Raw genomic sequence first — 55673 nt, 5'->3', positions numbered from 1 at the left:
CGTTCAGCGGCGTGCGCATCTCGTGGCTCATCATCGCGAAAAAGCGGGATTTTTCCTGATAGGCATCCAGCGCTTCGTCGCGGGCGCGGATGATTTCCTGCTCTTTTTGGAGCTTGTCGGTGATGTCGCGGATGTAGGTCACAAAAACCGGTGCGTCGTTCGACCGTGCCAAGGACACGGACAGTTCGACAGGAAAAATCCGACCCTTGCCGTCGACCATCTTTGTTTCGTGACGGCCTGTTTCTGCCAGTCGCGTTTTACCCGTGGCGTTGAAATGCGCGATGTTGTCCCGCTGGCGGTTGCGCAATTCGGGCGGGACCAGCAGTTCGATATAGCTGCGCCCCAGCGCGTGATCGCGCGAGATGCTAAAGACTTCTTCGGCGGAGCCGTTGAAATCGATGATCTCGCCATCGACAGACAGAACCATCACCGCGTCAAGCGACGCCCGCAGCATGGTTTCAAGTTGCGAGTGATTGCGTTCGACCTCGCGCGAGGCGCGGTTCAGGGTGATGGTCTGGCGCGACAGCCGGAGGATCGCCCCCAGCAGCGCGATGGTCACTGTCACCACGATCACCAGAAGGATTTCGATGAGCTGGGCGATCTCCTTGCGCTCGGCCTCTGCGGCTTTGGCGGCAAAGGTGATAGAGGCGAGGCCGATATTGCGGGGCAGGTTTTCTATGCTGCGCAGCGCGTCGGAGAGAGCCGAAAGGCCGGAAAAGAGCGTCGCGTCACCACCGTCAATCAGGGGTATCTGCGTATCCAGAACCGCCTGAATTTCCCGAATTTCGCGGGTCAGGTCGCCGCTTTGCTGCACGCGTTCAGCGACCTCGGTCCGGCTGTAGAAGATATCAAAACGTTTGCGCAGGTTGGCCAGATCGCTTTCGTCGCCCGAGCGCGCCGGTTCGACCGCGCCATTCAGTTTGAGGAAATCGATTTCAAGCTGCGAGAACACCCATTCGGCATGGTCCTGCTGCGCGCCGTCAAGCGCACGCACACGGTCCCAAACGTTGAACGCAAGATAGCCAGCCAGCAAGATGCCAACCATCAGCGCCAGGGCGAGAACGTATCTTACCCTGCTGCGCTGCGGGCCGTGGTGCATCAAATCGGCCATGGTGATCTTGCCTTGCGTTTATTTGATCGCCAGCCGGTTCAACTGCCAGATAGAGCGGCTATAGATCGTCTCTGTCTGGTACTTTACGTCGCTGTCATAGGGATAGACAATCCACAGCGGGCCTTTGCCACGGCGCGACATTTCCTTGTCGTTGTTGGCGTAGGCAATGATCGGGCCATCCAACACGGCATCCTCAATCGGGATTTCAATGGCATAGTCATTGATCGCGGTCGCCTCGATCATGCCTTCGCTCACCTCTAGTGTATCAAGCAAATCCTTGAGCGAGACACCCTGAAAGGTCTGGGCACCCTCGGTCCAGATGGTTTCGGTCGTAAAGCTGGAAGAGGGCAGTTCTTTCAGCTGCTCCATCGTGTAGCTTTGTTCCACGTCGCCAGCTGTGACCGTCAAAACGGCTTCTTCTTGGGCGCTAACAGCAGTGGCCAATGCGATGCCGCACAATGCGGTGGTGATCGTTTTGGTAAAAGCGTGAAATGTCATAACTCGGTATCCTTCCCCTGTGTTGTACCATCAACCTTAGGTTAACGTGCTTAGTGGCGCGACGAAGATTAAGGGTATTTTAACTATACGAAGGTATAGTCGCAAAAAATTTGACACAGTTTTCCTATCCTCATGTTTCCTATTCTTCGCCTTAAAGTTGGTCTACAAATACTTAAGCAGCACTGAGGTGGTGATGAGGGAAGGGACGAATAGATGGCATTACGGATACTGATAGCAGACGATCACGATATGGTTCGGGAAACGATTGCAATGTTTCTGGACGCAGATGGCGAGACAGAGACAGTTGCTGCATGCGATTTGCCCGAAGCAATGGCCAAGATCGAAGCGGATGGGCCGTTCGATTTGGTCCTGCTTGATTATACCATGCCGGGCATGAAGGGGCTTGAGGCGCTGCCGAAGGTGATGAAAGCCAATGAAGACAAGCCGGTCGGGCTCATTTCGGGCACAGCGACGCGGCTGATTGCAGAACAGGCGCTGGCGATGGGGGCGATCGGGTTCCTGCCCAAGACGTTGCCTGCGAAGTCACTGGTCAACGCGGTTCGCTTTATGGCCGCGGGCGAGATTTACGCACCGGTGAACTTTATGTCCGGCAAGGATGACCCCGAAGAAACAGACTTTGAAAAAGCGCTGTCAGAGCGGGAGCGTCAGGTTTTGCGTGGTTTGATGGAGGCGAAATCGAACAAGGAAATCGCCCGCGATCTGGAGCTGCAAGAGGTCACGATCAAGCTGCACGTCAAGACCCTGTGCCGCAAGCTGGACGCCCGCAACCGTACCGACGCCGCAATGATTGCCCGCAACGCGGGCTTTATCTGATCGGGGTAAACAGCGCGTCATCCAGCGTGCAATCCTTGATCACGTCACGTCCGCAGGGCACGGGCTTTAGCGTTTTGGAGAGGCACAGGCGGACCTCTTGAATGTAGCCGCTTTTGCAGGTGACGGTGACGCCATCAGGCTCCATCGTCGGATTGGCTTTCAGGAATGCCTCTTCCACGACAGAGGCAGGTAGGCGGATGTCGTCCGTGATCTTGCGAAAGACGGCGGGGCGGGTCACGGCCTCGTAGGCCTTTCGGGACAGATCGAAATATCCGGCGGCGGGCAGGCCGGTACAGCTGCCGTGTTTCTTCCATTGATGCCATGCCAGACCGGGCGTTCCCATGATGTCAGCCATCGCAGCGGTCATGCTGCGGGCAGGTGGGCGTTCAGCGGTGCGGCAATAGGATGGAAACCCCCGATGTAACTGCGGCCAGAGACCGTGCATGATCCAGCCGTGATCGTGGCGCGCGTCGCATTGCGCGGAATTGCGCGCATTGCCTTCCAGCGCACACCAGTTCGGCGACCAGCTGAGCGCGAGCACGTAATAGTCGAATTCCCCCGCGATTTCGCCCTTTGCCACCGCAGGGCGGGGCATCGGGGCCAGCAGGAGGAGGAGGCATAGGATCAGCAATCGCATTCAGGTCTTCCCTTATTTTGCTTGGCTGAGTATAAGGCGTTCAAGTTCCCCCACAATGGAAACCGTTCTGCCCCGCAGGACAGCCTATTTCAGGCGACGGGGAAGGTGCGTTTAAGGAGAGACCGAGATGGCAAAACCGATTATGGCCCGCGCCACTGCCGTATGGCTGGTGGATAACACAACCTTGAGCTTCAAGCAGATCGCGGATTTCGTCGAGATGCACGAGCTTGAAGTGCAGGGCATCGCGGATGGTGACGTGGCACAAGGTGTGAAGGGCTTTGACCCGATTGCCAATAACCAGCTGACCGAAGAAGAGATCGAAAAGGGTCAGGCAAGCCCAATGCACAAGCTCAAGCTCAAGTTCAACGCTTCGGCTCAGGGCGAAGAGAAACGTCGCGGCCCGCGCTACACGCCGCTGTCCAAACGCCAGGACCGTCCGGCGTCGATCTACTGGTTGGTTAAATTCCACCCTGAACTGTCCGACGGACAGATCAGCAAGCTGGTCGGCACCACCAAGCCGACGATCCAAGCGATCCGCGAGCGGACCCACTGGAACATTGCAAACATCCAGCCGATTGATCCCGTGGCGCTGGGGCTGTGCAAACAGTCCGAACTGGATGCTGCCGTCCAGAAAGCCGCTGCCAAGAAAGCTGCGGAAGGCGGCCTGATGAGCGATGACGAACGCCGTCGTCTGGTCAGCACCGAGCAATCGCTTGGCATGGAAACCGACCCTAAGATGCCATCGGCCATCGAAGGTCTGGAAACATTCACGCTGTCCGGCAACCCTGCGGATGACGACGATAAAGATCACGGCGACTACTCTGACGCCGACAGTTTCTTCAAGCTGCCCGAGGGTGGCAATGACGAAGATGAAGACGAAGACAAGTAATTCGGTTCCGCCCTCGCGGCGTATTCGGAACAATTCCGCCTAATCTCGTGTTGGGCTAGGGACGTAGGGCAATCGCTCTGCGTCCCTTTTCTTGATTTAGGGGGCATGGATGCTGGCAACGATATTACTCAGTCTATTTTGGGGCGTTGTTGCGATCATTGCCGTGGTCAGCGTTCTTCCTTTCAGCAAGATACCCCATGGTGCCATCCGGGGCATGGCGTTCCCGCGTGAACAGCTGTTTATCCTCACCGCCGTTTTGGCTGTCGGGGCGCTTTTCTGGCTTGCGCCCGAGCCGCGCAATTATGCCCTGGCGATCCTTGCGATAATCGCCGCGATCCACACCGGATACATCCTGAAATTCACGCCGCTTTGGCCGCGCCAGTCGGTTGATGCTACCCCTGAACAGGCTGCGGATGAACGCAATCGCGTGACGATCCTGGCGTCAAACGTGAAGCAATCAAACCGGCAGTATCATCGGCTCGTCGATCTGATCCGTAAGGAAGACCCCGATGTCGCCACGGCGCTTGAGGTCGATCCGGAATGGGTTGATGCCCTGTATGACGGGTTGCACGATCAGTATCCCCATTGGGTGAAGGTGCCCAAAGACAATTCCTATGGCGTGGTGCTGATGTCCAAGATGGTGTTGTCAGAGACGCAGGTCCGCGACTTGCTGGTCGACGATGTGCCGTCCATCCGTACGAAAGTCGCGATGCCGTCTGGTCGGGTCTGGCGCTTGTATATCGTCCACCCCGAGCCACCTGTGCCCAACCACGATACAAAGGGGCGCGACGGTGAGATTGCACTAGTCGGGATCGAGGCCAGCAAGGATGACGTGCCCGCCATCGTGACCGGCGATCTTAATGACGTCGCCTGGTCCACCACCACCCGTCGCTTTCAGCGCTTGTCGGGCCTGCTGGACCCGCGTGTCGGGCGGGGGTTCTACAACACCTTCCACGCCGGTATCGTCATCATGCGCTGGCCACTTGACCATCTGTTCCACGATGCAGAGTTTCGCCTGATCCGCATGTCGCGCCTGCCCAACATCGGGTCCGACCACTTTCCGATCCTGTTCTCGCTTGCGTTGACGGATGTTCCGGAGGCGAATTCCACACCCGAGCAAAGCGATGCAGAAGAACGCGCCGAGGTGCGGGAAATGGCGGACGAGGAGCGCGAAAAGGACCGCGAAGCCATCGGCACGGACTGGGAAAAGTAACCCCGGTCCGTCCCGACCTTTGGGCACACAGCGCCTTGCGTGCCCACCTGAATAATCAATTGTCGTATCAAGAATTTTACCACTTGCGCGAATCTGAAAACAGCGTAAATGCGCGTTTACAGACGCCAACGCACGCGCCTCTGGCCGGTTCGTCTGTCTGTGGATCGACCCCGCGCCTATGCAGCGACGGTAACGTCTCTTGAAACGACATGTTAGGGTACTCCCGCCCTTCCTTGCTCTTTGGAGATGACCATGAACGCCACAGCTACCGCCACCGTGAACACATCCGCAGCATCGACCTATGACGAAGCGGCTGATTACATCTGGAACAACAGCTTCGACAAACCGACCCTCGTCATCAGCCGCGCCCGCGTGGGTGTGCAATATGACGCGCTTCAGGCGGGCTTGGGCGATGCCCGCATCCATTATGCGGTCAAGGCAAACCCTGCGCCGGAAGTGATCCGTATGCTGGTCGAACGGGGTTCGGGATTTGATGCGGCGTCGCGTCAGGAAATCGAACTGTGCTTGTCCCAAGGGGCGGACCCTGCAAAGATCTCTTTCGGGAATACGATTAAACGTGGCGTGGACATTGCGTTTGCCCATTCCATCGGTGTGACCATGTTCGCCGCCGACTGCGAGGCTGAGCTCGACAAAATCGCAGAGCACGCCCCCGGCGCACGGGTCTATATCCGTCTGATCGTCGAAAACTCGATGGCTGACTGGCCGCTGACCCGTAAATTCGGCTGCGCAGGCTCGTTGTTGCCAAGCCTGCTTGACTACAGCAAGGCTGTCGGCCTCGTGCCTTATGGCCTGTCCTTCCACGTTGGTTCGCAAACCCGTCGGGCGGAATACTGGCACCCTGTTCTGGATCAGGTTGCACCCCTTTGGCACGCGGCGAAAGAAGCGGGTCATGACCTGCAGTTGCTGAATATCGGTGGTGGTTTCCCTGCCTATCACGGTGACCCCGTTGATGCGCCTCGCGGCTATGCCGCTGCCGTTGTCGGTGCTGTCAACGAACGCTTTGGCGATATTCCGGTTCTTATGGCAGAACCGGGCCGGGGCATGGTGGCCGAAGCAGGGCATATTGCAGCCGAAGTGCTGCTGGTGTCGCGCAAATCGGCAGAGGCCGCCCGCCGCTGGGTCTATCTGGACATCGGGCGTTTTTCGGGTCTGGCCGAAACCGAAGGCGAGGCGATCCGCTATGAGTTCGTGACCCCGCATGACGGCAAACCCACAGGGCCTTGCGTGCTGGCCGGCCCCTCGTGCGACTCCGCCGATGTGCTTTATGAAAAGAATCCGGTTGACCTTCCACTTGACCTAAGGGACGGTGACAAAGTCATGATCAAGAACTGCGGCGCTTACACAAGCTCGTACAGTTCGGTCGGCTTTAACGGGTTTCCGCCGCTTGATGTACTGGTCCTGTAAGAGGATCATCACCGTCGCGCGGGAAGGGCCGTCTGCTTTGGGAGGAGCAGGCGGCCCATCTATTTTCCGCAGTGCCGTTTTTGAAGGGCTGTTTTGCCCCCGGTTTGTGCCGTTTTCACGGGAAACTCTTGACTTTCGCGGTCTCAAACGGTGTACCTGCCCCGAACAATTCTAGCCCTCGAAAGGGACCCGTCATGCACGCATATCGCAGCCATACATGCGCCGATCTGAGCAAGGAAAACGTTGGCGACAAGGTGCGCCTGTCCGGGTGGGTGCACCGTGTGCGCGACCACGGCGGTATCCTGTTTATCGATTTGCGCGACCACTACGGTATCACCCAAGTGCTGTGCGACCCCGATTCCCCCGTTTTTGCGGATGTGGAAAAGGTGCGTTCCGAATGGTGTATCCGCATTGATGGCGAAGTGAAGGCGCGGGCCGATGATCTGGTGAACGCCAAGATCCCGACCGGCGAAATCGAAGTGTTCGTGCGCGACATCGAAGTGCTTGGCCCGTCGAAAGAGCTGCCTTTGCAGGTGTTTGGCGATCAGGAATACCCCGAGGAAACGCGCCTGCGCTATCGCTACCTCGATCTGCGTCGTGAAAAGATGCAAAACAACATGGTGCTGCGGTCTGACGTTGTGTCGTCGATCCGCAAACGCATGTGGGACCGGAAATTCAAAGAATTCCAGACGCCGATCATCACTGCGTCGTCCCCCGAAGGCGCGCGCGACTTTCTTGTACCGTCGCGTCTGCACCCCGGTAAATTCTATGCGCTGCCACAGGCCCCGCAGCAGTTCAAACAGCTGTTGATGGTCTCGGGCTTTGACAAGTATTTCCAGATCGCGCCGTGCTTCCGTGACGAAGACCCGCGTGCCGACCGCAGCCCGACCGATTTCTACCAGCTCGACCTCGAGATGTCCTTTGTTGAACAGCAAGACGTGTTCGACACCATCCAGCCCGTGCTGACCGGCATTTTCGAAGAGTTCGGTGGCGGAAAAGTCGTGGATCAGGAATGGGCGCAGATATCTTATAAAGACGCGGCGCTGTGGTATGGCTCTGACAAGCCCGATCTGCGGAACCCGATCAAAATGCAGATCGTCAGCGACCATTTCGCCGGTTCGGGCTTTGCCATCTTTGCCAAGCTGCTTGAGCAGGAAGGCACCGAAATCCGCGCCATCCCCGCGCCCAAAGGCGGCAGCCGCAAATTCTGTGATCGCATGAACGCGTTCGCGCAAAAAGAGGGTCTGCCCGGCATGGGCTATATCTTCTGGCGCGAGAAAACCGCCGATAGCGTCGCACAAGAGCTGGGCATCACTGTGAAAGAGGCCCAGGCCAAGCTGAAAGCCGGCGAAGTCGAAGGCGGCATGGAAGCGGCAGGCCCGCTGGCCAAGAACATTGGCCCCGAACGGACCGAAGCGATCCGCCAGCAGCTGGGTCTGACCGTCGGCGATGCCGCGTTCTTCCTTGGCGGCAAACCCAAGTCGTTCGAAGGGGTCGCAGGCCGCGCCCGTAACGTTATCGGTGCCGAGCTGGGTCTGACGGACGAAAACCGTTTTGCCTTTGCCTGGATCGTCGATTTCCCGATCTACGAAAAAGACGAAGAAACCGGCAAGATCGACTTTGAACACAACCCGTTCTCCATGCCGCAAGGCGGGATGGACGCGCTGATGGGCGACCCGCTTGAGGTGCTTGGCTATCAGTATGACCTTGCGTGTAACGGCTATGAATTGGTGTCTGGTGCCATCCGGAACCACAAGCCAGAGATCATGTTCAAGGCGTTCGAGATTGCGGGTTACGGCAAGGACGAAGTTGAAAAGCGGTTCGGCGGCATGGTTAACGCCTTCCAATACGGTGCCCCGCCCCACGGTGGTTGCGCAGCCGGTATCGACCGGATCGTCATGTTGCTGGCAGAAGAGGCGAACATCCGCGAGGTGATCCTGTTCCCGATGAACCAACGCGCCGAAGACCTGATGATGAACGCGCCAAGCGAGCCACAGTCGGATCAATTGATGGAACTGGGTCTGCGGGTCATTCCACAGGACTAAGCGCTTTAGAATATAGTTAAAAAGCCCGCCGTTGAGAGGTCAACGGCGGGCTTTTTCGTTTGGACATGGTCGACCTAGTCTTCCAGACTGTCTTTGCGTTTCTGGGCGATCAGGCCGCGTTCTTCCTTTTTGCGCTGTTCAAAACGTTGGCCGAAGGCGTCGTTATGCTCTTGGCCGATCACGTCTTTTGCGCGTTTGAACACGTCTTCCTCTTCCTCGTCCATGTGGTGCTCATAGTCGTGTTTGAGGGTCTTGAATTTGCTAAGCCAGCCCGACGACGACATATCCGTGTCGTTCAGCTCTTCCATCAGATCGTCCAGCTCTTTGTGTTCCGAGACCGAATGCCGCGCGGCGTCTTGGCCCCATGTTTCGTGGAGCAGCTTGGAATAGAACGTCTCTTCCTCGGCCGCGGCATGGGATTTTACATCCTCATAGAACTCTTTCCACGCGGTCTGCCGCTCTGTGCTGTCGCCCGATGTCTCAGCGATCTTGTTCAGCAGGTCGCGGTGCGTTTCGTGGTCGGCTTTGATTGCGTCATAGATGGATGTCATGGCTTAACCCCCTGGTGCGATTTGTATCGGGGATTAACGCGTGGTGTCCGGCAGGGGTTCCGCACGCGGCACCGGTGGTTAGAAACCGGCGTGGGCCATTTGCACGATCGCATCTGCGCCGCTCGCCCGTGCTTGGGTAAACGCCAAAACAACGATTGCCCCACCCACCACATTCGCCGCAAAGACGGTCCAGTCAAAGCGGGTCTCTTTGATATAGATGCGGCGTAGCTTGGTGAACATATCGTGCCCCCTTGGGATGGATGGCGTGGGTTGGTGCCCGTTGTGGTTGTCACCAAGCTTGCAGGCGTTTGTGGCGAAAGAAGGTCATTTTTGCGCGTCAGATTGGGTAATGTCGTATGACATTCGGGCCTTGGCGGTGGCGGTGCTTGGCCCTAACGTAAGTGTATGAAGCAAGATGACCACCCCCCTGGCCCACTTGGTGCCCCCGTCCCGAATTTCACTGTGCCGCCACGCCCGCCGCGGGCGGTGATGACGGGCCGCTATGCCCAGCTTGAACCGTTGAACGCAGAAGCCCACGCTGCATTGTTGTTTCGCGCCTTCGAGGGGCAGGACCAGCTGTGGCATTACATGTACGACGGGCCGTTTTCATCATCTGCCCAGTTTCATCGCTGGGTCCGAGAGGTCGAAACCAAGGACGATCCGCTGTTCTACGCGATCAAAAACCTCGAGACAGGGCACATCGAAGGGGTGGCCAGCTATCTGCGCATCGCACCAGAGGCAGGGTCGGTAGAGGTCGGGTCAATCACCTACGGGCCGGCGTTGCAACGTACGCGGGCAGCGACGGATGCGATGTATCTGATGATGAAATGGGCGTTCGAGGCCGGATACCGTCGCTATGAATGGAAGTGTAACGCGTTGAACCGGCCGTCGCGCCGCGCGGCACAGCGGTTGGGGTTCAGCTACGAGGGCGTCTTCCGGCAGGCTGCCGTCGCCAAGGGGCGCAACCGTGACACTGCATGGTTTGCCGCGATCGATGCTGAATGGCCCGGCCTGCGCGAAGCGTTCGAAGCGTGGCTTTCCCCCGCCAATTTCGACGCAGAGTGCCAGCAGCGCGAACGTCTGGGCGACCTGACCAGCCTTGTGCGGGTATCAAGCGACCCGTTGACGTGACCCGCCGCAGCTAGATCGCGATCTGGCGTGTCAGCCGTTGGCGCAGCACCGACCGGATCACGCGTTTTTCGTCGGTGGCGGGCAACCCCATGGCACGCCGTTCCGCCAGTGCCGTCGCGGCCTGTTCCAGCGCCGTGTCCTGCGCACTGCGCGCCACGCCTGCCAGAAACTGCGCGACGTAATCCAGCGTCTCTGGCGTACAGGGGCCGGTGAGCACGTCATCCATATGTGCCATATCATCCTGCAGCGCGATATCGTCGGGTTGAACCGTGTCATCGCTGAGCGCAGCGAGGCCCGGTGGGCGGTGATGTGGGGGCAGGGCGGCCAACACGACTTGTTGAAACTGCGACAGCGATTGCAACGGTTTGCTCATGAACCGGTCCGCCCCAGCGGCCAGCGCATCAGCTGCCAGATGGGAGTCGCCCGAAATGGCCAGCAGGGCATCAACGCGGGGCTGCGCGCGGGCCAGTTCTGCAATTAGATCAATGCCGTTTCCGTCGGGCAGCCCCAGATCGGCAATCACGATAGACGGGCGATAGACCTGCAGATGCCGCCGCGCCGCGCGTAGACTGTCAGCCCGCCTGATCCGTGCGCCGGATCGCAAGCACAGCAGCCGCATCGCTTCGCAGGCAAAGCGGCTGTCCTCTATCACCAGCGCGGTAAGGCCCAAAAGCGGGCGGTCGGGCGTGGGGGCGGGCAGGCTTTGGGCCTGATGTTCAAGCGTATCCATGATTCCTCCGTTTATGCCTTATGGGTGATCTAAGGTTAGGCGCGCTTCGCTAATACGGTGTTAACGTGACGCATTGCTCTTGCGGCTTCAGCAGCCCATAAACCGGATCAAATGTTGATTTGAGGGAGAAGAATGATGATCGGTCGCCTAAACCACGTAGCCATCGCCGTGCCGGACCTTGAGGCCGCGGCGGATCAGTACCGCAACGCTTTGGGCGCGAATGTCGGTCCCGCGCAGGACGAGCCCGACCACGGCGTCACGGTGATCTTTATCGAACTGCCCAATACCAAGATCGAATTGCTGTACCCGCTGGGCGAGGACAGCCCGATCAACGGGTTTTTGGAAAAGAACCCTGCCGGTGGTATCCACCACATCTGCTACGAGGTCGACGACATCATCGCCGCGCGGGACCGTCTGACAGAAAGCGGCGCACGCGTTCTGGGCAACGGAGAGCCCAAGATCGGTGCCCACGGCAAGCCGGTGATCTTCCTGCACCCCAAAGACTTTAACGGCGCGCTGGTCGAGCTGGAGCAGGTGTAACCATGGCCGTCATGTCAGGCATCGTTCTGTTCACCGTGATCTGGTCGATGGTCTTTATGATCCTGCTGCCGGTGCGGGTGCAAACCCAAGGGGATCTGGGGCAGATCGTCGAGGGCACCCATGCAGGGGCCCCCGAACATCACCACCTCAAGAAAAAGGCCCTGTGGACCACAGGTATCTCGGTCATTCTCTGGGCGATCATCGCAGGGATCATCCTGTCGGGTTGGTTTACCGTGGCCGATGTAGAACGTCTGTTGCACGGGGCCCCGACGCCAATTGGTGGAACAAATGGGTAAAGGTCGCAGCACCTAAGATCGGAATCACAAGGTTCAACAGCGGCACGGACAAGGGAATCGCCATCAGGAAACCGGCGGCCCAGATCGTAAGCCCATGTTTGCTGCGCAGACGCTTTGCTTCGGTCCGGCCCACCCGTCGGATCGCGGCAAGCGTGAAATATTCGCGCCCCAGCAGAAAGCCGTTCACGCTCCAGAAGATCAGAGGCGCGAAGGGGGCGAACATCAGGTAAAGCACCAGCGCCACGATGTTCACACCGATCAACACCCCCATAAAGTTTACCGTATCGCGCAGCGCATCGCCAAAGGGCACATGCGTGGCGGGCGGCAGATGGGGGTAATGTTCGGCCTCGACGGCATCGGCCACATCATCCAGAAACATTGATGTGATCGCCGAGGCGACGGGCACCATCAGGAACACCGACAGCACCATCAGCAACAGCGCAGCACCCCAGCTGAACAAATCGTCCAGCCAGGACACCTCGCCCAGAACGGGCAGCCAATTGTCTTCTCCGGTCAGCCAGTCGATCAGCCAGACAAAGCCCGCAGACGCGCCGACCAGCAACAGTAGCGCCAATCCGACACCCAGCAGCAGGACGCGGCGAAAGCTTGGATCGCCGACTTGCCTAACCGCCAGCCCGAAGGCGCGAAAAATCTGTGCTATTGCCATGTGGTGATCGCCGCGATGTCGGGGCGCCCGCGTTCGGGTGGGGCGGAGGTTTCGGTGCCGATATGGATGATGCCCGCGATGCGTTCATGTTCCGCGAGGCCGAAAGCCTCGGTCATGAAGCCACGATCATGGCTGACCCAACCGCTCAGCCAGTTCGCGCCCCAGCCCGATGCGAGCGCGGCGTTGACCAGCGACAGACAGACCCCGCCCACGGCATAGGTCTGTTCCAGCGGCGGTATCTTGGGCGACGGCTTTTGCACCTCGACCACAACCACCGCCAGATTGCCCTGATCAAACTGGCCGCGACCTTTCTGGATCTGTTCCGCATCGAGCGCCAAGGCGGTGCCGCGCGCTTCGGCAATGTCGGCTAGACGCGCCATCGCGGGCTTTTCGATCACGATAAAACGCCATGGTTCCAGCATCCCGTGATCTGGCGCACGCGAGGCGACGGTCAGCAGCTCGGTCAGCGTGTCGCGGTCGGGAACTGGTGTGGTCAGCGTCTTTGCAGGGCGCGAACGGCGGGTTTGCAGGAAATGCAGCGCGTCGGGATTTGGTGTCGGCATTGGGGTCTCTCTTATAGGTTCAGCTCTTGCGCCATCGCGTCAATGGACGCGCGCAGGAACGCGTCGAATTTGGGACTGGGCTGGCGGATGCGAAAGTTCTTCGCATGGGGATCTGGCGCTGTGATGTCACTGTCTGCGAGGGCTGCGATTGTGGCGTGGCCACAGAAGGGGACATAGGCCTCTGAATAGCCGCCTTCGTGGACGAGTACCAGCTTGCCGCCACAAAGTTTTTGCGCCGCAGCTTTGATACGATGGGTCATATCGGCAAACGTTTCGGCTGTGGCCTGCATCCGCGCCAGAGGATCGACGATAGAGGCGTCAAAGCCGCAGGCGACGATGATCATGTCGGGCGCGAATGCCTCGAGCGCGGGGATCACGACGCGGTCGAACGCATGCAGATAGGCGGTATGCCCCGACCCCGCATGCAGCGGCAGGTTGATGTTGTAACCCGTCCCGGCCCCGTCGCCCCGATCCGCCAACGCGCCCGTATCAAGCGGGTAGTTGCCTTCCTGATGCAGGGAGATCGTCAGCACATCGTCGCGGTCATAGAAAATCGCTTCCGTGCCGTTGCCGTGATGTACGTCCCAATCCAGAACGGCAACACGGCCCACCAGCCCCTTGGCTTTTGCCGCCTCGATCGCGATGGCGATATTGGCCAGCAAACAGAACCCGTTGGGGAAATCAGGCAGCGCATGGTGTCCGGGGGGACGGCTGAGCGCATAGGCATTGGCCAGATCGCCCTTGGCGACTGCCTCTACCGCGGCGACGGACAGCCCTGCCGAGAGCGCCGCGATCTCGAACCCACCGGCGGCAAAAGGTGTGCGCAGGCCCAGCTCTCCGCCGCCCGCGTCGGATAGACGTTTGAAGTCGTCGAGGTAGGCGGCCGGATGGACACGCAGCAGTTCTTCGCGGGTGGCAAGCGGCGCGCTACGCACGTCCAGCTCTGCCATCAGGCCCGTCACTTCCATCAGGTTGCGCAGGCGGCGTTTGGTTTCGGGGTTTTCGGGCAGGCCACCCGCGGCCAGAGGCTGCACCAAGCCGCCCACAGGCATGGTAAAGGCATAGTTGCCGCCCGCGTGCCAAAAGCACCGTTCATCCATGAAAAAGCCGGTCGTCATGATGTGTCCCCCGAGGTTTCGGGTCAAAGCTGGCCCAACGCCAAAGGATTGTCCATGGGGCAGGGGCCGCAGCCGTGGTGCGGTGCGCGGGGATGAGTATTTGAAAAAAGGGTGAAGGGCAGGGGCGTAAGCCGGCTGCCCTAATCAGAGGGGAGCTGGCTTAGGGGGTTTGGGTCCGCCCCTGCGTTTTCAGCCTACCATGCCCACGATCTCGTAGGTTTTCTTGAGGATCGGTGCAGTGATCTCGCGTGCTTGGGTCGCGCCGTGGGCGAGGATGCGGTCGATCTCGGCTGTGTCGGCCATCAGGCGCGACATTTCCTGGGTGATCGGGCCCATTTTCGATACGGCCAGTTCGGCCAGCGCGGGCTTGAATGTGCCAAATTGCTGGCCGCCCACATCGGCCAGAACCTGTTCAACGCTCTGGTCGTTCAGGGCGGCAAAGATGTTCACCAGATTGCGTGCTTCCGGGCGGTCCTTGAGGCCGTCGACTTCGGAAGGGAGTGCATCCGCATCGGTCTTGGCTTTGCGGATTTTCTTGGCAATCGTATCGGCGTCATCGGTCAGGTTGATGCGGCTGGCATCCGAGGGGTCGGATTTCGACATCTTCTTGGACCCGTCGCGCAGGGACATGACGCGGGTTGCGGCCCCTTCGATAACCGGTTCGGTCAGCGGGAAGAAATCGACCCCGTAGTCATGGTTGAACTTGGCTGCAATATCGCGCGTCAGTTCAAGGTGTTGCTTCTGATCCTCGCCAACAGGCACATGGGTCGCGTGATAGATCAGGATGTCGGCGGCCATCAGCGCTGGATAGGCGAGCAACCCCAGCGAGGCGGCCTCGGCGTTCTTGCCGGCCTTGTCTTTCCACTGGGTCATGCGCCCCATCCAGCCCATGCGCGCCACGCAGTTAAAGATCCACGCCAACTGCGCGTGCTCTGGCACCTGGCTTTGGTTGATCAGGATGGATTTATTGGGGTCGATGCCCGACGCGATGAAACCGGCGCAAAGCTCGCGGGTGCTCTTTTTGAGGTCCGCCGGATTCTGCCAGACGGTGATCGCATGCATATCGACCATGCAGTAGATCGACTGAACCCCCTGGGTCTGCGCATCGGCGAAACGTTTTAGCGCGCCCAGGTAGTTTCCAAGATGCAAATCGCCCGACGGCTGGATGCCGGAAAACACACGCGGGGTGAAAGTGGTGTCGGTCATTGGATGCTCCGATAAGGCTGGAAACTACGGCCAGATGGGCTTACCCATGCGCACCATGCCCGTCAAGGAGGCCCTATGGAAGACCCAGATTTTCACCCCCCCGTGAACCCGATGCCTGCAACCGTAACGCTGCTTTTTCTGGCGCTGGCGGGGATAGAGATCGTGCTGTCGCTGGCCGAGGCCGGGATCGTCGGCGGCCCTGCGGCGGTGGGCTGGCGTCTGGCGTTGATCCGCGACTACGGGTTCTCGGGCGATGTATTCGATTGGATGGTTGCGAATATGCAATTCCCCCTGCGCGAACTGTCGCGCGCGGCCAGCTACAGTTTCATCCATCTGGGGTTCACCCATGCGATCTTTGCCTGCGTGCTGCTGCTGGCGCTTGGCAAGATGGTGGCCGAGGCAATGGGGCAGGTGGCGTTTCTGGCGATTTTCTTTGTCTCGGGCATCTTTGGCGCGGTGGTTTATGCGCTGGTGCTTGATGATCCGGTCTGGTTGGTCGGGGCCTACCCGTCGGTCTATGGGCTGATTGGTGGCTATTCCTTTGTCATGTGGCGCAAGCTGGCGGGGCAAGGGGAACAGCAATATCGCGCGTTTTCACTGATTGCCGTGCTGATGGGGCTGCAGCTGATCTGGGGCGTGTTCTTTGACGCGGGCACGCAGTGGCTGGCAGAGCTTTTGGGCTTTGTCTGCGGCTTTGCACTTTGCTTTGTTTTTGCGCCGGGCGAATGGGGCAAGCTGCGGGACCGTATCCGGCACCGTTAAGGCATGTCGCAGGGGCGGAAAGGGGGCCAGCCCCCTGACCCCCGGGATTTACGTCCATTTGGAAGTAGGCTGGGTCAGCCGCGTTTGAGGGCGCGTTTGAATTCGCCGAGCTTGAATGCGCCGATCAGTTGGCCTGTGCCGAAATAGCTGATGGCGGCGAGGGCGATCAGTATCAAGAGGGCAATACCGCGCCACCAGGGTTCGGCGATCATGGGCTGCAGCGCCAGATTGCCGATCCACAGTGTGCCGCCCATGACTGCCGAAGCTGCCATGATCCGCCAGATACGTCTATGGAACCGCGCGTCGAATTTTGCGGCCAGCCCGAAGCCGCGTGCGCCATAGGCCAGCAGGCCAAACATCGCCCACCCTGCCAGTGTCGTCGCGATGGCAGGGGCGATCCAGCCGATGACGGGGCTGAGACCGACGGCCACCACCACGTTCACCACCATCGCCACCACAGCAAAGTAGAACGGGCGGCGGGTGTCTTCGCGCGCGTAATATAGTGGTTGCAGGATTTTTTGCAGAACGAAGGCAGGCAGGCCAAGGCCATAGATCGCCACGGCAATGGCAATCGCAGCCGCGTCATCCGTGGTTGTTGCCCCGCGTTGGAACAGCACCGTTGCCAGTGTGAACGGCATCACCATCAGCGCAACGGCAGAGGGGATGGTCAACGCCAGTGACACTTCGGCAGCGCGGCTGATCTGCGTGTGCGATCCCTGTTCGTCCCCCGCTTTGAGCCGCCGCGACAAGTCGGGCAGCAATACCACGCCAATCGCAATCCCAACCACGCCCAAGGGCAGCTGGTAGAGCCGGTCTGCATAGTTGAGCCACGCCACAGCGCCTTCGTAGAAGCTGGCGACCTGACGGCCCACCAGCAGGTTGATCTGCATGACCCCGCCCGCCAAGGCTGCGGGTGCGGCGATGATGGCGAGCCGTTTGAGTTCGGGTGTCAGGCGCGGGCGGCGGCTGAAGCCCAGCGTGAAACCTGCGCGTTTCGCCGCCCACCAGACCAGCGCCAGTTGCGCGATCCCCGCGAGCGGGACAGACAGCGCCAGCGTATCGCCGATTTGCAGCCCAAGCGCCTTGTCGATGCCCATGCCGATCGCCTCTGAACCGTCGCGGCCAAGGGCGGCCCCGATCAGCACTGCAATGATGAAAACGATGTTCAGTACCACAGGGGCCGCTGCCGCTGCCATAAATCGCCCCGTTGCGTTCAGCACGCCCGACACGAGGGCGGCAAGGGAGATGAACAAGATGTAGGGGAAGGCCAGACGCCCGTATTCGACCGCCAGATCAAACCGTTCGTCGCCCGCAAAGCCCGAGGCCATCAACAACACCAGCCCCGGCATCGCGACGATCCCGATGATGGTGAACAGGGTCAGAATGAACGCCATCCCGACAAAGGCGTCCTGCGCGAACTTTTCGGGGTCGTCACCGCTTTCGAGCTTTTTCGAGAACATCGGCACAAACGCCATGTTGAACGCGCCTTCGGCGAAGAAGCGGCGGAACATGTTGGGGAGGGAAAAGGCGACCAGAAACGCCTCGGCTGCGGGGCCGGACCCAAGATAGCCGGCAATCATCACATCGCGCACGAACCCCATCACGCGGCTGAGAAGGGTCCAGATCCCGACGGTAAAGAAGCCGGACATAAGGCGGATAGGTTTCATGGTGATGTTGCCCCGTAACTGCGGTGCAAATGGCCTAGCCGTTGGCGAAGCGCGGCGCAATCAGGGAAATGCGGACAGCCCTCGCGTGCTGCATGAAAGCGCCGATGTCAGTCCTGCGCCCGTGCCACGCCGTCAATGATCGCCGCGCGCAAGCGTTTCTCGAGCGTCTTTTGCTTGCTTTCGCTATAGTATTTCAGGCCGAACATGTCCTTTACATAGAAGGTATCGACCACCTGTTCGCCATAGGTCGCGATCACTGCATTGGCGATATAGACGTTGGATTCAGACAGCGACCGGGTGAGATCATAGAGCAGGCCGGGACGGTCGCGGGTGTCGACCTCGATGATCGTGTAGATTTCCGACCCGTCGTTATCAAAGGTGATATGCGTCGGGACCTTGAACACCTTTTCGCGTTTTTTCACCTTGTCGCGCGATTTTAGCGCATCACGGGCCAGAATTTCACCCTTGAGCGTCTTGGAGATCATCTGCCGCAGGCGCGGCAGGCGCGAGACGTCATAGGGGTTGCCGTCGGCGTCCTGTATCCAGAATGCATCGGTCACCCAGCCGTCTTTGGTGGTGTAGCTGCGGGCATCGACGACATTGGCCCCGACAAGGGCCAGCGCACCTGCAAGCCGTGCAAAAATGCCCGGATGGTCCGCCATGACAAAGCAGGCGCGGGTGGCGTCGCGGTCGTCATCAGGGTGCAGGTCGATACGGATTTCACCATCCTGAATGTCGCGCAGCTGTTCGGCGAACACGACCTGCGATGCTGTATGAAGCCCCTGCCAATAGGGCGGGTAGTGGCGCGCGGTTTCAGCCTGAATGTCTTTGCGTGGCCAATGGGCGAGCGCGGCACGCAGCGCCTTTTTAGCTCCTGCGCCACGGTTCTCGCGATTCAGGTCTTCGAGTCCGGTTTCAAGTGCCCGCTTGGTCTGGCGGTACAATCCACGGATCAACACGGCTTTCCAGTTGTTCCACGTGTTCGGTCCCACGCCCCGGATATCGCAGACGGTAAGCACACACAGCAGATCAAGCCGCTTGACGGTTTGCACGGCCTTGGCAAAGTCCCGCACCGTACGTGGGTCAGAGATATCGCGTTTCTGCGCCATATCCGACATCAGCAAATGATAGCGCACCAGCCATTCCACGGTGTCGACCTCTGCCTTGTTGAGGCCAAGACGGGGGGCAATCTTGCGGGCCATTTGGGCACCAAGAATCGAATGGTCCTCGGGGCGGCCCTTGGCAATATCATGGAGCAGCAGCGCGACGTAGATCACCTTGCGGTTCACACCATGCTTGAGGATCGACGAGGCGACGGGCAAGTCTTCTTCCAGCTCGCCCTTTTCAATCAGGGCAAGGTTGGTGATGCATTGGATCGTGTGTTCGTCGACGGTGTAGCTGTGGTACATGTTGAACTGCATCATCGCCACGATGGGTTCGAATTCGGGGATAAAGGCCGACAGCACCCCCAGTTCGTTCATCCGGCGCAGTCCGCGTTCGGGATTGCCGTGTTTCAGCATCAGATCCAGAAAGATCCGCCGCGCCTCTGGTGTGTTGCGCATGTCTTCGTCGATCAGCGCCAAGTTCGATTTGACCAGACGCATGGCGTCGGGGTGGATCAGCATACCGGTGCGCAGCGCTTCTTCGAAGATGCGCAGCAGGTTCAGCTTGTCGCTGATGAACGCTTGGCCATCGGTGACAGCCAGACGCCCGCCCACGACCTCGTAACCATCGCGCAGCTTGGGACGGCGGCGAAAGATACGCTCCAGCAAGGGTTCGGCCTTAACATGCAGGGCTTCGAGCTTGGTCAGGAAGATGCGCGTCAGCTCGCCAACTTCAGTGGCGTGGCGGAAATAGGCTTGCATGAACACTTCGACGCCGCGGCGACCGCGGGTGTCGCGGTATCCCATGGCCTCGGCCACGGCGACCTGCATGTCAAAGGTCAACTGCTCTGTCGCGCGTCCCGAGAGCAGGTGCAAATGCCCCCGTACCGCCCAAAGAAAATTCTCGGCGGCGACGAATGTTTTGAACTCTTCTTCCAGAAATACGCCGCGGTCGACGAGATCGGCGGCGTTTTCGACGCTATAGATGTGTTTCGCGATCCAGAACAGCGATTGCAGATCGCGCAAGCCCCCCTTGGCCTCTTTGACGTTGGGTTCGACGACATAGCGCAGACCCTGCTTGCGGTGCCGCGCGTCGCGCTCTTCCAGCTTGGCCTCGATAAAGCTGCGGCCGGTGCCTGCAAACAGATCGGTCTTGAGCGTTTCGTCAAGATTCTGCGCCAGCGCGGTATCTGCAGCGATAAACCGGTGTTCCAGCAAAGCGGTCTGAATGGTGAAATCTTCGCGCCCAAGGGTCACGCAATCGCGGATGGTGCGCGTTGAATGCCCGACCTTTAGCTTCAGATCCCACAGCATATAGAGCATGGATTCGATCAGCTTTTCAGTGCGCTGACTGGGGGTTTGAGGGATGAGGAACAGCAGGTCCACATCGGAAAAAGGTGCCATCTCACCGCGGCCATAGCCGCCGACGCCGATCACCGCGAGCCTGTCGTTGGGTCCAGGCGCCTCTAGCGGGTGCAGCCGCTGGCCGGCGATCTGCAGGGTGGTGCGAACAAGCTGATCGGTCAGATAGCAATAGGCCGAGGTCATTGGCCGCGCATTGAACGGCGATGCTGCAAAGGCGCGCGCGATTTCCGCGCGCCCGTTTTTCTGCGCGTCCTGAAGCACTGCAACAGCAGCCGCCTGGATCTCTGTCGGGTCGCTCAGCCCGTCCAGGGCTGCGCTCAGCGCGGCAGAGACGGCAGCTTCGTCAAAGATACGTGTCGGGGTGCTGATCAGGTGACGCGCGGTGGCCTCACCTGATTGTGCTGGTGCAACAAGGGGTTTCACGTACGGAGGTCCCTTAGAAACCGGCCCCGCCAAAGGCCTGGGGCGCGGGGCTGACGATAACGACGCGCTTGTCGCGGATCGTGGCGACGGCGAGACCGCGTTCAGCCGTGCCATCGGACATCAGACGGAACACGCCGTTGGCCCCACGGAAGCCCGCGCCCTGCGTCAGACGCCGCGCGGACAGCGCATCGGATTTACCGGATTTCGCCAAGGCCCCTACGGCTGCGATCCCGTCAAAGGCAAGCCCTGCAACCGGGCTAGGCGTGTTGCCGTAGGCCGCTTTGTAGCGCTGCGTAAAGGCGCTTGTGGCACCAGGGTCTGGCATTGCGAACCAGCCGCCTTGAACACCCGGCAACGCCAGTGTTTGCGGAGGGATGTCCCAGCGTGTCAGGCCGATGTACTGTGTGGTGGCGCCGTTGATGCCGGCTTCTGGCAGCAGTTCGGCAAACAGTGGCAGCGCGCTGGCCGAGGACGTCGTGAGGAAGATCGCATTGGCACCGTTGGTATCAATGGCAGCTTTTACACGGGGTATGGCAGCGGTCACAGCGGTTTGGCTAAGGGCGTAATCGACGGTACCGGCAGAGGTCGCCCCATTTGCTGCGATCGCCCTGAGGATCGCATCACGGCCCAGCTGGCCCGCAAGATCCTGGCCATGCAGCACGAGGATCCGGTCCTTGCCGTTGGTCTTAGCATAACGCACCAGTCGGTTTGATGTATCGTTAAAGTTTTGGCCCAGTACAAAGACGTTACCGCCCGCGATGCTGGGGTTGTTCGAGAACGACAGGACATTCACACCCTGTGCCGCAACCGCGTTGCCTGCGGCATTCGCTGCCTCACCGTAAAGCGGGCCCAGAATGATCTGCGCACCATCCGTCACGGCCTGCGCCGCCGTGGTGCCTGCCGTGGCAGCATTACCGCCGGTACCATAGACCCGAAGATCGATTTGCACGCCGGCCAGATCGCGGATCGCCAGACGCGCGGCGTTCTCAAGCTCTTGCGCCAGCAGATTATCTGCCGCCGATCCGCCCCGCGGGATCAGCAAGGCCACCGGAATAGGTTTGGTAGTATCCACTTTGGGGCCTTTGGCCCCGTTTACATTGGACATCCCCACAGGCTCGCACGCGGCGAGCGCTAAGGCGATAAGGGGCAGAATCAAAAGCCTCAGTGGCTTGCGAAGGATGTTGAAAACAGCGATCATAACAGTGTCACTCCATTGGTGGCAGGTCGGCGGCAATGGCCCCGGGCACATATGCACCGATCATAGAGAGTGCGAAAGGCGGGTCCAGCTTGAATTACCAAAAGATTCCCCTTGCGGCGGGGCTTTATTTTGTCGGGGTGCCCATTGGCACTGCCCGCGACATCACCTTGCGGGCGCTGGACGTATTGGCCTCGGCCGATGTGCTGGCCGCCGAGGACACGCGCAGCCTGCGTAAGTTGATGGATATCCACGGAGTCCCATTGAACGGGCGCAGAATCATTGCGTTGCACGACCACTCTGGCAGCGGCGTGCAGGACAAGCTCGTGGCCGCGATACGCGATGGGCAATCTGTCGCCTATGCGTCTGAAGCAGGGATGCCGCTGATTGCTGATCCGGGGTTCGAACTGTCGCGTACCGCAGGCGAGGCGGGCGTGATGCTGACCTGTGCGCCGGGCCCTTCGGCGGTGCTCACGGCGCTCGCATTGGCAGGTTTGCCGACCGATGCGTTCTTTTTCGCAGGCTTCCTGCCGAATGCGAAAGGGGCACGGCTGACGGCACTGCAAAAGTTGAAAGAGGTGCAAGGCACGCTGGTATTTTACGAATCACCCAAACGCGTCGGGGCTATGCTGCGGGACGCGGCACAGGCGCTTGGCGGGGAACGCCCCGCTGCTGTATGCCGCGAGCTGACCAAGAAATTCGAGGAAATTCAGCGCGGTACCCTTGATGAGCTGACCGAGCGCTACAGCGGCAAATCCCCCAAAGGTGAAATCGTGGTGCTGATTGATCGCGGGCGTTTACCGTCTGTTAGTGAAATTGATTTAACCTCTGACCTTGCGAACGCATTGGAAACAAATTCGATGCGCGATGCCGTCGATATGGTGGCGCAGGCATACGACGTGCCGCGCCGTCAGGTGTATCAGGCGGCGTTGGAATTGGGGAAAGATACGTAAGATGACCAAAACATTGGCGACACTGGCGAAATCTGTTCAAGGGGCGGTGTCCTATCACGCGGGCCGCGCGGCCGAGCTTCAGGTCGCGCAGGATTATCGTCGGCGCGGTTTTGCACTGGCCCACGAACGCTGGCGCGGTAAGGCGGGTGAAATTGATCTGATCCTGCGCGACGGCGACGGGATCATCTTTGTCGAGGTCAAGAAAAGCAAAAGCCATGACAGCGCCCTACAGCGTTTGAACCGGAAACAGATGCGCCGTATCTATCGCTCTGCCGAAGAATTCATCGGCGGCGAACCCAAAGGCGCGCTGACGGACGTACGGTTCGACGTGGCTTTGGTCGATCAAACCGGTGACCTGCGCATCCTTGAAAACGCCTTCGGGCACGACTGACCCATTGCACCCCACGCCCTGCTGCTCCATCTAAAGAGGAACAACAGGGAGACCCCTTATGAAAATCGCCTTTCAGATGGACCCGATCGGGGACGTGAACATTAACGCGGACAGCAGCTTTCGTCTCGCAGAGGAGGCGCAGGCCCGCGGGCATACGCTTTTCTACTACACCCCCGACCATCTCGCCTATCAAGAGGGGCGCATCACGGCGCGGGGCCATGACCTGACTGTACAGCGTGTGCAAGGTGACCATGCCACGCTGGGTCCCGAGCGCGAAGTCGATCTGGCAGATTTCGACGTGGTCTGGCTGCGCCAAGACCCGCCCTTCGACATGCACTACATCACCTCTACGCATTTGCTGGACCGTCTCAAAGACACAACGCTGGTGGTGAATGACCCGTTCTGGGTGCGCAACTATCCCGAAAAACTAATGGTGCTGGATTTCCCGCAGCTCACCCCGCCCACGACCATTGCCCGCGATCTGGACACGATCAAAGCGTTCAAAGCCAAGCACAAAGACGTCATCCTCAAGCCGCTGTATGGCAATGGCGGTGCGGGTGTCTTCCGTTTGGATGCGAATGACCGAAATCTGAGCTCACTGCATGAACTGTTCAGCGGTTTCTCGCGCGAGCCGTTGATTGTGCAGAAATTCCTGCCCGCCGTGTCCAAGGGCGATAAACGTGTGATCCTCGTCGATGGTGAACCCGTCGGTGCGATCAACCGTGTCCCGGCAGAGGGTGAAACACGGTCAAACATGCATGTCGGGGGCCGTCCTGAAAAGGTGGGCCTGACAGAGCGCGACCTGGAAATCTGTGCCGCAATCGGGCCGTTGCTGCGTGAAAAGGGTCAGATTTTTGTCGGCATCGATGTGATCGGTGACTATCTGACAGAGATCAACGTGACCTCCCCCACCGGTATCCAAGAGCTTGAACGGTTCGACGGCACCAACATCGCCGGTAAAATCTGGGAAGCAATCGAGCGCAAACGCGCATGAGCCTGCTGCGCCCTCTGCTGAACAGCTATTTGCGTTTGGTAGAGAAGCGCAAGCTGGCGCGGACGCGCGACGTTCACAAGATCCGGCGTGATTTCGCCAGAACCGCGCGGCTGCTGTTTCGGGCGCCGCGCGGCACGCAGATCACGCGCAGCCGTTTGACCGGCGCGGGCGAGGTTCTGCGGGTATCCCCGGCACAGACGCGATCAGATCTGGTCCTCTTTTACATCCATGGCGGTGGTTTTGTCTTCGGCAGCCCCGATACCCACAGTGCCATGCTGGGCGCATTGGCGCAGCGACTTGGCGCGGCGGCGGTGCTGCCCTATTATCGTCTTGCCCCCGAAGCAGCATTCCCCGCCGCGATCGAAGATGTCGCCGCGGCCTATCAGGCGGTGCTGGACAGCGGCGTGGCTGCGCACAACATCATCCTCGGTGGCGACAGCGCGGGGGGCGCGCTGGCGTTCAATCTGCTGAGCCGTTTGTGCGCTGACGCAGGTCCCTTGCCGCGTGCGCTGTTTGCTTTTTCACCATTGACCGATTTCCTGCACGAGGGGGCCAGCTTTCGCGAGAACGCGGCGCGAGAGGCCGTTTTGCCGGCGGCGCAGGCCGGTCTTATGGCAGAGATGTATCTGGCGGGGGCAAACCCGAGCGACCCTGCCGTCAGCCCGCTGCGCGCTGATTATCGCGGTGCGCCGCCAGTCTGGATCACAGTCGGCTCGACCGAAATCCTGCGTGATGACGCGCGACGCATGTCGACGTATCTACAGGATCAATCGGTTCACGTGACGTTGGTTGAAGAACATGATCTTCCCCATGTCTGGCCGATTTTTCACAACGCTCTGCCAGAGGCGCGGGACACGCTGGATGCGCTGGCACAGTGGATCAAGAAAGTGACATCGACGGCAGACGAAAACTGAGCGCTTCGGCAAGATGCGGTTTGCGCACATCGGTAGCACCTTCTAGATCCGCGATGGTGCGCGCGACGCGCAAGACCCTGTGATACCCTCGGGCGGAGAGGTGAAACCGCTCTGCCGCGCGCGACAGCAGTGCGCGGGCCTCTGTGTCAGGTGTGGCAATCTGTTCGAGCAGACCCCCTTCGGCATCGGCGTTTAATGTCGCGGTGGGATGTCCGGCAAACCGGTCGTGCTGGCGACAACGCGCGGCAAGTACACGCTGGGCCACGTCGGCCGATCCTTCGGCGCTGGGGGGCAGTTCCAGATCCGTATACCCCACGGGTGGTACATCAATCCGCAGATCAAACCTGTCGCGTAGGGGGCCGGACACGCGGCTCATATAATCCTCGCCACAGGCAGGTGCTTTGCTGCAGGCGCGGGCCGGATCGCTGAGGTAGCCGCATTTGCAGGGGTTGGCTGCGGCCACGAGCATGAATTTGCACGGGTATTTCACATGCGCATTGGCGCGGGCGATCATCACCTCGCCCGTCTCAACCGGTTGGCGCAGGGTTTCAAGTACGGTGCGGGGGAATTCAGGGAATTCGTCCATAAACAACACGCCATTATGCGCCAGACTGACCTCTCCGGGTTTGGCGAGACGGCCACCGCCGATGATCGCCGCCATAGACGCTGTGTGATGCGGTTCGCGAAAGGGCCGCACGCGCGAGATGCCACCATCGTCCATCAGCCCCGCCAGCGAATGGATCATAGAGGTGCTAAGCGCCTCTTGTGGGGTGAGCGGGGGCAGGATCGAGGGCAACCGCGCCGCCAGCATGGATTTGCCCGATCCGGGGGTGCCGACGAACATCAGATGATGTCGCCCCGCCGCCGCGATTTCAAGCGCACGTTTGGCGCGTTCCTGCCCTTTGACATCGCGCAGGTCGTGACGGCTGGGGCTTTGTGTCACCTCGCCCGGCGTGGCCGCGGGGAGGGGGGACTGTCCGGTAAAGTGACGCACGACCGCGCCGAGGCTCGGAGCAGCGATCACCTGTGCATTGCCCACCCAAGCGGCTTCGGCCCCGGAGGCGGCGGGGCAGAGCAGGCTGCGCCCGTTTTCTGCAGCTGCCATCGCAGCGGGCAGCGCGCCGATCACAGGGATCAGGCTGCCGTCCAGTGCCAGTTCGCCTAAAGCCACGGTGCTTTGGATCACATCCTGCGGAAGGATATCGATCGCCCCCAACAACGCCAGCGCGATGGGCAGGTCAAAATGGCTGCCCTCTTTGGGGAGGTCGGCAGGGCTGAGGTTGATTGTGATCCGTTTGCTGGGCAAGGCAATCGCCATCGCGCCAAGGGCGGCGCGCACCCTTTCACGTGCTTCTGACACCGCTTTGTCGGGCAGGCCCACGATCGAAAATGCAGGCATTCCAGCGGACAGCGCGCATTGCACCTCGACGATGCGCGCGTCGATGCCTTGGAATGCGACCGTATATGCCCGTGCGACCATTGTTCCCCTGCTGTCCTTTAATGCCTTCAGGGGTAGGGCGGGGGTGTTTAAGAAACGTTAACGGATGCGGAAACCGGAGGATTTGAATTTATTTGGCAAAATGAAGCAGGGCGCGGGTGACCGTCAGACCTGATGGTTGATGGTGCCAATGTCCCAGCCGCGTGGCGTGATGTGAATATCAGTGACAGAGAGGTTGTCGATCTTATGCGCCATTGCGGCATGGGCATCGACGCCAAGCGCGCGTTGGACTTGGGTCAATATCACGCCGAAATGCGCCACGGCGATGATGTGCGTGTTCGGGTGGGCTTGGGTGATCCGGTCAACGGCTGCGTTGATGCGGCGGGCCGCGTCGTTCCAGCTTTCGCCTTCGGGGGCCGCAATATCGCCGGGTGTGGTCCAGTACGCGCGGCTGAGCTCCGGATGGCTTTGTGACACATCGCGGGCGTGCATGCCGTCCCACAGCCCGAAATCAAGCTCGCGTAGGTCAGGGTCGTGCGGCAGGCGCATTCGGCTGTCCGAGGCGAGCGTATCGGCCGTGGCAGAGGCGCGGATCAGATCGGAAGAGATCAAAACCGAGGACTGTGGCAGATGTGCGTTCAGCCGTGCGATCAACGCGTGATCGGACAGATCGGCAGGGACATCGCGCCAGCCGACAAAGTTTTTCTCGTGAGTCGGGCCGTGGCGCACCCAATGCCAAATTGTCATGATCAAAGCGCCTTTTGCCGAAGGTGGTTTGCGATTTATTTAGCGTTGCTGCGCCAAAGTCAAAGCGGGCGGCGTGTGAAAAGCCAATTCTTTTTCGAATCCGCGTGAACCAACTGGCGGTTTTCCGCGTTTACATGAAAAGGCGCAAGGACATGTGCCTAGTTTGTAGGGATGGACATCATGACGCTGGCGCAATCACGTGACTTTTCTTTGACCCGCACCGCAATGAAAGCAGAGCTTTTGGATGCGGAGACAGAACTGAGGCTCGCATATGCTTGGCGCGACCAGCGCGACGAGCAAGCGCTGCACCGGCTGATCACGGCCTACATGCGCTTAGCTATTTCGATGGCGGCTAAATTCAAGCGCTATGGCGCATCGATGAATGATCTTGTTCAAGAGGCCGGATTGGGCCTGATGAAAGCCGCCGACAAGTTTGATCCTGATCGCGGGGTGCGCTTTTCCACCTATGCTGTTTGGTGGATCAAGGCGAGCATTCAAGACCACGTCATGCGCAATTGGTCGATGGTCCGTACCGGGTCGACGTCCTCGCAAAAATCCCTGTTTTTCAACATGCGCCGTGTCCAAGCGCGATTGGAGCGTGAAGCTCAGGCCGCGGGCGAGACATTGGATCGCCACCAACTGCGGCAGATGATCTCTACCGAGATTGGCGTGCCGATGCATGACGTGGAAATGATGGAAGGCCGCCTGTCGGGATCGGACTTTTCCTTGAACGCGACGCAATCTGCCGAGGACGAGGGCCGAGAATGGATCGATGCGCTGGTCGATGACAGCGCGCAAGCCGCCGAACGGGTCGAGGATAGTCACGACACTTTGACGCTGCGCAATTGGTTGTTCTCGGCGATGCAGGCGCTGAACGAGCGCGAGCAATTTATCGTGCGCGAACGCAAATTGCGTGACCAGCCCCGCACATTGGAAAGCCTTGGCGCAGAGCTGAGCCTGTCGAAAGAGCGTGTGCGCCAGCTCGAGGCCGCTGCCTTTGGCAAGATGCGCAAGACGCTTGAGACGCAGTCGTCCGAGGTGCGCCATTTCCTGATGTGATCCGGCGGTCTGTACCGGTTGCACTGGCCTGTATTCTGCGCCGCATTGCGCAGGAACGGGCTGGCGCAAAATGACCCGCCCCCCTATTGTCTGGCCAAACACCGACGATGGGGGCGATCATGCTGGCTGGAAAACATATTCTGCTGATAATCGGGGGCGGTATTGCTGCCTTTAAATCCCTTGATCTGATCCGCCGTCTGCGCGAACGCGGTGCTGTTGTCACACCTGTGCTGACCCGCGCGGGCGAAGAGTTCGTGACGCCTTTGTCGGTCTCTGCACTGGCGGGGCAAAAGCTGTATCGTGACCTATTTGATTTGGGTGACGAGGCAGAGATGGGGCATATCCAACTGAGCCGCGTCGCTGATCTGGTTGTTGTCGCCCCTGCCACTGCTGATCTGATGGCCAAGATGACGACGGGTGCAGCGAATGATCTGGCCTCTACCTTACTGTTGGCGACGGATACGCCGGTGTTGATCGCGCCGGCGATGAATGTGCGCATGTGGGATCACCCTGCAACGCAGCGCAACCTCGCGGTTTTGCGCGGCGACGGCATCAGCGTAGTCGGACCCAACGACGGTGATATGGCCTGCGGGGAGTTCGGCCCGGGCCGTATGTCCGAACCGCTCGAGATCGTTGCGGCGATAGAGGCGAAGCTGGCGGATGGCCCGCTGAAGGGCCGGCGTATTCTGGTGACCTCTGGCCCGACGCATGAACCGATTGATCCTGTGCGCTATATCGCGAACCGGTCGTCGGGGGCGCAGGGCACGGCGATTGCCCGCGCGCTGGCTGCTTTGGGGGCACATGTGATCTTTGTCACCGGTCCCGCCGATGTGCCCCCCCCCGACGGGGTAGAGGTGATCCGGGTGGAAACGGCACAGCAGATGCAAGAGGCGGTAGAGGCGGCATTGCCCGTGGACGCAGGCGTGTTTGCGGCAGCTGTGGCCGATTGGCGTATGGCCAATGCCAGCGACCGAAAGTTGAAAAAGTCGAAAGACGGCTTGCCGGTGCTGAGCTTTGCGGAAAACCCCGACATTCTGAAGGCTGTCAGCGCAGCAGGCGCAAGGCGTCCGCAACTGGTCGTGGGCTTTGCCGCCGAGACCAATGATGTGGTGGAAAATGCCACCGCAAAACGTTTGCGCAAAGGCTGTGACTGGATTGTTGCCAATGATGTGTCGCCAGCGACGGGGATTATGGGCGGGGCAGAAAACGCCGTGACCCTGATTTCGGACGCGGGCGCCGAAAGCTGGCCGCGCATGGGCAAGGATCAGGTGGCGCAGCAGTTGGCCGCACGGATCGCGCAGGCCTTGGGCTAGGGGTTTCTTGCCTTCGGCGAGGATTTTGAACCATTTGGAAAACGCCCGAGCGGGCGTAGCGGAGCGAGTGATGGCCGAGATCAAATTCAAACGTGTCAGCGGAAATGATGACCTGCCGCTTCCGGCTTATGCCACGGCGGGAGCGGCGGGGATGGACCTGCGTGCATTCCTGCCGGATGGGCCATTAACTTTTGTCAAATGGCAGATCAGCCTGATTTCGATCGGGTTCTCGGTGGAGCTGCCCCGCGGGACCGAGATGCAGATCAGGCCGCGGTCCGGTCTTGCATTGAAGCACGGGTTTTTAATCCCCAACGCGCCAGGGACCGTGGACGAGGACTATCGCGGCGTGGTGATGGTCGGGCTGTACTATGTGGGGGATGCGCCTTTCGTCATGCGACACGGCGACCGCATTGCCCAGGCTGTTATTGCGCAAGTCCAGCAATACGACTGTGTCGAGGTGGACGCCTTGTCGGATACGACACGAGGCGGTGGCGGATTCGGCTCTACGGGGCTGAAATAGGGTCTGATCGCAAAGGGTTGCGCTGTCGCGAAACTTTAACATAGCTGAAATGAATGTGACTTAATGCAGTCGTAGGTTTCCCGAAAAAAGGGGAACCGAATGCTTCAGCTTCAAGCCGTTACGAAAACATTTGGCGCGAATACAGCCGTTCACGCAGCGAGCTTTTCCGTCGACCGCCCGATGATGATCGGGATCATCGGCAGTTCCGGTGCCGGTAAATCGACGCTGCTGCGGATGATGAACTGTCTGACCCCCGCCAGCTCGGGCGAGATACTGGTGAACGGGCGTGATATCACCAAGCTGCGCGGATCAGAGAAGCGTGACTGGCAATCCCACTGCGCAATGATCTTTCAGCAGTTCAATCTGGTGCCGCGGCTGGATGTGGTGTCGAACGTGCTGCACGGCACGTTGAACCGCCGGTCTACACTGTCGACGATGTTCAACATTTTTCCCCAAGACGACATTGTCCGCGCAATTGATATCCTTGATCGTCTGGGCATCGCTGAACACGCGCCCAAACGTGCCGAGGCCCTATCGGGCGGGCAGCAGCAACGGGTCGCCATTGCGCGCGCTTATGCAGGACCCGACGATTATCCTCGCGGATGAACCCATCGCCTCGCTTGATCCGATGAATGCGCAGCTGGTTATGCAGGCGCTGCGCGACATCCACGAACAAGACGGGCGCATGGTCATCGCGAACCTGCACACGCTGGATACAGCCCGCCGCTATTGCGACCGCGTCATCGGCATGCGGCAGGGACGGATCGTGTTTGACGGCACGCCTGCGCAGCTGACCACCGGTGTGGCACGCGACATTTACGGTGCCGATGCCAGTTTTTCCGAGGCAACGACATCGACCCAGATCGAAACGCTTGAGCCCCGCCCCAAGGTAGTGGCGGCGCTATAGCCCCCAGTTTTTTCTATCACCCCTGCCTCCGATCTTTGGGGGCCTATCTACAAAAGAAGAGAGACGACCGATGAACAAATTACTTGCTGCTGCTCTGGCGACGACAACCCTTGCGACGGGTGCGGCTGCACAGGCCGAAGCCATCTCCGAGTTCCGCATCGGTATTCTGGGCGGCGAGAACGCTCAGGACAGGATGAATTCTAACGAATGTATGCGCGTCATGACCGAAGATGCTTTGGGTGTGCCGACCAAGATTTTCGCCCCTGCCGACTATAACGGCGTTATTCAGGGTCTGCTGGGCGGCACGCTGGACATGGCGTGGCTGGGTGCCTCGGGCTATGCGGCGGTTTATCTGCAAGACCCCGAAGCGGTCGAGCCTGTACTGGTGAAAATGAACGTGGACGGGTCTTATGGCTACCACTCCATCGGGTTTGCCCGCGCCGACAGCGGCATCACCAAGCTCGAAGACGTCAAGGGTAAGGTTTTTGGCTTTGGCGATCCGAACTCGACCTCAGGCTATCTGATCCCGTCGATCGAGATCCCGCAGATGGGCGAAGGGATCACCATGGAGTCCGGTGACTACTTTGGTGAGGTCAAATTCACCGGCGGTCACGAGCAGACAATCGTTGCGGTCAACAATGGCGACATCGACGCAGGGGTGACCTGGGCCGACGGTCAGGGCAACTGGGAAGACGGCTATAACTCGGGGGCGCTGCGCAAAGCGGTGGATTCAGGGCTGGTTGATATGAACGATCTGGTGGAAATCTGGCGCTCCAAGCCGATCCCCGAAGGCCCCGTCGTTTTGCGCAGTGATCTGCCGCAGGACGTCAAAGACAAGATGACCACATTGGTGGACACCCTGTATGAAATCGACCCCGACTGTACCTATGGCGTTGCCGCAGGGGACAGCCTTGGTTTCGATCCGATCACCCATGACGCCTATGTGTCGATCATCGAGGCACGCAAGGCAAAATCGAATTGATTAAAGTAATTTAAGCACTGTCGCTGGCTCCGATCCTCATCGGGGTCAGCATTTTTACGTAAAGGCTTCCCATGACTGCGACATCGCATACCAACCCCGACCGAGCAGGGATTCAGGACAGCTATCTGGCGCTGGCCAGATCGAAGCGCTGGATGAATCTGGTGCTGTTGATCCTTTTTGTGGCGCTGCTGGTGGGCGGCTTTAATACCGCGGGCGACCGCAATGCAGGCGGGTTCTGGGACGGGCTGCCGAACGTTCTCGATTTCCCCGCTGACGTGATCGGCGAAGCGATTGAACGCGGGCACCTTTTGCCCGGATATATGGCGAAATACCTACCGTCGTTGATCGAGACGGTGAATATTGCCGCGGCGTCGACCCTGCTGGGCGCAATGATCGGTCTGTTTCTGTCGCTGATGGTCACGCGCGGGCTTGCCCCTGTGCCGTGGCTGGTCGGTCCCTTGCGCCGCGTGCTGGACCTGTTGCGCGCCGTCCCCGAGATCGTCATCGCGCTGGTGTTGATCTTTATGCTGGGCGGCGGGCCGGTGCCCGCGATGATTGCCATTGCGCTGCATACCATCGGTGCGTTGGGTAAACTCTTTTCCGAGGTGAATGAAAACGCCTCTCTCAAACCGGTAGAAGGTCTTGCCTCTGTCGGGGCCAGCTGGAGCCAGCGCATGTGGCTGGGGGTGATCCCGCAAGTGGCCCCGAACTACGTCAGCTATGCCCTGCTGCGCTTTGAGATCAACATCCGCGCCTCTGCGATCCTTGGCTTCGTCGGGGCCGGTGGCATCGGCTATGACTTGCGCAACACCATGAGCTGGGGGCAGGGCAAATTCGACGAGGCTGCCGCCATCTTCCTTTTGCTGTTCCTGACGATTGTGATCGTCGATCAGCTTTCTTCCGTTTTTCGTAACCGTCTGACCCACGGACTGCCGAGTGCAAAGGTGACCCTATGACCGCGACCGCCCTTCACGCCCAAACGATGGTGCACTTCTCGCGCAAGCGGATGACCGCTTTGGCGCTGCCCCTGATCGCGCTGGCCTATTTCGTCTATATCTTCTTTGCCTTTGATATTGCGGGGCTGGGGGACCGGATCAACGTCGGCAACGCCCGCACGCTGGTGTCTGATACCTATAGCTACAAAACCCATGTCACGCAGGACAACCGCGACGGCGCGTTTTCCATCGCAATCGAAGGCGAGCGGAAAGGCGCATATGAAACCGGTACGGCCCCCGATTGGGTCACGCTGGGGGATCGCCCCGTTGCTGATCTGGGGGGCGGGCATATCGTGACCTTCGGCCCGCAGGTGACCTATGATATCCCGGGCTACGGCACCGTGGTGGCCGAACCGGGACAGCGCGGCGTTCAGGCGACATTCCCGCCCGGCGATATCCCCGACTATATCAGCGCATCCAAGAACCGTGTGATGATTAACACGGATGCAGGGCGCCTGACGCTCACCCGCAACCGGACCGAGGTGTTCAAGTACAACTACGGCTGGGAGCTGTTCTTTTTCACGCTCGACAGCCCTTATCACGGGGTTGGCGCTGTTGCACTGCTGGGGCGCGCGGTCAGCGGCGAAGCAGGCGCGATCTTCCACGATTTCTGGACCAACCGCATGTGGCGTCATGGCGATGTGGCTTGGGCGTTGTACGAGACGTTGTTGATGGCATTCCTTGGCACGTTTGGCGCAGCGATCATCGCTTTGCCGCTGGGGTTTCTGGCCGCCAAGAACTTTACCCCGCTGCGGTCGCTCAGGTTTGCGGCGCGGCGCATGTTCGATTTTCTGCGCGGGGTTGACGGGCTGATCTGGACCATCGTGCTGTCGCGGGCCTTTGGGCCGGGGCCGCTGACGGGGGCACTGGCGATCCTGCTGACCGACACGGGGTCCTTCGGCAAGATGTTCTCGGAAGCGCTTGAGAACGTCGACGGCAAACAGATCGAAGGCATCACATCCACCGGGGCGAAACCGCTGCAACGCTATCGCTTTGGGGTCCTGCCGCAGATCGTGCCGGTGCTGCTTAGCCAGATCCTGTATTTCCTTGAATCCAACACGCGGTCCGCGACAATCATCGGGGCGATCACCGGTGGCGGCATCGGTTTGCTGCTGACCCAGGCGATTGCCACCCAGAAGGACTGGGAGGAGGTGACCTACTACATTGTGCTGATCGTGCTGATGGTCATGGCGATGGACAGCTTTTCGGGCTGGCTGCGCCGCAAGCTGATCAATGGCGACGAGGGCGGTCACTGATGCCGCGTCTCACTGCTGACACCCCCTTCATCCACCCCGACTGCGAGATCAAAGATGCCACATTCGGAGCCTACACAGAGGTTGGACGCGGGTCGCGTATCGCGCACAGCCAGTTTGGTGACTATAGCTACTGCGACCGCTACGCCGACATTGCCAACACCACCGTGGGCAAGTTTGCAAACATCGCGGCCTATGTGCGGATCGGGGCCACAGACCACCCGATGGAGAAAGCCAGCCTGCATCACTTTCACTACCGTGCAGGCGACTACTTTGACGATGCGACTGACGATGACGCTTGGTTCGCGCACCGCCGTGGGCGGCGCGTCACCCTTGGACACGACACGTGGCTGGGCAACGGCGCACAGGTCCGGCCAGAGGTAACGATCGGCCACGGGGCCGTTGTGGCGGGCGGGGCGATCGTGACCAAGGACGTCGCCCCTTATATGATCGTCGCGGGCATACCTGCAGTGCCGCTGCGCGCGCGGTTCAGCCCAAGTATCGCTGACCGCATGATGGCGCTGGCGTGGTGGGACTGGCCCCACGACGCGCTGCACCGCGCGCTTGGGGACTTCCGATCGCTTTCAGCAGAGGCGTTTCTGGAACGGTACGAATAACGCCGGCCGCCTCAGGAATCTGCCAGTGTCAGGGTCACTTTGTCCCCCGCAAACCACGTGCGCCCGTATTCCAGCGGTTGGCCTTGATCATCCACGTTCAGGTTGATCGTGCGCAAGATCGGCGCGCCTTCGGCCACGCGCAGATGCAGGGCTTGGGTGGCGCTGGCGAGCTTGGCATTGATGCGGGTCGAGGCGCGGGTATAGTCTGTCACGCCCCCCAGCCGCAGCGCCGCCGTCACGGATTGCGCCTGCTCAAGATGCGCCAGCATGTCGGGGAAACGCGCGGCAGAGAAGACGCTGCGAAACAGCGCAATCACCTGATCATCAGCAAAGGACAGCCCCTCGCAGACCTGCACCTGCGCGTTCTCGGCCAAGGCAAGCGCGCTGCTTTCCTCGGGTCGTGCGGTGCGGGTTTCCAGCGTCAGGAACTCCTTGCCCGGAATGCGCCCCTGTGCGGTGAGGTTCTGGTGAAAACGGACGCGGCGGCCAATGGGGTAATCGGTGGGGGTAGAGGTCACAAACACCCCCGCACCGCGCCGCGGCAGGACCAGCCCTTCGTCAGTCAGCGCCTTTATCGCATGGCGCACCGTATGCCGGTTCACCCCGAACCGCGCAGCAAGCGCGCTTTCGGTCGGTAGCTTGTCATCAGGGCCATAGACGCCAGAGCCAATATCACTGCGCAGACTATGGGCGATGGCGGTCCAGATCGGGGTGCGTTGGGGCATGTCACAAATATTTCGCAAAAGGAGGGCTTGGCGCTGGTACGCGCGGCGGCTAGTATTTGTCTAGTTGTATAGACAACTCGAAAAGGTGTCTAGATGAATATGATGAACACACAAATCGACCCTAATGCAGAGCGTAAGGCGTGGTTAGGCCTGTTGGCCAAATCCCCCGCAGCCGAGATCGCACGCCTGTGGACCGCCTATGACACCCACCCCGATCACAGTATTTTGCGCGCGCCAGAGATTGGCGGCGTGATGGTGCGCGGGCGGGCAGGAGCCGTGGGGGCCGCGTTTAACCTTGGCGAGATGTCCGTCACCCGCGCCTCGGTGAAACTGGGCTGTGGCACGGTGGGGCACGGCTATGTGCAAGGGCGCAGCAAGGACCATGCGCTTCGGACCGCACTGATTGATGCGTTGATGCAAACCGACGCGGCGGGGCAAGTAGAGGCGGCCATTCTCACACCGCTGCGCAAGGCGCGCGACGCGGCTAAAACCACCCGCGCGGCCAAGGCTGCTGCAACGAAGGTTGATTTCTTTACAATGGTACGAGGGGAAGACTGATGCAGGCCCATGCTTTGGAGGGCGGCTTTACCAACGCCCCAATCGACGCTGCCCGCGCCTTTCGCGGGCTGATGACCGCCATGGCCCGCCCCGGCACGGTTTGTGACGTATCAGGTGCCACCCCGCCCGCGCCGCTTAGCGTGGCAGCAGGTACCGCGATCCTGACGCTGTGTGATCCCGATACGCCGATCTATCTGGGGGCGGCCTGTGATACGCAAGATGTGCGCGACTGGATCACCTTTCAAACCGGCGCGCCTTTTGCGCCTGCCGATAAGGCGATGTTTGCCGTGGGGGGCTGGGACGATCTGCCTCTCGCAAAGTTCGCCATCGGCACCGCAGAATACCCCGACAGGTCAGCAACGCTGATCGTCGAGATGCCCGAACTTTCCCCCCATGGTGCGACCCTGAGCGGTCCGGGCATCAAAGACAGTACCAACCTGTCGCTGCCGGACTGCGCCGCTTTTCAAGCGAATGTCACGCTGTTCCCACTGGGGCTGGATTTCATTTTCACCTGCGCAGACCGGCTTGCTGCGCTGCCACGCACGACGAGGGTTCGCTGATGTATGTTGCAGTCAAAGGGGGCGAACGCGCCATCGACAACGCCCATGCGTGGCTGGCCGAGGAGCGGCGCGGCGATCGCGATGTGGCGGAACTGGGCGTCGATCAGATCCGCGAACAGATGACGCTGGCCGTCAATCGCGTGATGGCGGAAGGGTCGCTTTATGATCCCGACCTTGCCGCGCTGGCGATCAAACAATCGCGCGGCGATCTGATAGAGGCGACCTTCCTGATCCGGGCCTACCGCACCACGCTACCCCGTTTTGGCGGCTCTAATCCGGTGGATACCGCTGCGATGGCGTGTGACCGCCGTGTCTCGGCCACGTTCAAGGACGCACCGGGCGGGCAGGTCCTGGGGCCGACATTCGACTATACCCACCGTCTGCTGGACTTCAAACTCGCCGCCGATGGCGAGGTCGCAGAGATGTCGCAAACAGACCCTAATGCAGGTGAAACGCCTCATATCATGAGCTTTCTTGACCGCGAGGACCTGATTCAAGCGGAACCCGCAGGAGCAGAGAAACCTGACGATCTGACCCGCAGCCCGTTGGAGCTTCCGGCCAGCCGTGCCTTGCGATTGCAGGCTCTAACACGCGGGGATGAGGGGTTTATCCTTGGCATGGCTTACTCCACCCAACGGGGCTACGCACGCAACCACGCTTTTGTGGCAGAGCTGCGCATCGGTGCCGTGGCCGTAGAGATGGACATACCCGAATTGGATTTTGCCATCGACATCGGTGAAATCACCCTGACCGAATGCGAGACGGTCAATCAGTTCACCGGCTCGAAGACGGAGCCGCCGCAGTTCACGCGGGGCTATGGGCTGGTCTTTGGCATGACCGAGCGCAAGGCGATCTCTATGGCGCTGGTCGACCGCGCGCTGCGCTGGAAGGAGTTGGGCGAGGATAATCTGGGCGCACCCGCGCAGGACGAGGAATTCGTGCTGTACCACGCCGACAATATTCAGGCGACGGGGTTTCTGGAGCATATCAAACTGCCCCACTACGTCGATTTCCAATCCGAACTGGAGCTGATCCGCAAGCTACGCCGTGACGCGCAGGCAGGGTCGCAGGCGGGGGGACAAGCCGAGGGGGAGGGCCCCTCCGGGGGGAGTTTAAAAGGCAAAATGAAGGAAGGGGTGGCGTCATGAGCGACTATAACTTCGCCTATCTGGACGAGCAGACCAAACGCATGATCCGCCGCGCGATCCTGAAAGGGTTGGCGATCCCGGGCTACCAAGTGCCTTTTGCCAGCCGCGAGATGCCGATGCCTTATGGTTGGGGCACGGGCGGTGTGCAGGTGTCGGCGGCGGTATTGACGCCCGAAGACCGGTTCAAGGTGATCGATCAGGGGGCCGATGACACCACCAATGCAGTCTCTATCAGGCGGTTTTTCGAGAAAACGGCGGGTGTCGCCGTGACCGAAGCCACCACCGAGGCCAGCGTGATCCAGACCCGTCACCGCATCCCCGAAGCGCCCCTGCGCGAGGACCAGATCCTTGTCTATCAGGTGCCGATCCCCGAACCGCTGCGGTTTCTCGAGCCGTCAGAGGTAGAGACCCGCAAGATGCACAGCCTTGAGGAATACGGATTGATGCACGTGAAACTTTACGAGGACATCAGCCAGCATGGTGCGATTGCCACCGCCTATGCTTATCCGGTGAAGGTAGAGGGGCGCTATGTCATGGACCCGTCGCCGATCCCGAAGTTCGACAACCCAAAGCTAGAGATGGCAGGTATCCAGTTGTTTGGTGCAGGCCGTGAACAGCGCATCTATGCGGTGCCGCCCTATACCAAGGTCGTCAGTCTGGATTTTGATGACTACCCGTTCGAGCCGACCAAAGCAGATCACGCCTGTGATCTGTGCGGCGCGACAGACAGCTATCTGGACGAGCTGATCATGGATGATGCCGGCGGTCGGATGTTCATGTGTTCGGACACGGATTATTGCGGCTCGCGTCGCGCTGCAGGGCATTGTGGCGCGCAGGGCACCCCTTTGGCGGAGGACGCGGCATGACCCCGTTGTTGCAAGTGGAAGGCATCGCCAAGATGTACGGCGCGCGGATCGGGTGCACGGATGTGTCCTTTGATCTTTATCCGGGCGAGGTAATGGGCATCGTCGGGGAAAGCGGGTCGGGGAAGTCGACCTTGCTGAACTGTATGGCGGGGCATTTGCAGCCCGACGCAGGTGCGGTGCGCTTTGACACCCGCACTGAGGGCTTGCGCGATACTGTCACGATGAGCGAGCCCGAACGCCGCATGCTGTCGCGCACTGACTGGGCATTCGTTCATCAACATGCCCGCGACGGGTTGCGCATGAACGTCAGTGCGGGCGGCAATGTCGGCGAACGGCTGATGGCCGTGAACGCGCGCCATTACGGAGACATCCGCGACAAGGCAATCGATTGGCTGGGCCGGGTCGAGATCAGCGCCGACCGGATCGACGACCGCCCCACGGCCTTTTCCGGCGGGATGCAGCAACGGCTGCAGATCGCGCGCAATCTGGTGACGGGCCCTCGCTTGGTCTTTATGGATGAGCCGACTGGCGGTCTGGATGTCAGCGTACAGGCGCGATTGCTGGACCTGCTGCGCGGGCTGGTCCGCGAAATGGGGCTGAGCGCCATCATCGTGACCCACGATCTGGCTGTGGTGCGATTGCTCGCCGACCGGCTGATGGTGATGAAAGACGGCCATGTCATAGAGAGCGGCCTGACCGATCAGGTGCTCGACGATCCGCAGCATGCGTATACGCAGCTTCTTGTTTCCTCTGTCCTACAGGTATGAGCCCGATGATTACTGTCGAAAACGTGTCGAAATCCTTTGTGCTGCACAATCAGGGGGCTGCTGAAATCTCTGTCATGGCGGGGGCCTCTTTGTCAGTCGCAAAGGGGGAATGTATCGCCTTGGTGGGCGCGTCGGGGGCCGGTAAATCGACCCTGATGCGGATGATTTACGGCAATTATCTGACCCAGTCGGGCCGGATTATGGTAGGCGATCTGGATGTCGTAACCGCGGCACCACGCCAGGTGATCCAGCTGCGCCGCACGACGTTGGGCTATGTCAGCCAGTTCCTGCGGGTCGTGCCGCGTGTATCGACACTGGATGTAGTGGCCGAGCCGCTGATGGCGACCGGATCGGACCGAGCGACGGCCGAGGCGCAGGCAAAAACCCTGTTACACAGACTGAACATCCCCGAACGCCTGTGGCAGCTGAGCCCCACGACCTTCTCTGGCGGGGAGCAGCAGCGCGTGAATATCGCGCGCGGTTTTGCCTATCCCTATCCGGCGCTTTTGCTGGATGAACCTACCGCCAGTCTTGATCCGACAAACCGTGCCACCGTGCTTGCGATGATTGCCGAGGCGAAGGCGCGGGGCGCTGCAATCATTGGTATCTTCCATGACCACGCCGCCCGCGATGAGATATGTGACCGCCAGTTCGATGTGACGCAGTACACGCCGGGGCGCGCCGCATGACGGGACGGTTTATTGCTGTCGTCGGCCCCTCGGGCGTTGGCAAAGACAGCGTGATGGAAGGTTTGGCTGCGGCAGACCCGTCGCTCGTGCTCGCCCGACGCGTGATCTCGCGTCCCACCGCGCTGGGCGGCGAGGATTTTGACGGCGTGTCAGAACGTGCCTTTAGGAAGGCCGAGGATGACGGCGCGTTTATTCTCAGCTGGCATGCGCACGGGTGGCACTACGGTATCCCGCAGTCTGTGGCACTGGAGGTGGCGCAGGGGCGTGAAGTGTTGGTAAACCTGTCGCGTGCCGTCTTGCCACAGGCGCAGGCTTTGTTCGCGCGGTTCTGTGTCATCCTGCTGTGCGCGGATCGCGATGTGCTTGCATCCCGTCTGACCGCGCGAAACCGCGAGGACGCAGACGAGATCGAGCGTCGCTTGGCGCGGGCGGATTTCGCGATGCCGACGGGTATTCGCCACCATGTAATCTGCAACAACGGCCCGCTGGCGCAGACCGTTACCACCATACGCCAGCATCTTTCCCAAACAGCCTGTACGGCTGGCCAATCCAGTCAGAAGATAAAGCCATGACCCAAGAGACGATTTTTGCCAATGCCCGTCTGATCCTGCGCGATAGGGTCGAAACCGGCGCGATCCGCATTGCAGATGGGGTGATCACCGATATTGATACCGGCGCCGCCGTGCCAAAGGGCGCGCGGGACATGCAGGGGGATTACATCGCGCCCGGTCTGGTTGAACTGCATACCGATAACCTTGAACGGCACATGTCGCCGCGCCCCAAGGTCGACTGGCCGCACCGCGCCGCGATCCTCGCCCATGACCGAGAGCTCGCCGGGACCGGGATCACCACGGTGTTTGATGCGATCCGCGTGGGGTCGATGATTTCGGCCGAGCATCAGTATCAGAAATACGCGCGCGGCATGGTTGATACCATTCTGGCCATGCGCGATGCCCGCGCCTTGCGGATCAGCCACCACATCCACCTGCGCGCCGAGATTTGTTCGGAAACGCTGGCCGAAGAGCTGGCAGAGTTCGGCCCCGAGGATCGCGTGGGCATTGTGTCGATGATGGACCACACCCCTGGTCAGCGCCAGTTTCGGGACCTGTCGAAATTCGAGGGCTACGTGCGCGGCAAACACAGCTTTGACGCAGCCGCGTTCCAGCGCCATGTCGCGTATCTTTACGACGTGCAAAAGCAGTACGGCAAAGCCCATGAGGCCGCGACGGTTGCGGCTGCTGCCCGCTATGGCGCGGCACTGGCCAGTCATGACGACACCACGGCAGAGCAGGTCGATACCAGTCACGACTACGGGGTACGGCTGGCCGAATTTCCCACCACCGTAGAGGCCGCCAACCGCTGCCACGCCAACGGGATCGCGACGATTATGGGCGCGCCGAATGTCATTCGCGGTGGGTCCCATTCCGGCAATGTCGCAGCGCTCGATCTGGCCAAGGCAGATCGGCTTGATATTCTGTCATCGGATTATGTGCCCGCGGGGCTGTTGATCGCGGCGCTACAATTGGGCGATCTTTGGGGCGATCTGTCGCGTGGTTTGTCGACGGTGACCCGCGCTCCGGCGCATCGTGCGGGTCTGACGGATCGCGGGACGCTTGAAGTCGGGGCACGTGGCGATGTGATCCGGTTCGCGCGGCTCGACGGGTTGCCGATCCTGCACGAAACATGGGTCGAGGGGGCGCGTGTCTTTTAACCTGATGCAGCGGAGCGACGCTTGCCGCTCTGTGGGCCTGTCCGTTTACGTTTTGGGTTGGTGTCGGCGGAAAAATGCTTAGGTTGCCGCTTTAGGGTCTGAATACCCGAAAAACAAAGCGGGGGCCTTATGCGCCAATCACACACGCAACCAAAACTGCGCGCCACAGGCGGGGCCGCTTGATGCTGCTGGTTTTGGGACTGGCCGCGCTGATCTGGGGCGCGGGGGCCGCATTTGGCCAGCCACGCGAACGACGGGTCGTGATGTTGGGCATGGTGTTTGGTCTGGTGATCGGCTTGAACCTGTTGCTGCCGGCGACGCATCCCTTGCGTGTCGCGACGGGGGGTACGGCGGCGCCTTGGCTGCTGCTGACCGGATTTTTGCTGCTGATCTTTGGCTATAGCTGGGGGCTGAACCGATTGCGTGCGCGGGCCGAACCCGCAAGCGACACCAAACCCGCCGCGCAAACCGGCACGTTTTCAGAGACCGAGCTAAACCGCTATGCCCGTCATATCGTGCTGCGCGAAGTCGGCGGGACGGGTCAAAAGGCGCTCAAGCAAGCGCGGGTACTGGTCATCGGGGCAGGTGGGCTTGGGGCACCGGTGCTGCAATATCTGACGGCTGCCGGTGTCGGGACCATTGGCGTGATCGACGACGACATCGTTGAAAACGCCAACCTTCAACGGCAGGTGATCCATAAGGACAGCGCCATCGGCACGCCCAAAGTCTTCTCTGCACAGGCCGAGATGGAAGCCCAGAACCCCTTTGTCACCGTGCGCCCTTACCATCGCCGCCTGACCGACGACATCGCGGCAGAGCTTTTCGCCGACTACGATCTGGTGCTGGACGGCACCGATAATTTCGACACCCGCTATCTGGTGAACCGCACCTGCGTCGCCGCAGGGCTGCCGCTGATTTCGGGCGCACTGTCGCAATGGGAAGGGCAGCTCAGCATCTTTGACCCTTCAAAGGGTGCGCCCTGCTACCAATGCATCTTCCCGCAGGCCCCTGCGGCACATCTGGCCCCCAGCTGCGCGCAGGCCGGTGTGATCGGCCCGCTGCCCGGTGTGATCGGTGCGATGATGGCGTCCGAGGCAATCAAGCTTATCACCGGTGCCGGTGCCCCCTTGCGTGGGCAAATGCTGATGTATGACGCGCTTTACGGCGAGAACCGCGTGATCGGCGTATCCAAGCGCGACGACTGCCCGATCTGTGGCGACGCGGGCGAATAGACGACCCGTCATGGGGGTTCCGCGCGCGGGTATTGCGATTGTATTGCCCTGCTGCAGTGCATAGCTTGACCCGTAAAGGAGACCGCCATGACAAACCCGTTGCTACAGGATTGGGACACCCCGTTCGAGATTGCTCCCTTCGACCAGATCTCCGACGATGATTTCGCCCCCGCGCTGGACGAGGCACTGCAGACGCACCGCATGGAAATCGAAGCCATCGCCGAGTGCGAATACGAGCCGACATTCTCAAACACGATCGAGGCGCTCGAGGAAGCAGGCAGCCAGCTTGACCGCGTGTTGGGCGTGTTTTTCACCGTCGCAGGGGCAGATAGCAACCCCGTGCGCGAAGACCTGCAACGCAAATTCTCGCCGCTGCTGTCGGCACATTTCTCTGAAATCTCAAGCAACAAGGCGCTGTTCGCGCGGGTCGCATCGGTCTGGGAAAACCGCGACAGCTTTGACCTGACGCCAGAGCAGGCACGGGTGCTGATGCTGACCCACCGCGGCTTTGTCCGCGCAGGCGCGGCGCTGGACGGGGCGGCCGATGCGCGGATGAAAGAGATCAAGAACCGGCTCGCCGTGCTGGGGACACAGTTCACCCAGAACCTGTTGGCCGATGAACGCAGTTGGTTCATGCCGCTGGAAGAATCCGATCTGGAAGGGCTGCCCGACTTCGTCATCGATGCCGCCCGCGCTGCTGGCGAAGAAAAAGAGGCAGGCACGCCGGTGATCACCCTTTCGCGGTCGCTGATCACGCCGTTCCTGCAATCCTCTCCCCGCCGCGATCTGCGCGAAAAAGCGTTTCTGGCGTGGCAGTCGCGTGGGGCCAACGGCGGCGATACCGACAACCGCGGCATCGCTGCTGAAACCCTTGCGCTGCGCGAGGAACGGGCCAAGCTTCTGGGCTATGACAACTTTGCCGCCTACAAGCTGGAAACAGAGATGGCGAAAACACCAAAGGCCGTGCGTCACTTGCTTATGGATGTCTGGGCACCTGCCAAAGCACAGGCAGAGGCAGACGCCGGGGTGCTGACCCGCATGATGCACGACGATGGCGTAAACGGCGATCTGGCCCCGTGGGACTGGCGCTACTATGCGCAAAAACGGCGGGTGGCGGAACATGATCTCGATGAAGCCGCGTTGAAACCGTATTTCCAGTTGGACCGGATGATCGACGCGGCCTTTGACTGCGCCACACGGCTCTTCTCTCTCGAATTCAAACCCCTCGATGTCGCGCTTTATCACCCCGATTGCCGCGCGTGGGAGGTCACACGAGACGGCGCACATGTGGCTGTGTTCATCGGTGACTATTTTGCGCGCGGGTCAAAACGGTCGGGCGCGTGGTGCAGCGCCATGCGGTCGCAGGCGAAATTTCCCGATGTGCAGTCGCCGGTGGTGATGAACGTGTGCAACTTTGCCAAAGCATCGCCCGCGCTGCTGTCCTACGACGACGCGCGCACGCTCTTTCATGAATTCGGCCATGCGCTGCACCAGATGCTGTCGGACGTGACCTATGAATCCGTTAGCGGTACATCGGTCGCCCGTGATTTCGTCGAACTGCCGAGCCAGCTGTTCGAGCATTGGCTGGAGGTGCCTGAGGTCCTGAGCCAGTACGCCACCCACGCCAAGACAGGCGAACCGATGCCGGCAGAAATGCTTGAAAAGGTTTTAGGGGCTGCAAACTTTGATATGGGGTTTTCCACGGTCGAATATGTCGCCTCTGCGCTGGTGGATCTTGAATTCCACGATGGCGCGGCACCCGTTGACCCCATGGCGAAACAGGCACAGGTGCTGGCCGATCTTGGTATGCCCGACGCGATCACCATGCGCCACGCCACGCCGCAGTTTGCCCATGTCTTTTCAGGCGATGGCTATTCCAGCGGCTACTACAGCTATATGTGGTCCGAAGTGATGGACGCAGACGCCTTTGCCGCCTTTGAAGAAGCTGGCAGCGCCTTTGATCCCGACCGCGCGGCGGCGCTAGAGCAGCACATCCTGTCGACCGGCGGCAGTCAGGACGCAGCAGAACTCTATAAGGCGTTCCGCGGCAGATTGCCGGGGGTAGAGGCCTTGTTAAAGGGGCGGGGTCTTACCGCGGCCTGAGCGCGCGTGGCAAAGATGCCTTCGGCGAGAGTTTAAAAGGCAAAATGAAGGGGCGACGCTCGCTGCTTCATTTTGCCAAATAAACTCAAATCCTGCGGCAGCGGCCGGGCGGCTCAGTAGCCTTTGGCGCGGTCCACTAGATGCAAAAAAGGCTCTTGGGCTTCGCCGCGGCGGATATTTTCCACGACGGCCTGTGCTGCTGTGATGGCGCGGGTTTCAGCGGCGATATGGGGGGTAACAGTGACCTTGGGGTGCGCCCAATAGGGGTGCTCGGAAGGCAGCGGTTCGACGCGGAACACATCCAGCGTGGCATGGGCGATCTGGTCGGTATCCAACGCAGCCAGCAACGCGTCGTCATCGATCAACGCCCCGCGGCCTGGGTTTATAATAAACGCGCCCTTAGGCATCTGTGCTAGGGTTTCGGCATTCAGCGTGTTCTCGGTATCAGGGGTGTTGGGCAGCAGCATTACCGCGATCTCGGCGCTGCGTAGGGCATCCTTTAGCCCGTCGTTCCCATGCAGACACGTTACGCCTGAAATCTCTTTGGGGCTGCGCGACCAGCCGGTGACGTTGAAGCCCAGAGACACCAATGTCTCGGCCACAGCCGCGCCCAAGGCACCAAGGCCCAGAATGGTGATCTGACGTTCCTGTGCCAGCGGCGGGGTGCGCGGGGTCCAATCGGTGTCCGTCTTGCGAATGTCCTCGTCCAGCCCCAGATGATAGCGCATCACATGGCCCGTGACCCATTCAACCATGCCTTTGGTCAGGCCCGGATCCACCATCCGAGCCAGCGGGATATGCAGCGTGTCATTGTTGGTGATATTTTCTACCCCCGCCCAGAGGTTCAGCACCGCCTTGGCCCGCGTGTAGGGGGTGAAATCCTGTAGCGTGCTATTGGGTGCATAGACGATGTAATCGACATCTTGGGCCGGAATATCCGTTGACAGATGCGCCGTGATCCCTGCGGCGTCGAGCGCTTGGCGCAGGGGGGCTTCATACGTCACCCAGCGTTCGGGGCGGGCGGCGAAAAGGACGTTCAGGGACATAGGATTCCTATCTGGGGCGGTGGACATGCGCCGATTGTACAAGGCCAAAGGCCAGCAGCAACACCAGCATTGCCGATCCGCCATAGCTGACGAGCGGCAGCGGCACACCGACAACAGGTGCCAGCCCCATCACCATCGACATGTTCACGGCGAAGAACAAAAAGAAGTTCAGCGCGATACCAAGGGTTAGCAGCGACGAGAAACGGTCCTTGTTGATCAAGGCCGCCGCGACGCAGAACACGATGATCAGCGCATAGAGGCCCAGCAGGGAAAAACCGCCGACAAAGCCGAATTCCTCGGCCAGCGTGGTAAAGATAAAATCGGTGTGTTTCTCGGGCAGGAAGTTCAGGCGCGACTGGGTGCCTTGCATGAACCCGCGGCCGGTCCAGCCACCAGAGCCTAGCGCGATCTTGGATTGGGTGATGTGATAGCCCGCGCCCAACGGGTCGGTGCTGGGGTCGATGAAGGTATCGATCCGCCGGAACTGGTAGTCCTTGATCAGTTGCCACGGGGTGCCGCGGGACTGGAATACCGCCGTCACCAGTCCCACCGCGCCTGCGATAACGACGGCGAAATAGCCCCAGTGCACCCCTGCAAGGAACATCAGCCCGCCGCCGGCGGCCATCAACAGGATCGCGGTGCCCAGATCGGGCTGCTTGAGCACCAGCGCTGTGGGGAACAGAATCATCAGGACCGGCAACAACACCCACAGCGGCCGCGAGGTTTTCTTGGGCGGGAGCCAGTCGTAATAGGCCGCCAGCATCATCACCAGTGTGATCTTCATCAGCTCTGATGGTTGCAGGCGGAACGACCCGAGCTCGATCCAGCGCTGTGCGCCCATGCCGACGGCACCGAAAAGTTCGACCCCGATCAACAGGATCACCGTGCCGAAATAGGCCACGCCCGCGAGGTTCCGCCAAAGCCAGATCGGCACCATACCGGCGGCAATCATCAGCACGATCCCCAAGGCAAAGCGTTTCATTTGCGGTTCGGCCCAAGGGTTAAAACTGCCCCCCGCGACCGAGTACAGCATCAAGAACCCCACCCCCGAGACAGCGGCCAGCAGGATGGTCAGCGGCCAGTTCAGATGCAGGATCTTGGCAAAGCCTGTGGGGACATGTTTGACCGTATATTCAAGATAGCTCATGCTTGGTCTTTCCCGCTGAAATCCGCTTGGGGCTGGATCGCGCGCAGGGCTTTTTGTTGTTCGGCGATGCGGCCACGGTCGGCGGTGGGGTAGGCGTCCAGCGGTGGCTCTCCGCCATAGATCGCTTGCAGCATGACGTCGCGGGCGATGGGGGCGGCTGCGGTCGATCCGCCGCCGCCGTGTTCCACCAGCACCGATACCGCATAGCGCGGCTTGTCATAGGGCGCGAAGGCGACGAATAGCGCGTGGTCACGGCGCTCCCATGGCAGGTCTTCGTTGCGGCTAACCCCGCGCGCGCGTTCGGCGGCGGTGATGTTGCGTACCTGACTGGTGCCGCTTTTACCCGCCATGCGCACCCCGTCGGCGATGACCCGCGACCGGTAGCCTGTGCCGCGCCGGTCGTTGACCACCGAATACATGCCTTTGCGGACCTGACGCATGTTGTTTTCGTTCATGCCCAAGGTCTCGCCCGCGCCGCTGGCTTGTTCGACGCCGTCGATCGATTTGATCAGCCGTGGGACCACGGCGCGGTTGGTCGCGATCCGCGCCGTCATCACCGCCAGTTGCAGTGGCGAGCTGAGCGTGAAGCCCTGCCCGATAGAGGCATTCACCGTATCCCCGATCACCCATGAATCGCCACGCGCGCTTTGTTTCCATGCTTTCGTCGGGGCCAGACCTGCCGCAACAGAGGATAGTGGCAGATCATGTTTCCACCCCAGCCCAAAGCGGTTTGCCATGGCCGAGATTTTCTCGATCCCGACTTTCATCGCCAGATCATAGTAATAGACGTCGCAGGATTGCTTGAGCGAGTTTTCAAGGTCGATCCAGCCGTGCCCTGCGCGTTTCCAACAGTGGAACCGGCGTCCGCCCACTTCGAGGTGCCCGGGGCAGTATGTGGTTTCCTCGGGGCCGACGATGCCGTCTTCAAGTGCGGCCATGGCGACGACCATCTTGTAGGTCGATCCGGGCGGATAGGTGCCCTGCACGGTCTTGTTCACCAGCGGGCGATAGATGGATTGCAGCAGCGGGTTGTAGTCCGCTGAAGAAATCCCCCCGATAAAGAGGTTCGGATCATAGCTGGGCGACGAGGCGTTTGCGACCAGATCGCCGTTATCACAATCCATGATCACCACCGCAGCGCTTTCGTTACCCAGACGGGCCTGTACAAAGTTCTGCAGATTGGAATCGATGGTCAGCTGAATGTCAGCACCGGACTGTCCTTCGCGGCGGGCCAGTTCGCGCATCACGCGGCCGGTGGCGTTGACTTCGACCTGTTTGGTACCGGCAGAACCCCGCAAAAGGGATTCCTGGCGGGCCTCTACGTTGATCTTGCCGATCTGGAACCGCGGGATACGCAGAACCGCATCGGGGTTTTCCAGCGCGTCCAGATCGGCTTGGCTGACGCGGCCCACACGGCCAACGATATGGGCAAAATCCGATCCGCGCGGATAGACACGGGTCAGGCCGACTTCGGGGCTGACACCGGGCAGGGCAGGGGCGTTCACCGACACGCGGCTGACTTCGTCCCAGCTGACATCGTCGGCCACGGTGACAGGCAGGAACGGGGCAGATCGCTTGATCTCGGCCATCGCGCGTGCGCGCACTTCGGGGTCAAGGTCGATCACTTCGCCCAGACGTTGCATCACCGCGTCGACATCATCGGCGTCTTCGCGCACAATCACGATACGGTAGGACGGCACGTTCTGCGCCAACCTCACCCCGTTCCGGTCGAAAATTTCGCCACGCGCCGGCGGGATCAGCCGGATGTTGATCCGGTTCTCTTCGGCCAGCAGGCGAAACTGATCGGCCTGATCCACCTGCAAATAGTTCATCCGTGCCGCCAGCCCGCCCATGAACAACAGCTGCGCGCTGCCCAGCAATACAGCACGGCGGCTCAGCTTTGAGTGGCTGGCGTCGCTATCGGCTCTGCTGCGTCTCATTCTGCTCTCCTCATGAGCGACCGCCCATACTGTCCAGATCACCGGGGGCGGATTTGCGCACGCCCATCAGCGCATGGGTCACGAACACCACAGCCGGATAAGTCAGGATCGTCATGCCCAGCTCAAGCAGGCTAAGCGACCATTGTGGCGGCGGGACCAACAGCAAAGATAACACGATCCGGTTCAGCATCAAAATACCGATCAGCCACAGCGACACCGCCAGCCATTCGGCGCCGAAGGTGCTGTCACGCAGGGTGCGTCCGCGGGTCTTCATGTTTTCGCATGCCAGCAGCGCAAGCAGCGACCATAGGCCCGGTGGACGTTGCAACAGCAGATCGGTCAGCAGAAACGCAACAGCCAGTAGCACCGCAGGCACATAGTCGGGCCGCCGCACAGACCACGCCAACGCAAAGGCGATCAACAGATCAGGGGCAATCCAGATGCGGTCGCTGCCTTGATCCAGCAAAGCGCGCAACCGCGCCTCTGCGGGGTCGATGGTCGCAAGGGGGGGCGACAGGTCGGGTGCGAACAACGCGATCGGCTGGGTATCAAGCGGGAGCAGATGGAAAAACAGCAGCACCAGCGCCAACAGCAGAAACGCCGTGCGCATCAGCCATAACCGCAGGGTCGACAGATCATCCATCATTCAGTCTCAGGTGCAATTGGCAAAGGCGCGATCAGGCGGGGGCCGTCTTCGCGGATGACCGCCGCGTCTTCGTTCACCTTTTCGGACCCATGGTGGCGCAGGACGCGTAGGAACTCTAGCCGTTCAAAGTCAGCCGCAAGCCGCACGCGCAGCCGCCCGCCCGGGTCGGCGGCAACCTGTCCGATCAAGATGCCGGCGGGAAAGACACCGCCGTCGCCCGAACTGCTAACACGATCGCCGGGGCGTACCAAATCAGGGTTTTCGAGGAAATCAATCGGCGGTGCGGCTGAATTGTCGCCCGCGATAATCGCCCGTTGCCCCGACGGCTGGATCACGGCTGGTATCCGGCTTGAGGTGTCGGTCACCAGTATCACGCGCGCGGTATTCTCACCCACACCAGAGATACGGCCCACAAGCCCGATGCCGTCCACGGTCGCCCAACCATCAACGATGCCATCCCGCGCACCGACGTTCAGCAACACCGATTGCCGGAAGGGCGAACCCGAGTCTGCCTGCACCACGCCGGTAATATGGGTCAGGCGCGGGTCCAGACGAACCTTGTTCAGGTCCAGCAAACGGGCGTTTTCCTGTTCAAGCTGCAAGGCAGCTTCTTTCCAGGTCTGCATCTTGCGCAGCTCGGAACGCAGTTCCTGATTCTGCACGGTCAGCCGTTGATAGCTTTGGAAGTCGCGAAACAGGTTTACGGTACCGGTGACCGGTGCCATGGCCCATTCCAGATTTGGAACAAAGCGGTCGGTGATCTGGGCCCGAAACCGTTCCACACGGGGGCTGTCGATCCGCCACAGCAGAAAGATACCAGCCAGCACCAGCACGATCACGGCCAGCAACAAGCGGCGCAACGGGCGCCCAAAATCGTTCGAAGAGGATCGGTCGATGGCCATGCGTTATACGTTTCCTACCGCGAGGGCCGCGCCGTCCTGCCGCATCCCGGGCTGTTGGGTTAGCTGTCGTAGTCGATGGCGTGGCGCAGCTGTTTTTCGTACTCCAACGCCTTGCCGGTGCCCAAAGCCACGCAGTTCAACGGCTCGTCCGCCACAGAAATGGCCAACCCCGTCTGTTCGCGCAGCGCCAGATCCAGATCTCCCAGCAGCGCACCGCCGCCGGTCAGCATGACGCCGCGGTCTACGATATCGGCCGCCAGATCGGGCGGAGTGGTCTCAAGCGCGGTCATCACGGCCTCGCAAATTTGCTGCACCGGCTCGGCCAGCGCTTCGGCGATCTGGGCTTGGGTCACTTCGATCTCTTTGGGTACGCCGTTCAGCAGGTCGCGTCCGCGGATATGCATCGAGGTGCCACGTCCGTCGTCAGGCATCCGCGCCGTCCCGATAGAGGTTTTCACCCGCTCGGCAGTTGTCTCGCCGATCAACAGGTTATGCTGGCGGCGCAGGTAGTTGATGATCCCTTCGTCCATGCGATCCCCACCGACACGTACAGAGCGTGCGTAAACGATGTCGCCCAGCGACAGCACCGCAACCTCTGTTGTACCGCCACCGATATCGACGACCATGTTACCGGTCGGATCAGTGATCGGCATACCCGCACCAATCGCGGCGGCAATCGGTTCGGCAATCAGACCGGCGCGGCGTGCACCTGCAGACAGCACCGACTGGCGGATCGCACGTTTCTCGACCGGCGTCGCGCCATGTGGCACGCAGACGATGATTTTGGGCTTAGAAAAGGTCGACCGTTTATGCACCTTGCGAATGAAGTGTTTTATCATCTCTTCGGCGGTGTCGAAATCGGCAATCACGCCTTCGCGCATGGGGCGGATCGCTTCGATGCTGCCGGGGGTCCGGCCCAGCATCAGCTTTGCGTCTTCACCCACCGCAAGTACCTTTTTGACGCCGTCCTTGACGTGATAGGCCACGACCGACGGCTCCGACAAAACGATGCCCTTGCCTTTGACGTAAACCAGCGTGTTCGCGGTCCCGAGGTCGATGGCCATATCGGACGAGAACATACCACGGAATTGATCAAAAAAGGACATGAGCAGTGGACCTTGCAAAAATTCATTTTGGCCCGTCGACTCTGACAAGTCCCGGGCTCATCGGCTTATAGGCTGATGACGTCAAAGACGAAAGGGGGGTTGACCTTTGGGGTGGCATGATGCCGCCGCTGCGCTATGGTTTCCGTCAGGGCAGATATACGGGGATGCGAGAAATGCAGAAGATTCAGGTTATTGGTGTGCATCATATCACTTTGATGGGCGCGGATCGTCAGACCAGTATTGATTTCTGGGAGGGGTTGCTGGGCATGCCGTTTATCTTCGATCAGCCAAATCTGGACGATCCCGACGAAGGGCATCTGTACTTTGATCCCGGCGATGGCCGTTTGATCACCATCTTTACCAATGAAAACCGCAAACCCGTGCACAACCGCACGCCGACCGATGCAGGCTGCGTGCACCACGTCGCGTTCGAGGTCGACCGCGCCATGTTCGACCAGGTTCTGGATCGGCTCAAGGAACGCGGGATCGGCAATTCCGGCGTCAAGGATCGCGGGTTCATGCATTCGATCTATTTCAAAGATCCGCTTGGATTCCTGATCGAATTGGCCTGCTATACCTTTATTCCGCCGCGCGGGTCATCCCATGCCGAGGTCATGCTCGAAGCGCATAAACTGCGCGTTGCACGTGGCGATCACCACATCGAACGCCAGCATCTGGCCGATGCCACCGTGATGATCGTAGAGCGCTCGCAGAGGTCCCTGTCGGAGGATCGCGGCGCAAAGAACCCCTATCGCTAAAGGCCGTCCGGCACCGATGCAGTCGGGTCAAATGCAGGCGGGTCAAAAATACCACATTCAAACGCATCATGACGGTGATTTCTCTTGGTGGTTGCAGGCGGATTCCGCCGCGCCTAAGAGCTGCCACACGAGCAATCATAAATTGTGCGAAGGAACCAGCATGATCCGTAATCTTTTTATCGCCTCCGTCTTGAGCGTGTCGGCAACCGCCGCTGCAGCCGAACTGACCTACGGCGCAGCATTCGCGAAGCTTCACGACTTTGACGTTGACGGCGCAGGCACGATCGACGTGAAATCCTTGGGCGGTGGCATCGAATACCGCTACGACAACTTCATCTTCTCGGGCGAATTGTCGAACATCGACATCGAAGGCGTCGACATTGAACTGGGCACCGTGGGCGTTGAATACGCGCTGGCCAACGGGTTCAACATCGGTCTGGACTACTCGCGTTTCGACCTTGCGGGGATGGATGCCGATGTGACCAGCCTCTTCGGGATGTATCAGTCCGGCGCACACACTTTTGGTGCCGCGATCGGTGATTCCTCTGATCTGGACGACATGACCTTCAGCATTTTCGCCGCTTGGGATGTAACACCCACAGGCACCGTCGGTCTGGACCTCGTTCACATCGAAGACGAAACGCTGTACGCCGCCTACGCCGACTATGACGTTGCGCAATACAACGTGCAGGCCGATCTGGTGAAACTGGACGATCTGAGCATCGTAGCCGTTGCTGGCGGCTATGAATTCGCCAACGGTTTCTCGGCCATCGGTTCTGTCGGGTTCCTTGATCTGGGCTCCGAAGATGTACGTGCGATCACCATCGGTGGTCAGTATGAATTCACCCCCGGTGCGAACGTAGAGCTGGCCCTGGGCCGCTTGGACTTCGACAACGGCGCAGACGTCGATCAAGTGACATTCGGCGTGAACTACGAACTGGGCCGCCGCACATCCAAGCGTCGTTCGTTGGGCAACATCTTCTCGAGCGCGACAGGTTCCTTTGCAGGTCTGACAGATTTCTAATCTGCGCTAACAAGACGACAGACAAAGAAATGGCCCCCGAAATCGGGGGCCTTTTTTGCATCTTCGGGGCCGTGGTGCCGATGGTTCAGCCCACGTCCTTATAGCTGATCTCGCGCTTGTCCGTGCCGCCTCTTTCGCGGCGCACCAGCAGGCGGTTCAGCGCGTGGATATAGGCGCGGACCGATGCGACAACCGTATCGGTATCCGCTGACTGCCCTGTGACGATCCGGCCGTCTTCCTCGAGGCGTACAGAAACCGTCGCCTGCGCGTCGGTGCCTTCGGTCACGGCGTGTACCTGATACAGCTGCAAGCGCGCCGAATGCTCGACCAGCGCCTTGATACAGTTGAACGACGCATCCACAGGACCATCGCCAGTCTGCGACGTTTTTGCTTCGGTGCCATCAACGCTCAAGGACATCTCGGCCTTTTGCGGACCTTCGGTGCCGCAGACCACAGTCATGCTGACTAGCACAATACGGTCGCTTTCAGGGTCGGTCGCGGTGCGCATCAAGGCGATAAGATCGTCGTCGTAGATCTCTTTCTTGCGGTCGGCCAGTTCCTTGAAGCGGACAAAGACGTCCTTCAACTGGTTGTCGCCCAATTCATAGCCGAGGTTTTCAAGCTTTGAACGCAACGCTGCACGGCCAGAGTGTTTGCCCATCACGATGTTGGTTTCGGTCAGGCCCACGTCTTCGGGGCGCATGATCTCGAATGTTTCGGCGTTTTTCAGCATGCCATCTTGGTGAATGCCGCTTTCGTGGGCAAAGGCGTTCTTGCCGACGATGGCCTTGTTGAACTGCACGGCAAAGCCAGACACCGCAGCCACGCGGCGCGAGATGTTCATGAGCTTGGTGCTGTCGATCTTGGTCTGGAACGGCATGATGTCGTTGCGGACCTTCATGGCCATTACGACCTCTTCCAGTGCGGTGTTGCCCGCACGTTCGCCCAAGCCGTTGATCGTGCATTCGATCTGGCGTGCGCCCGCTTCGACGGCGGCAAGGCTGTTGGCGGTCGCCATGCCCAAGTCGTTATGGCAGTGCGTGGCAAAGATGATTTCGTCCGCGCCGGGCACGTTCTCCAACAGTTTGCGGATCAGATCGGCGCTTTCGCGTGGTGCGGTATAGCCCACGGTATCGGGGATGTTGATCGTGGTGGCCCCTGCCTTGATCGCGATTTCCACGGTGCGGTAAAGGTAATCCAGCTCTGTCCGCGTGGCATCCATCGGGGACCATTGCACGTTGTCACACAGGTTGCGCGCGTGGGTAACCGTTTCGTGGATGCGGTCCGCCATTTCGTCCATCGTGAGGTTCGGAATGGCGCGGTGCAGCGGCGAGGTACCGATAAACGTGTGAATGCGGGGCTGTGCGGCATGTTTGATCGCCTCAAAGCACCGGTCAATGTCGCCGAGCTGGGCGCGGGCCAAGCCGCAGATGACCGAATTCTTGGACAGTTTCGCGATTTCGCTGACGGCGGCGAAATCCCCTTCGGAAGCAATGGGGAAACCGGCTTCGATCACATCAACGCCCATCTCGTCCAGCAGGCTCGCGATCTCTATCTTTTCGGCGTGGGTCATGGTCGCGCCGGGGGATTGCTCGCCATCCCGCAATGTCGTGTCAAAAATCAAGACGCGGTCTTGTTGTGTAGTATCTGTCATCTTTTGGGTTCTTTCATTCTGCTGTCTAAATCCGTGGCG

Annotated in this window: 55 protein-coding genes and 1 pseudogene (1 of these 56 only partly in view); 33 read left to right on the top strand and 23 right to left on the bottom strand. The window is 60.3% G+C overall.

All coding sequences use genetic code 11. The features are described 5' to 3' along the window. A protein-coding gene (locus tag E5180_RS11020) for a hybrid sensor histidine kinase/response regulator (RefSeq protein ID WP_138924418.1) crosses the window boundary here: on the bottom strand, positions 1-1111 show its 5' portion. The gene continues 1439 nt to the left of window position 1, outside the view; only the first 1111 of its 2550 coding nucleotides appear in the window; its start codon is at positions 1109-1111; the stop codon falls past the left edge of the window. Between the two features lie 18 nt (positions 1112-1129). Next, positions 1130-1609, bottom strand: coding sequence for a molybdopterin-dependent oxidoreductase (locus tag E5180_RS11015; RefSeq protein ID WP_138924417.1), 480 nt, complete (start codon positions 1607-1609; stop codon positions 1130-1132). A 213-nt stretch (positions 1610-1822) separates the two neighbouring features. Here E5180_RS11015 and E5180_RS11010 point away from each other — a divergent pair, with 213 nt between their 5' ends. Continuing rightward, positions 1823-2443, top strand: a complete 621-nt coding sequence (locus E5180_RS11010; protein WP_138924416.1) for a response regulator transcription factor — start codon at positions 1823-1825, stop codon at positions 2441-2443. Here E5180_RS11010 and E5180_RS11005 read toward each other — a convergent pair. Next, positions 2436-3080: a ribonuclease T2 family protein gene (locus E5180_RS11005; RefSeq protein WP_138924415.1), complete on the bottom strand. Its 645-nt coding sequence runs from the start codon at positions 3078-3080 to the stop codon at positions 2436-2438. The genes E5180_RS11010 and E5180_RS11005 overlap by 8 nt on opposite strands. Before the next feature lie 127 nt (positions 3081-3207). On the opposite strand from E5180_RS11005, the gene E5180_RS11000 reads away from it, so the two are divergent. The 4 genes from E5180_RS11000 to aspS all read left to right on the top strand — a co-directional run bounded on the left by E5180_RS11000 (position 3208) and on the right by aspS (position 8652). Next, on the top strand, positions 3208-3969 hold the full coding sequence (locus E5180_RS11000; protein ID WP_138924414.1) for a DUF1013 domain-containing protein: 762 nt from the start codon (positions 3208-3210) through the stop codon (positions 3967-3969). Positions 3970-4078: 109 nt separating this feature from the next. Then, positions 4079-5182 (top strand): endonuclease/exonuclease/phosphatase family protein, encoded by a 1104-nt coding sequence (locus E5180_RS10995; protein ID WP_138924413.1) that lies wholly within the window; start codon positions 4079-4081, stop codon positions 5180-5182. Positions 5183-5428: 246 nt separating this feature from the next. Further along, the gene (locus E5180_RS10990) at positions 5429-6607 is read left to right on the top strand and encodes a type III PLP-dependent enzyme (RefSeq protein ID WP_138924412.1); all 1179 of its coding nucleotides are present in this window, start codon (positions 5429-5431) and stop codon (positions 6605-6607) included. Positions 6608-6801: 194 nt separating this feature from the next. Continuing rightward, positions 6802-8652: an aspartate--tRNA ligase gene (aspS, locus tag E5180_RS10985; protein WP_138924411.1), complete on the top strand. Its 1851-nt coding sequence runs from the start codon at positions 6802-6804 to the stop codon at positions 8650-8652. 74 nt (positions 8653-8726) lie between these two features. Here aspS and E5180_RS10980 read toward each other — a convergent pair whose 3' ends face one another. Together E5180_RS10980 and E5180_RS15955 are read right to left on the bottom strand one after the other, a co-directional pair. After that, the gene (locus E5180_RS10980) at positions 8727-9203 is read right to left on the bottom strand and encodes a hemerythrin domain-containing protein (protein WP_138924410.1); all 477 of its coding nucleotides are present in this window, start codon (positions 9201-9203) and stop codon (positions 8727-8729) included. A 78-nt stretch (positions 9204-9281) separates the two neighbouring features. Next, a complete protein-coding gene (locus tag E5180_RS15955; RefSeq protein WP_254700457.1) occupies positions 9282-9443 on the bottom strand; it encodes a hypothetical protein in 162 nt (53 codons plus the stop codon). Between the two features lie 165 nt (positions 9444-9608). Here E5180_RS15955 and E5180_RS10970 point away from each other — a divergent pair, with 165 nt between their 5' ends. Continuing rightward, positions 9609-10334 (top strand): GNAT family N-acetyltransferase, encoded by a 726-nt coding sequence (locus tag E5180_RS10970; RefSeq protein WP_138924409.1) that lies wholly within the window; start codon positions 9609-9611, stop codon positions 10332-10334. A 10-nt stretch (positions 10335-10344) separates the two neighbouring features. On the opposite strand, the gene E5180_RS10965 is transcribed toward E5180_RS10970, so the two are convergent. Beyond that, positions 10345-11064 (bottom strand): response regulator, encoded by a 720-nt coding sequence (locus tag E5180_RS10965; protein WP_138924408.1) that lies wholly within the window; start codon positions 11062-11064, stop codon positions 10345-10347. A 135-nt stretch (positions 11065-11199) separates the two neighbouring features. Here E5180_RS10965 and mce point away from each other — a divergent pair, with 135 nt between their 5' ends. Further along, a complete protein-coding gene (gene mce / locus E5180_RS10960; RefSeq protein ID WP_138925195.1) occupies positions 11200-11604 on the top strand; it encodes a methylmalonyl-CoA epimerase in 405 nt (134 codons plus the stop codon). Positions 11605-11606: 2 nt separating this feature from the next. Further along, the gene (locus E5180_RS10955) at positions 11607-11900 is read left to right on the top strand and encodes a DUF1467 family protein (RefSeq protein ID WP_138924407.1); all 294 of its coding nucleotides are present in this window, start codon (positions 11607-11609) and stop codon (positions 11898-11900) included. Here E5180_RS10955 and E5180_RS10950 read toward each other — a convergent pair. The 4 genes from E5180_RS10950 to trpS form a co-directional block, all read right to left on the bottom strand. Further along, positions 11833-12567 carry an EI24 domain-containing protein gene (locus E5180_RS10950; protein ID WP_138924406.1) on the bottom strand — a complete coding sequence of 245 codons (735 nt, stop codon included), beginning with the start codon at positions 12565-12567 and terminating at the stop codon, positions 11833-11835. The two genes, E5180_RS10955 and E5180_RS10950, sit on opposite strands and share 68 nt — an antisense overlap. After that, positions 12558-13130, bottom strand: a complete 573-nt coding sequence (locus E5180_RS10945) for a nitroreductase family protein (protein WP_138924405.1) — start codon at positions 13128-13130, stop codon at positions 12558-12560. The genes E5180_RS10950 and E5180_RS10945 overlap by 10 nt, the downstream gene beginning before the upstream one ends. A gap of 11 nt (positions 13131-13141) precedes the next feature. Further along, on the bottom strand, positions 13142-14248 hold the full coding sequence (locus E5180_RS10940; protein WP_138924404.1) for a class II histone deacetylase: 1107 nt from the start codon (positions 14246-14248) through the stop codon (positions 13142-13144). Positions 14249-14437: 189 nt separating this feature from the next. Beyond that, a complete protein-coding gene (gene trpS / locus E5180_RS10935) occupies positions 14438-15454 on the bottom strand; it encodes a tryptophan--tRNA ligase (RefSeq protein WP_138924403.1) in 1017 nt (338 codons plus the stop codon). 75 nt (positions 15455-15529) lie between these two features. Between trpS and E5180_RS10930 the strand changes: the two genes are divergently transcribed. Then, positions 15530-16216 (top strand): rhomboid family intramembrane serine protease, encoded by a 687-nt coding sequence (locus tag E5180_RS10930; protein WP_138924402.1) that lies wholly within the window; start codon positions 15530-15532, stop codon positions 16214-16216. Positions 16217-16290: 74 nt separating this feature from the next. On the opposite strand, the gene murJ is transcribed toward E5180_RS10930, so the two are convergent. The 3 genes from murJ to E5180_RS10915 all read right to left on the bottom strand — a co-directional run bounded on the left by murJ (position 16291) and on the right by E5180_RS10915 (position 21972). Further along, positions 16291-17883, bottom strand: a complete 1593-nt coding sequence (gene murJ, locus E5180_RS10925; RefSeq protein ID WP_138924401.1) for a murein biosynthesis integral membrane protein MurJ — start codon at positions 17881-17883, stop codon at positions 16291-16293. Positions 17884-17990: 107 nt separating this feature from the next. Next, a complete protein-coding gene (locus tag E5180_RS10920) occupies positions 17991-20774 on the bottom strand; it encodes a [protein-PII] uridylyltransferase (RefSeq protein WP_138924400.1) in 2784 nt (927 codons plus the stop codon). Positions 20775-20787: 13 nt separating this feature from the next. Further along, positions 20788-21972 (bottom strand): penicillin-binding protein activator, encoded by a 1185-nt coding sequence (locus E5180_RS10915; RefSeq protein WP_138924399.1) that lies wholly within the window; start codon positions 21970-21972, stop codon positions 20788-20790. Between the two features lie 89 nt (positions 21973-22061). On the opposite strand from E5180_RS10915, the gene rsmI reads away from it, so the two are divergent. From rsmI to E5180_RS10895, 4 genes are read left to right on the top strand one after another with little or no spacing between them, the layout of a single operon-like run. After that, the gene (gene rsmI / locus E5180_RS10910) at positions 22062-22922 is read left to right on the top strand and encodes a 16S rRNA (cytidine(1402)-2'-O)-methyltransferase (protein ID WP_138924398.1); all 861 of its coding nucleotides are present in this window, start codon (positions 22062-22064) and stop codon (positions 22920-22922) included. A 1-nt stretch (position 22923) separates the two neighbouring features. Next, complete coding sequence (locus E5180_RS10905) at positions 22924-23313, top strand: YraN family protein (RefSeq protein ID WP_138924397.1); 390 nt, start codon at positions 22924-22926, stop codon at positions 23311-23313. 58 nt (positions 23314-23371) lie between these two features. Further along, a complete protein-coding gene (gshB, locus tag E5180_RS10900) occupies positions 23372-24307 on the top strand; it encodes a glutathione synthase (RefSeq protein ID WP_138924396.1) in 936 nt (311 codons plus the stop codon). Continuing rightward, complete coding sequence (locus tag E5180_RS10895; RefSeq protein ID WP_138924395.1) at positions 24304-25221, top strand: alpha/beta hydrolase; 918 nt, start codon at positions 24304-24306, stop codon at positions 25219-25221. The genes gshB and E5180_RS10895 overlap by 4 nt, the downstream gene beginning before the upstream one ends. Here E5180_RS10895 and E5180_RS10890 read toward each other — a convergent pair. Beyond that, the gene (locus tag E5180_RS10890; protein ID WP_138924394.1) at positions 25187-26701 is read right to left on the bottom strand and encodes a YifB family Mg chelatase-like AAA ATPase; all 1515 of its coding nucleotides are present in this window, start codon (positions 26699-26701) and stop codon (positions 25187-25189) included. The genes E5180_RS10895 and E5180_RS10890 overlap by 35 nt on opposite strands. Positions 26702-26824: 123 nt before the next feature. Continuing rightward, entirely contained in the window at positions 26825-27406 is a 582-nt protein-coding gene (locus tag E5180_RS10885; RefSeq protein WP_138924393.1) for a histidine phosphatase family protein, read from the bottom strand. Positions 27407-27577: 171 nt separating this feature from the next. Here E5180_RS10885 and E5180_RS10880 point away from each other — a divergent pair, with 171 nt between their 5' ends. The 8 genes and pseudogenes from E5180_RS10880 (at position 27578) to E5180_RS10845 (ending at position 35052) form a co-directional block, all read left to right on the top strand. Beyond that, entirely contained in the window at positions 27578-28465 is an 888-nt protein-coding gene (locus E5180_RS10880; protein ID WP_441351428.1) for an RNA polymerase factor sigma-32, read from the top strand. Positions 28466-28584: 119 nt separating this feature from the next. Beyond that, positions 28585-29778, top strand: coding sequence for a bifunctional phosphopantothenoylcysteine decarboxylase/phosphopantothenate--cysteine ligase CoaBC (gene coaBC, locus E5180_RS10875; RefSeq protein WP_138925194.1), 1194 nt, complete (start codon positions 28585-28587; stop codon positions 29776-29778). A gap of 70 nt (positions 29779-29848) precedes the next feature. Then, complete coding sequence (gene dut, locus E5180_RS10870) at positions 29849-30298, top strand: dUTP diphosphatase (RefSeq protein WP_171048942.1); 450 nt, start codon at positions 29849-29851, stop codon at positions 30296-30298. Between the two features lie 99 nt (positions 30299-30397). Continuing rightward, positions 30398-31205: pseudogene (phnC, locus tag E5180_RS10865) on the top strand (phosphonate ABC transporter ATP-binding protein). Positions 31206-31275: 70 nt separating this feature from the next. Continuing rightward, positions 31276-32187 (top strand): phosphonate ABC transporter substrate-binding protein, encoded by a 912-nt coding sequence (phnD, locus tag E5180_RS10860; protein WP_138924390.1) that lies wholly within the window; start codon positions 31276-31278, stop codon positions 32185-32187. A gap of 71 nt (positions 32188-32258) precedes the next feature. After that, on the top strand, positions 32259-33143 hold the full coding sequence (gene phnE / locus E5180_RS10855) for a phosphonate ABC transporter, permease protein PhnE (protein WP_138924389.1): 885 nt from the start codon (positions 32259-32261) through the stop codon (positions 33141-33143). Then, positions 33140-34438 (top strand): phosphonate ABC transporter, permease protein PhnE, encoded by a 1299-nt coding sequence (gene phnE, locus E5180_RS10850; RefSeq protein WP_138924388.1) that lies wholly within the window; start codon positions 33140-33142, stop codon positions 34436-34438. The genes phnE (E5180_RS10855) and phnE (E5180_RS10850) overlap by 4 nt, the downstream gene beginning before the upstream one ends. Next, positions 34438-35052, top strand: a complete 615-nt coding sequence (locus tag E5180_RS10845) for a chloramphenicol acetyltransferase (protein ID WP_138924387.1) — start codon at positions 34438-34440, stop codon at positions 35050-35052. The genes phnE (E5180_RS10850) and E5180_RS10845 overlap by 1 nt, the downstream gene beginning before the upstream one ends. Before the next feature lie 11 nt (positions 35053-35063). Here E5180_RS10845 and phnF read toward each other — a convergent pair whose 3' ends face one another. Then, positions 35064-35777 (bottom strand): phosphonate metabolism transcriptional regulator PhnF, encoded by a 714-nt coding sequence (gene phnF, locus E5180_RS10840; RefSeq protein ID WP_138924386.1) that lies wholly within the window; start codon positions 35775-35777, stop codon positions 35064-35066. 102 nt (positions 35778-35879) lie between these two features. Here phnF and phnG point away from each other — a divergent pair, with 102 nt between their 5' ends. From phnG to E5180_RS10790, 10 genes are all read left to right on the top strand, one after another. Then, entirely contained in the window at positions 35880-36335 is a 456-nt protein-coding gene (gene phnG / locus E5180_RS10835; RefSeq protein WP_441351447.1) for a phosphonate C-P lyase system protein PhnG, read from the top strand. After that, positions 36335-36895 (top strand): phosphonate C-P lyase system protein PhnH, encoded by a 561-nt coding sequence (gene phnH, locus E5180_RS10830; protein WP_138924384.1) that lies wholly within the window; start codon positions 36335-36337, stop codon positions 36893-36895. Before phnG ends, phnH begins: the two co-directional genes overlap by 1 nt. Beyond that, entirely contained in the window at positions 36895-38043 is a 1149-nt protein-coding gene (locus E5180_RS10825; protein WP_138924383.1) for a carbon-phosphorus lyase complex subunit PhnI, read from the top strand. The genes phnH and E5180_RS10825 overlap by 1 nt, the downstream gene beginning before the upstream one ends. Then, on the top strand, positions 38040-38909 hold the full coding sequence (locus E5180_RS10820) for an alpha-D-ribose 1-methylphosphonate 5-phosphate C-P-lyase PhnJ (protein WP_138924382.1): 870 nt from the start codon (positions 38040-38042) through the stop codon (positions 38907-38909). The genes E5180_RS10825 and E5180_RS10820 overlap by 4 nt, the downstream gene beginning before the upstream one ends. Continuing rightward, positions 38906-39676 carry a phosphonate C-P lyase system protein PhnK gene (gene phnK, locus E5180_RS10815; RefSeq protein WP_093731442.1) on the top strand — a complete coding sequence of 257 codons (771 nt, stop codon included), beginning with the start codon at positions 38906-38908 and terminating at the stop codon, positions 39674-39676. The genes E5180_RS10820 and phnK overlap by 4 nt, the downstream gene beginning before the upstream one ends. Positions 39677-39681: 5 nt before the next feature. Beyond that, positions 39682-40365, top strand: a complete 684-nt coding sequence (gene phnL, locus E5180_RS10810) for a phosphonate C-P lyase system protein PhnL (protein ID WP_138924381.1) — start codon at positions 39682-39684, stop codon at positions 40363-40365. Next, entirely contained in the window at positions 40362-40937 is a 576-nt protein-coding gene (phnN, locus tag E5180_RS10805; protein ID WP_138924380.1) for a phosphonate metabolism protein/1,5-bisphosphokinase (PRPP-forming) PhnN, read from the top strand. Before phnL ends, phnN begins: the two co-directional genes overlap by 4 nt. Continuing rightward, positions 40934-42076, top strand: a complete 1143-nt coding sequence (locus E5180_RS10800; RefSeq protein WP_138924379.1) for an alpha-D-ribose 1-methylphosphonate 5-triphosphate diphosphatase — start codon at positions 40934-40936, stop codon at positions 42074-42076. The genes phnN and E5180_RS10800 overlap by 4 nt, the downstream gene beginning before the upstream one ends. Before the next feature lie 182 nt (positions 42077-42258). Continuing rightward, positions 42259-43308 carry a HesA/MoeB/ThiF family protein gene (locus E5180_RS10795; protein WP_138925193.1) on the top strand — a complete coding sequence of 350 codons (1050 nt, stop codon included), beginning with the start codon at positions 42259-42261 and terminating at the stop codon, positions 43306-43308. Between the two features lie 87 nt (positions 43309-43395). Then, on the top strand, positions 43396-45411 hold the full coding sequence (locus tag E5180_RS10790) for a M3 family metallopeptidase (RefSeq protein WP_138924378.1): 2016 nt from the start codon (positions 43396-43398) through the stop codon (positions 45409-45411). Positions 45412-45524: 113 nt separating this feature from the next. On the opposite strand, the gene E5180_RS10785 is transcribed toward E5180_RS10790, so the two are convergent. From E5180_RS10785 to E5180_RS10760, 6 genes are read right to left on the bottom strand one after another with little or no spacing between them, the layout of a single operon-like run. Next, a complete protein-coding gene (locus tag E5180_RS10785) occupies positions 45525-46457 on the bottom strand; it encodes a 2-hydroxyacid dehydrogenase (RefSeq protein ID WP_138924377.1) in 933 nt (310 codons plus the stop codon). A gap of 7 nt (positions 46458-46464) precedes the next feature. Beyond that, complete coding sequence (gene rodA / locus E5180_RS10780) at positions 46465-47604, bottom strand: rod shape-determining protein RodA (protein WP_138924376.1); 1140 nt, start codon at positions 47602-47604, stop codon at positions 46465-46467. Beyond that, positions 47601-49544 (bottom strand): penicillin-binding protein 2, encoded by a 1944-nt coding sequence (mrdA, locus tag E5180_RS10775; protein WP_138924375.1) that lies wholly within the window; start codon positions 49542-49544, stop codon positions 47601-47603. The genes rodA and mrdA overlap by 4 nt, the downstream gene beginning before the upstream one ends. A 10-nt stretch (positions 49545-49554) precedes the next feature. Next, complete coding sequence (locus E5180_RS10770; RefSeq protein ID WP_138924374.1) at positions 49555-50190, bottom strand: rod shape-determining protein MreD; 636 nt, start codon at positions 50188-50190, stop codon at positions 49555-49557. Beyond that, positions 50187-51092 carry a rod shape-determining protein MreC gene (gene mreC / locus E5180_RS10765; protein WP_093731433.1) on the bottom strand — a complete coding sequence of 302 codons (906 nt, stop codon included), beginning with the start codon at positions 51090-51092 and terminating at the stop codon, positions 50187-50189. Before mreC ends, E5180_RS10770 begins: the two co-directional genes overlap by 4 nt. A gap of 59 nt (positions 51093-51151) precedes the next feature. Beyond that, complete coding sequence (locus tag E5180_RS10760; RefSeq protein WP_093731432.1) at positions 51152-52198, bottom strand: rod shape-determining protein; 1047 nt, start codon at positions 52196-52198, stop codon at positions 51152-51154. A 173-nt stretch (positions 52199-52371) separates the two neighbouring features. Between E5180_RS10760 and E5180_RS10755 the strand changes: the two genes are divergently transcribed. After that, the gene (locus E5180_RS10755) at positions 52372-52956 is read left to right on the top strand and encodes a VOC family protein (protein WP_138924373.1); all 585 of its coding nucleotides are present in this window, start codon (positions 52372-52374) and stop codon (positions 52954-52956) included. Between the two features lie 160 nt (positions 52957-53116). After that, positions 53117-53980, top strand: coding sequence for a porin (locus E5180_RS10750; protein WP_138924372.1), 864 nt, complete (start codon positions 53117-53119; stop codon positions 53978-53980). An 85-nt stretch (positions 53981-54065) separates the two neighbouring features. On the opposite strand, the gene E5180_RS10745 is transcribed toward E5180_RS10750, so the two are convergent. Next, a complete protein-coding gene (locus tag E5180_RS10745) occupies positions 54066-55634 on the bottom strand; it encodes a 2-isopropylmalate synthase (protein ID WP_138924371.1) in 1569 nt (522 codons plus the stop codon). Positions 55635-55673 lie beyond the last annotated feature (39 nt).

Origin of the sequence: Sulfitobacter sp. BSw21498 (genome assembly GCF_006064855.1) — a bacterium.
Taxonomy (GTDB): Bacteria; Pseudomonadota; Alphaproteobacteria; order Rhodobacterales; family Rhodobacteraceae; genus Sulfitobacter.
This window is presented reverse-complemented; position numbering and strand designations above follow the sequence as displayed.

Excerpts from the sequence above, each read along its gene's own strand:
- E5180_RS11015 (WP_138924417.1), bottom strand. The coding sequence starts at position 1,609 with ATGACATTTCACGCTTTTACCAAAACGATCACCACCGCATTGTGCGGC.
- E5180_RS11010 (WP_138924416.1), top strand. The coding sequence starts at position 1,823 with ATGGCATTACGGATACTGATAGCAGACGATCACGATATGGTTCGGGAA.
- E5180_RS11005 (WP_138924415.1), bottom strand. The coding sequence starts at position 3,080 with ATGCGATTGCTGATCCTATGCCTCCTCCTCCTGCTGGCCCCGATGCCC.
- E5180_RS11000 (WP_138924414.1), top strand. The coding sequence starts at position 3,208 with ATGGCAAAACCGATTATGGCCCGCGCCACTGCCGTATGGCTGGTGGAT.
- E5180_RS10995 (WP_138924413.1), top strand. The coding sequence starts at position 4,079 with ATGCTGGCAACGATATTACTCAGTCTATTTTGGGGCGTTGTTGCGATC.
- E5180_RS10990 (WP_138924412.1), top strand. The coding sequence starts at position 5,429 with ATGACCATGAACGCCACAGCTACCGCCACCGTGAACACATCCGCAGCA.
- aspS (WP_138924411.1), top strand. The coding sequence starts at position 6,802 with ATGCACGCATATCGCAGCCATACATGCGCCGATCTGAGCAAGGAAAAC.
- E5180_RS10980 (WP_138924410.1), bottom strand. The coding sequence starts at position 9,203 with ATGACATCCATCTATGACGCAATCAAAGCCGACCACGAAACGCACCGC.
- E5180_RS15955 (WP_254700457.1), bottom strand. The coding sequence starts at position 9,443 with ATGTTCACCAAGCTACGCCGCATCTATATCAAAGAGACCCGCTTTGAC.
- E5180_RS10970 (WP_138924409.1), top strand. The coding sequence starts at position 9,609 with ATGAAGCAAGATGACCACCCCCCTGGCCCACTTGGTGCCCCCGTCCCG.
- E5180_RS10965 (WP_138924408.1), bottom strand. The coding sequence starts at position 11,064 with ATGGATACGCTTGAACATCAGGCCCAAAGCCTGCCCGCCCCCACGCCC.
- mce (WP_138925195.1), top strand. The coding sequence starts at position 11,200 with ATGATCGGTCGCCTAAACCACGTAGCCATCGCCGTGCCGGACCTTGAG.
- E5180_RS10955 (WP_138924407.1), top strand. The coding sequence starts at position 11,607 with ATGGCCGTCATGTCAGGCATCGTTCTGTTCACCGTGATCTGGTCGATG.
- E5180_RS10950 (WP_138924406.1), bottom strand. The coding sequence starts at position 12,567 with ATGGCAATAGCACAGATTTTTCGCGCCTTCGGGCTGGCGGTTAGGCAA.
- E5180_RS10945 (WP_138924405.1), bottom strand. The coding sequence starts at position 13,130 with ATGCCGACACCAAATCCCGACGCGCTGCATTTCCTGCAAACCCGCCGT.
- E5180_RS10940 (WP_138924404.1), bottom strand. The coding sequence starts at position 14,248 with ATGACGACCGGCTTTTTCATGGATGAACGGTGCTTTTGGCACGCGGGC.
- trpS (WP_138924403.1), bottom strand. The coding sequence starts at position 15,454 with ATGACCGACACCACTTTCACCCCGCGTGTGTTTTCCGGCATCCAGCCG.
- E5180_RS10930 (WP_138924402.1), top strand. The coding sequence starts at position 15,530 with ATGGAAGACCCAGATTTTCACCCCCCCGTGAACCCGATGCCTGCAACC.
- murJ (WP_138924401.1), bottom strand. The coding sequence starts at position 17,883 with ATGAAACCTATCCGCCTTATGTCCGGCTTCTTTACCGTCGGGATCTGG.
- E5180_RS10915 (WP_138924399.1), bottom strand. The coding sequence starts at position 21,972 with ATGATCGCTGTTTTCAACATCCTTCGCAAGCCACTGAGGCTTTTGATT.
- E5180_RS10905 (WP_138924397.1), top strand. The coding sequence starts at position 22,924 with ATGACCAAAACATTGGCGACACTGGCGAAATCTGTTCAAGGGGCGGTG.
- gshB (WP_138924396.1), top strand. The coding sequence starts at position 23,372 with ATGAAAATCGCCTTTCAGATGGACCCGATCGGGGACGTGAACATTAAC.
- E5180_RS10895 (WP_138924395.1), top strand. The coding sequence starts at position 24,304 with ATGAGCCTGCTGCGCCCTCTGCTGAACAGCTATTTGCGTTTGGTAGAG.
- E5180_RS10890 (WP_138924394.1), bottom strand. The coding sequence starts at position 26,701 with ATGGTCGCACGGGCATATACGGTCGCATTCCAAGGCATCGACGCGCGC.
- E5180_RS10885 (WP_138924393.1), bottom strand. The coding sequence starts at position 27,406 with ATGACAATTTGGCATTGGGTGCGCCACGGCCCGACTCACGAGAAAAAC.
- E5180_RS10880 (WP_441351428.1), top strand. The coding sequence starts at position 27,578 with ATGGACATCATGACGCTGGCGCAATCACGTGACTTTTCTTTGACCCGC.
- coaBC (WP_138925194.1), top strand. The coding sequence starts at position 28,585 with ATGCTGGCTGGAAAACATATTCTGCTGATAATCGGGGGCGGTATTGCT.
- dut (WP_171048942.1), top strand. The coding sequence starts at position 29,849 with ATGGCCGAGATCAAATTCAAACGTGTCAGCGGAAATGATGACCTGCCG.
- phnD (WP_138924390.1), top strand. The coding sequence starts at position 31,276 with ATGAACAAATTACTTGCTGCTGCTCTGGCGACGACAACCCTTGCGACG.
- phnE (WP_138924389.1), top strand. The coding sequence starts at position 32,259 with ATGACTGCGACATCGCATACCAACCCCGACCGAGCAGGGATTCAGGAC.
- phnE (WP_138924388.1), top strand. The coding sequence starts at position 33,140 with ATGACCGCGACCGCCCTTCACGCCCAAACGATGGTGCACTTCTCGCGC.
- E5180_RS10845 (WP_138924387.1), top strand. The coding sequence starts at position 34,438 with ATGCCGCGTCTCACTGCTGACACCCCCTTCATCCACCCCGACTGCGAG.
- phnF (WP_138924386.1), bottom strand. The coding sequence starts at position 35,777 with ATGCCCCAACGCACCCCGATCTGGACCGCCATCGCCCATAGTCTGCGC.
- phnG (WP_441351447.1), top strand. The coding sequence starts at position 35,880 with ATGAACACACAAATCGACCCTAATGCAGAGCGTAAGGCGTGGTTAGGC.
- phnH (WP_138924384.1), top strand. The coding sequence starts at position 36,335 with ATGCAGGCCCATGCTTTGGAGGGCGGCTTTACCAACGCCCCAATCGAC.
- E5180_RS10825 (WP_138924383.1), top strand. The coding sequence starts at position 36,895 with ATGTATGTTGCAGTCAAAGGGGGCGAACGCGCCATCGACAACGCCCAT.
- E5180_RS10820 (WP_138924382.1), top strand. The coding sequence starts at position 38,040 with ATGAGCGACTATAACTTCGCCTATCTGGACGAGCAGACCAAACGCATG.
- phnK (WP_093731442.1), top strand. The coding sequence starts at position 38,906 with ATGACCCCGTTGTTGCAAGTGGAAGGCATCGCCAAGATGTACGGCGCG.
- phnL (WP_138924381.1), top strand. The coding sequence starts at position 39,682 with ATGATTACTGTCGAAAACGTGTCGAAATCCTTTGTGCTGCACAATCAG.
- phnN (WP_138924380.1), top strand. The coding sequence starts at position 40,362 with ATGACGGGACGGTTTATTGCTGTCGTCGGCCCCTCGGGCGTTGGCAAA.
- E5180_RS10800 (WP_138924379.1), top strand. The coding sequence starts at position 40,934 with ATGACCCAAGAGACGATTTTTGCCAATGCCCGTCTGATCCTGCGCGAT.
- E5180_RS10795 (WP_138925193.1), top strand. The coding sequence starts at position 42,259 with ATGCTGCTGGTTTTGGGACTGGCCGCGCTGATCTGGGGCGCGGGGGCC.
- E5180_RS10790 (WP_138924378.1), top strand. The coding sequence starts at position 43,396 with ATGACAAACCCGTTGCTACAGGATTGGGACACCCCGTTCGAGATTGCT.
- E5180_RS10785 (WP_138924377.1), bottom strand. The coding sequence starts at position 46,457 with ATGTCCCTGAACGTCCTTTTCGCCGCCCGCCCCGAACGCTGGGTGACG.
- rodA (WP_138924376.1), bottom strand. The coding sequence starts at position 47,604 with ATGAGCTATCTTGAATATACGGTCAAACATGTCCCCACAGGCTTTGCC.
- mrdA (WP_138924375.1), bottom strand. The coding sequence starts at position 49,544 with ATGAGACGCAGCAGAGCCGATAGCGACGCCAGCCACTCAAAGCTGAGC.
- E5180_RS10770 (WP_138924374.1), bottom strand. The coding sequence starts at position 50,190 with ATGATGGATGATCTGTCGACCCTGCGGTTATGGCTGATGCGCACGGCG.
- mreC (WP_093731433.1), bottom strand. The coding sequence starts at position 51,092 with ATGGCCATCGACCGATCCTCTTCGAACGATTTTGGGCGCCCGTTGCGC.
- E5180_RS10760 (WP_093731432.1), bottom strand. The coding sequence starts at position 52,198 with ATGTCCTTTTTTGATCAATTCCGTGGTATGTTCTCGTCCGATATGGCC.
- E5180_RS10755 (WP_138924373.1), top strand. The coding sequence starts at position 52,372 with ATGCAGAAGATTCAGGTTATTGGTGTGCATCATATCACTTTGATGGGC.
- E5180_RS10750 (WP_138924372.1), top strand. The coding sequence starts at position 53,117 with ATGATCCGTAATCTTTTTATCGCCTCCGTCTTGAGCGTGTCGGCAACC.
- E5180_RS10745 (WP_138924371.1), bottom strand. The coding sequence starts at position 55,634 with ATGACAGATACTACACAACAAGACCGCGTCTTGATTTTTGACACGACA.